The 57,671-nt window shown below is 70.3% G+C and carries 48 protein-coding genes, 3 tRNA genes and 1 pseudogene (1 of these 52 running past the window's edge); 31 read left to right on the forward strand and 21 right to left on the reverse strand.

The genetic code is table 11. From position 1 onward, the window contains the following. The first annotated feature begins 234 nt into the window (after window positions 1-234). The 8 genes and pseudogenes from recF to QFW96_RS28740 all read left to right on the forward strand — a co-directional run bounded on the left by recF (window position 235) and on the right by QFW96_RS28740 (window position 8,480). Entirely contained in the window at window positions 235-1,422 is a 1,188-nt protein-coding gene (gene recF / locus QFW96_RS28705) for a DNA replication/repair protein RecF (RefSeq protein WP_281458880.1), read from the forward strand. Between the two features lie 133 nt (window positions 1,423-1,555). Next, entirely contained in the window at window positions 1,556-2,104 is a 549-nt protein-coding gene (locus QFW96_RS28710) for a DciA family protein (protein ID WP_281458921.1), read from the forward strand. A 390-nt stretch (window positions 2,105-2,494) separates the two neighbouring features. Beyond that, window positions 2,495-4,465, forward strand: a complete 1,971-nt coding sequence (gyrB, locus tag QFW96_RS28715) for a DNA topoisomerase (ATP-hydrolyzing) subunit B (RefSeq protein ID WP_281458881.1) — start codon at window positions 2,495-2,497, stop codon at window positions 4,463-4,465. Between the two features lie 49 nt (window positions 4,466-4,514). Then, window positions 4,515-7,010, forward strand: a complete 2,496-nt coding sequence (gene gyrA / locus QFW96_RS28720) for a DNA gyrase subunit A (RefSeq protein WP_281458882.1) — start codon at window positions 4,515-4,517, stop codon at window positions 7,008-7,010. A gap of 85 nt (window positions 7,011-7,095) precedes the next feature. Further along, window positions 7,096-7,983, forward strand: coding sequence for a DUF3566 domain-containing protein (locus QFW96_RS28725; RefSeq protein WP_281458883.1), 888 nt, complete (start codon window positions 7,096-7,098; stop codon window positions 7,981-7,983). A 127-nt stretch (window positions 7,984-8,110) separates the two neighbouring features. Continuing rightward, window positions 8,111-8,184 (forward strand) — tRNA-Ile (locus QFW96_RS28730). A gap of 70 nt (window positions 8,185-8,254) precedes the next feature. Continuing rightward, window positions 8,255-8,362 (forward strand): annotated as a pseudogene (locus tag QFW96_RS28735) (DLW-39 family protein); the annotation flags it as partial. A 45-nt stretch (window positions 8,363-8,407) separates the two neighbouring features. Beyond that, a tRNA-Ala gene (locus QFW96_RS28740) sits at window positions 8,408-8,480 on the forward strand. Window positions 8,481-8,695: 215 nt separating this feature from the next. On the opposite strand, the gene QFW96_RS28745 is transcribed toward QFW96_RS28740, so the two are convergent. Further along, on the reverse strand, window positions 8,696-9,253 hold the full coding sequence (locus tag QFW96_RS28745) for a hypothetical protein (protein ID WP_281458884.1): 558 nt from the start codon (window positions 9,251-9,253) through the stop codon (window positions 8,696-8,698). Window positions 9,254-9,424: 171 nt separating this feature from the next. On the opposite strand from QFW96_RS28745, the gene QFW96_RS28750 reads away from it, so the two are divergent. Together QFW96_RS28750 and QFW96_RS28755 are read left to right on the forward strand one after the other, a co-directional pair. Next, entirely contained in the window at window positions 9,425-9,973 is a 549-nt protein-coding gene (locus QFW96_RS28750; protein WP_175548155.1) for a peptidylprolyl isomerase, read from the forward strand. Window positions 9,974-10,000: 27 nt separating this feature from the next. Continuing rightward, window positions 10,001-10,918, forward strand: coding sequence for a rhomboid family intramembrane serine protease (locus tag QFW96_RS28755; protein ID WP_281458885.1), 918 nt, complete (start codon window positions 10,001-10,003; stop codon window positions 10,916-10,918). A 34-nt stretch (window positions 10,919-10,952) separates the two neighbouring features. Here the strand turns inward: QFW96_RS28755 and QFW96_RS28760 are convergent, their stop codons facing one another. Further along, window positions 10,953-11,351, reverse strand: coding sequence for a PH domain-containing protein (locus QFW96_RS28760; protein ID WP_281458886.1), 399 nt, complete (start codon window positions 11,349-11,351; stop codon window positions 10,953-10,955). 253 nt (window positions 11,352-11,604) lie between these two features. After that, a complete protein-coding gene (crgA, locus tag QFW96_RS28765) occupies window positions 11,605-11,871 on the reverse strand; it encodes a cell division protein CrgA (protein ID WP_093419552.1) in 267 nt (88 codons plus the stop codon). Window positions 11,872-12,021: 150 nt separating this feature from the next. Here crgA and QFW96_RS28770 point away from each other — a divergent pair, with 150 nt between their 5' ends. The 3 genes from QFW96_RS28770 to QFW96_RS28780 are packed head-to-tail and all read left to right on the forward strand — an operon-like array spanning window position 12,022 to window position 13,688. Then, complete coding sequence (locus QFW96_RS28770) at window positions 12,022-12,855, forward strand: class E sortase (RefSeq protein WP_281458887.1); 834 nt, start codon at window positions 12,022-12,024, stop codon at window positions 12,853-12,855. Continuing rightward, the gene (locus tag QFW96_RS28775) at window positions 12,855-13,010 is read left to right on the forward strand and encodes a hypothetical protein (protein ID WP_281458888.1); all 156 of its coding nucleotides are present in this window, start codon (window positions 12,855-12,857) and stop codon (window positions 13,008-13,010) included. The genes QFW96_RS28770 and QFW96_RS28775 overlap by 1 nt, the downstream gene beginning before the upstream one ends. A gap of 39 nt (window positions 13,011-13,049) precedes the next feature. Further along, a complete protein-coding gene (locus tag QFW96_RS28780) occupies window positions 13,050-13,688 on the forward strand; it encodes an aminodeoxychorismate/anthranilate synthase component II (RefSeq protein WP_281458889.1) in 639 nt (212 codons plus the stop codon). 64 nt (window positions 13,689-13,752) lie between these two features. Here the strand turns inward: QFW96_RS28780 and pknB are convergent, their stop codons facing one another. From pknB to QFW96_RS28815, 7 genes are read right to left on the reverse strand one after another with little or no spacing between them, the layout of a single operon-like run. Beyond that, window positions 13,753-15,708, reverse strand: a complete 1,956-nt coding sequence (gene pknB, locus QFW96_RS28785; protein WP_281458890.1) for a Stk1 family PASTA domain-containing Ser/Thr kinase — start codon at window positions 15,706-15,708, stop codon at window positions 13,753-13,755. Beyond that, window positions 15,705-17,141 (reverse strand): serine/threonine-protein kinase, encoded by a 1,437-nt coding sequence (locus QFW96_RS28790; RefSeq protein WP_281458891.1) that lies wholly within the window; start codon window positions 17,139-17,141, stop codon window positions 15,705-15,707. The genes pknB and QFW96_RS28790 overlap by 4 nt, the downstream gene beginning before the upstream one ends. Before the next feature lie 3 nt (window positions 17,142-17,144). Then, a complete protein-coding gene (locus QFW96_RS28795; protein ID WP_281458892.1) occupies window positions 17,145-18,599 on the reverse strand; it encodes a peptidoglycan D,D-transpeptidase FtsI family protein in 1,455 nt (484 codons plus the stop codon). Further along, the gene (locus QFW96_RS28800; RefSeq protein ID WP_281458893.1) at window positions 18,596-20,020 is read right to left on the reverse strand and encodes an FtsW/RodA/SpoVE family cell cycle protein; all 1,425 of its coding nucleotides are present in this window, start codon (window positions 20,018-20,020) and stop codon (window positions 18,596-18,598) included. Before QFW96_RS28800 ends, QFW96_RS28795 begins: the two co-directional genes overlap by 4 nt. Next, complete coding sequence (locus QFW96_RS28805; RefSeq protein WP_281458894.1) at window positions 20,020-21,501, reverse strand: PP2C family serine/threonine-protein phosphatase; 1,482 nt, start codon at window positions 21,499-21,501, stop codon at window positions 20,020-20,022. Before QFW96_RS28805 ends, QFW96_RS28800 begins: the two co-directional genes overlap by 1 nt. After that, window positions 21,498-21,962 carry an FHA domain-containing protein FhaB/FipA gene (locus tag QFW96_RS28810; RefSeq protein WP_281458895.1) on the reverse strand — a complete coding sequence of 155 codons (465 nt, stop codon included), beginning with the start codon at window positions 21,960-21,962 and terminating at the stop codon, window positions 21,498-21,500. Before QFW96_RS28810 ends, QFW96_RS28805 begins: the two co-directional genes overlap by 4 nt. 45 nt (window positions 21,963-22,007) lie before the next feature. After that, the gene (locus QFW96_RS28815; protein WP_281458896.1) at window positions 22,008-23,327 is read right to left on the reverse strand and encodes an FhaA domain-containing protein; all 1,320 of its coding nucleotides are present in this window, start codon (window positions 23,325-23,327) and stop codon (window positions 22,008-22,010) included. 217 nt (window positions 23,328-23,544) lie between these two features. On the opposite strand from QFW96_RS28815, the gene QFW96_RS28820 reads away from it, so the two are divergent. The 4 genes from QFW96_RS28820 (at window position 23,545) to QFW96_RS28835 (ending at window position 26,727) form a co-directional block, all read left to right on the forward strand. Next, window positions 23,545-23,627, forward strand: a tRNA-Leu gene (locus tag QFW96_RS28820). Between the two features lie 388 nt (window positions 23,628-24,015). After that, on the forward strand, window positions 24,016-24,804 hold the full coding sequence (locus QFW96_RS28825; protein WP_281458897.1) for an IclR family transcriptional regulator: 789 nt from the start codon (window positions 24,016-24,018) through the stop codon (window positions 24,802-24,804). 358 nt (window positions 24,805-25,162) lie between these two features. After that, a complete protein-coding gene (locus tag QFW96_RS28830; protein WP_281458898.1) occupies window positions 25,163-25,804 on the forward strand; it encodes a hypothetical protein in 642 nt (213 codons plus the stop codon). Window positions 25,805-26,070: 266 nt separating this feature from the next. Then, complete coding sequence (locus QFW96_RS28835; protein WP_281458899.1) at window positions 26,071-26,727, forward strand: SDR family oxidoreductase; 657 nt, start codon at window positions 26,071-26,073, stop codon at window positions 26,725-26,727. Here QFW96_RS28835 and QFW96_RS28840 read toward each other — a convergent pair whose 3' ends face one another. After that, window positions 26,728-28,092, reverse strand: coding sequence for a D-arabinono-1,4-lactone oxidase (locus QFW96_RS28840; protein WP_281458900.1), 1,365 nt, complete (start codon window positions 28,090-28,092; stop codon window positions 26,728-26,730). Between the two features lie 106 nt (window positions 28,093-28,198). Here QFW96_RS28840 and QFW96_RS28845 point away from each other — a divergent pair, with 106 nt between their 5' ends. Further along, a complete protein-coding gene (locus tag QFW96_RS28845) occupies window positions 28,199-29,404 on the forward strand; it encodes an amino acid deaminase/aldolase (RefSeq protein ID WP_281458901.1) in 1,206 nt (401 codons plus the stop codon). Here the strand turns inward: QFW96_RS28845 and QFW96_RS28850 are convergent. Further along, window positions 29,374-29,997 carry a TetR family transcriptional regulator gene (locus QFW96_RS28850; RefSeq protein WP_281458922.1) on the reverse strand — a complete coding sequence of 208 codons (624 nt, stop codon included), beginning with the start codon at window positions 29,995-29,997 and terminating at the stop codon, window positions 29,374-29,376. The two genes, QFW96_RS28845 and QFW96_RS28850, sit on opposite strands and share 31 nt — an antisense overlap. Window positions 29,998-30,497: 500 nt before the next feature. On the opposite strand from QFW96_RS28850, the gene QFW96_RS28855 reads away from it, so the two are divergent. Continuing rightward, window positions 30,498-33,881 carry an L-tyrosine/L-tryptophan isonitrile synthase family protein gene (locus tag QFW96_RS28855; RefSeq protein WP_281458902.1) on the forward strand — a complete coding sequence of 1,128 codons (3,384 nt, stop codon included), beginning with the start codon at window positions 30,498-30,500 and terminating at the stop codon, window positions 33,879-33,881. 566 nt (window positions 33,882-34,447) lie between these two features. On the opposite strand, the gene QFW96_RS28860 is transcribed toward QFW96_RS28855, so the two are convergent. Together QFW96_RS28860 and QFW96_RS28865 are read right to left on the reverse strand one after the other, a co-directional pair. Continuing rightward, complete coding sequence (locus QFW96_RS28860) at window positions 34,448-34,786, reverse strand: hypothetical protein (RefSeq protein ID WP_281458903.1); 339 nt, start codon at window positions 34,784-34,786, stop codon at window positions 34,448-34,450. A gap of 12 nt (window positions 34,787-34,798) precedes the next feature. Then, window positions 34,799-35,050 carry a hypothetical protein gene (locus tag QFW96_RS28865; protein WP_281458904.1) on the reverse strand — a complete coding sequence of 84 codons (252 nt, stop codon included), beginning with the start codon at window positions 35,048-35,050 and terminating at the stop codon, window positions 34,799-34,801. 222 nt (window positions 35,051-35,272) lie between these two features. Between QFW96_RS28865 and QFW96_RS28870 the strand changes: the two genes are divergently transcribed. The 4 genes from QFW96_RS28870 (at window position 35,273) to QFW96_RS28885 (ending at window position 41,001) form a co-directional block, all read left to right on the forward strand. Beyond that, window positions 35,273-36,643, forward strand: a complete 1,371-nt coding sequence (locus QFW96_RS28870) for a helix-turn-helix domain-containing protein (RefSeq protein ID WP_406688329.1) — start codon at window positions 35,273-35,275, stop codon at window positions 36,641-36,643. A gap of 61 nt (window positions 36,644-36,704) precedes the next feature. Further along, window positions 36,705-37,613, forward strand: a complete 909-nt coding sequence (locus QFW96_RS28875; RefSeq protein ID WP_093419507.1) for a phosphotransferase enzyme family protein — start codon at window positions 36,705-36,707, stop codon at window positions 37,611-37,613. A gap of 455 nt (window positions 37,614-38,068) precedes the next feature. Next, window positions 38,069-38,380: a hypothetical protein gene (locus QFW96_RS28880; RefSeq protein WP_281458906.1), complete on the forward strand. Its 312-nt coding sequence runs from the start codon at window positions 38,069-38,071 to the stop codon at window positions 38,378-38,380. Window positions 38,381-38,583: 203 nt separating this feature from the next. Beyond that, window positions 38,584-41,001 (forward strand): L-tyrosine/L-tryptophan isonitrile synthase family protein, encoded by a 2,418-nt coding sequence (locus QFW96_RS28885; RefSeq protein WP_281458907.1) that lies wholly within the window; start codon window positions 38,584-38,586, stop codon window positions 40,999-41,001. A 150-nt stretch (window positions 41,002-41,151) separates the two neighbouring features. Here QFW96_RS28885 and QFW96_RS28890 read toward each other — a convergent pair whose 3' ends face one another. From QFW96_RS28890 to QFW96_RS28900, 3 genes are all read right to left on the reverse strand, one after another. Continuing rightward, complete coding sequence (locus QFW96_RS28890; protein WP_281458908.1) at window positions 41,152-41,694, reverse strand: copper resistance CopC family protein; 543 nt, start codon at window positions 41,692-41,694, stop codon at window positions 41,152-41,154. After that, the gene (locus tag QFW96_RS28895) at window positions 41,691-42,407 is read right to left on the reverse strand and encodes a YcnI family copper-binding membrane protein (RefSeq protein ID WP_281458909.1); all 717 of its coding nucleotides are present in this window, start codon (window positions 42,405-42,407) and stop codon (window positions 41,691-41,693) included. Before QFW96_RS28895 ends, QFW96_RS28890 begins: the two co-directional genes overlap by 4 nt. Window positions 42,408-42,494: 87 nt before the next feature. Further along, window positions 42,495-42,953, reverse strand: a complete 459-nt coding sequence (locus QFW96_RS28900; RefSeq protein ID WP_281458910.1) for a hypothetical protein — start codon at window positions 42,951-42,953, stop codon at window positions 42,495-42,497. A gap of 459 nt (window positions 42,954-43,412) precedes the next feature. On the opposite strand from QFW96_RS28900, the gene QFW96_RS28905 reads away from it, so the two are divergent. From QFW96_RS28905 to QFW96_RS28925, 5 genes are read left to right on the forward strand one after another with little or no spacing between them, the layout of a single operon-like run. Next, entirely contained in the window at window positions 43,413-45,017 is a 1,605-nt protein-coding gene (locus QFW96_RS28905; RefSeq protein ID WP_281458911.1) for a BCCT family transporter, read from the forward strand. 4 nt (window positions 45,018-45,021) lie between these two features. Further along, window positions 45,022-45,669, forward strand: a complete 648-nt coding sequence (locus tag QFW96_RS28910) for an ABC transporter permease (protein WP_281458912.1) — start codon at window positions 45,022-45,024, stop codon at window positions 45,667-45,669. Continuing rightward, window positions 45,662-46,864: an ABC transporter ATP-binding protein gene (locus tag QFW96_RS28915; RefSeq protein ID WP_281458913.1), complete on the forward strand. Its 1,203-nt coding sequence runs from the start codon at window positions 45,662-45,664 to the stop codon at window positions 46,862-46,864. Before QFW96_RS28910 ends, QFW96_RS28915 begins: the two co-directional genes overlap by 8 nt. Next, window positions 46,861-47,628: an ABC transporter permease gene (locus tag QFW96_RS28920; RefSeq protein ID WP_093419484.1), complete on the forward strand. Its 768-nt coding sequence runs from the start codon at window positions 46,861-46,863 to the stop codon at window positions 47,626-47,628. Before QFW96_RS28915 ends, QFW96_RS28920 begins: the two co-directional genes overlap by 4 nt. Beyond that, window positions 47,625-48,620 carry a glycine betaine ABC transporter substrate-binding protein gene (locus tag QFW96_RS28925; protein ID WP_281458914.1) on the forward strand — a complete coding sequence of 332 codons (996 nt, stop codon included), beginning with the start codon at window positions 47,625-47,627 and terminating at the stop codon, window positions 48,618-48,620. Before QFW96_RS28920 ends, QFW96_RS28925 begins: the two co-directional genes overlap by 4 nt. A gap of 107 nt (window positions 48,621-48,727) precedes the next feature. Here the strand turns inward: QFW96_RS28925 and QFW96_RS28930 are convergent, their stop codons facing one another. After that, window positions 48,728-49,426 carry a DUF6474 family protein gene (locus QFW96_RS28930; protein WP_343231413.1) on the reverse strand — a complete coding sequence of 233 codons (699 nt, stop codon included), beginning with the start codon at window positions 49,424-49,426 and terminating at the stop codon, window positions 48,728-48,730. 176 nt (window positions 49,427-49,602) lie between these two features. Here QFW96_RS28930 and QFW96_RS28935 point away from each other — a divergent pair, with 176 nt between their 5' ends. Further along, on the forward strand, window positions 49,603-51,237 hold the full coding sequence (locus tag QFW96_RS28935; RefSeq protein ID WP_281458915.1) for a TM0106 family RecB-like putative nuclease: 1,635 nt from the start codon (window positions 49,603-49,605) through the stop codon (window positions 51,235-51,237). A 202-nt stretch (window positions 51,238-51,439) separates the two neighbouring features. Here the strand turns inward: QFW96_RS28935 and QFW96_RS28940 are convergent, their stop codons facing one another. Both QFW96_RS28940 and QFW96_RS28945 read right to left on the reverse strand, forming a co-directional pair. Continuing rightward, window positions 51,440-52,198, reverse strand: coding sequence for an SDR family NAD(P)-dependent oxidoreductase (locus tag QFW96_RS28940; RefSeq protein WP_281458916.1), 759 nt, complete (start codon window positions 52,196-52,198; stop codon window positions 51,440-51,442). A gap of 62 nt (window positions 52,199-52,260) precedes the next feature. Beyond that, complete coding sequence (locus QFW96_RS28945) at window positions 52,261-53,217, reverse strand: aldo/keto reductase (RefSeq protein WP_281458917.1); 957 nt, start codon at window positions 53,215-53,217, stop codon at window positions 52,261-52,263. 160 nt (window positions 53,218-53,377) lie between these two features. Here QFW96_RS28945 and QFW96_RS28950 point away from each other — a divergent pair, with 160 nt between their 5' ends. Continuing rightward, entirely contained in the window at window positions 53,378-54,685 is a 1,308-nt protein-coding gene (locus tag QFW96_RS28950) for a UDP-glucose dehydrogenase family protein (protein ID WP_281458918.1), read from the forward strand. 283 nt (window positions 54,686-54,968) lie between these two features. After that, entirely contained in the window at window positions 54,969-56,771 is a 1,803-nt protein-coding gene (locus tag QFW96_RS28955; RefSeq protein WP_281458919.1) for a gamma-glutamyltransferase family protein, read from the forward strand. Window positions 56,772-56,824: 53 nt separating this feature from the next. Here the strand turns inward: QFW96_RS28955 and QFW96_RS28960 are convergent, their stop codons facing one another. Further along, window positions 56,825-57,671, reverse strand: partial view of a glycerate kinase family protein gene (locus QFW96_RS28960; protein WP_281458920.1) — the 3' portion only. 290 nt of this gene lie beyond the right edge of the window; 847 of the gene's 1,137 nt are visible here — the last part of the coding sequence; its start codon lies off the right edge, out of view; it ends in the stop codon at window positions 56,825-56,827.

The following is a 57,671-nucleotide window of genomic DNA, read 5'->3' on the forward strand; positions in this document are numbered from 1 at the left end:
GTTTTCATGAAAACTCCCCCACCCCACGAGGCCCAGGACCGGATCCGAGGGATTTGTCGACAAGTCGCCTCGTCCCCCGGGGGCCGCGGACGTCCGCGCTGGTCGCGGTCGCGGACCGGGTGTCCGGCCCAGGTGTCCGGTACGGCGGGACACGTCACTTCGGACGGTGCCGGACGGCGTGACCGCGCGTCCCGGCACGAACCCGCCCGGCAAGAACAACTAAGTTGGATCGCCGTGTACGTGCGCCATCTGCAGGTGAACGACTTCCGGTCGTGGCCCCTGGCCGATCTAGAGCTCGAACCCGGGGTCACCGTGCTGGTCGGCTCGAACGGTCAGGGCAAGACGAACCTGGTCGAGGCGGTCGGCTACGTCGCCACGCTCGGTTCGCACCGGGTCTCGAACGACGCGCCGCTGGTCCGCTACGGAGCGGGCCGGGCGGTGGTGCGGGCCGCGGTCGTGAACCACGGCCGGGAGCTGCTGGTCGAACTGGAGATCACCCCGGGCAAGGCCAACCGCGCCCGGATCAACCGAGGCGCCGCGGGCAAGCCGCGCGACGTGCTGGGAATCCTGCGCACCGTGCTGTTCGCGCCGGAGGACCTGGCGATCGTGCGCGGTGACCCGGGTGAGCGCCGCCGGTTCATGGACGACCTGCTGGTCGCGCGGGCGCCGCGCTACGCCGGTATCCGCTCCGACTACGAGCGGGTGCTCAAGCAGCGCAGCGCGCTGCTGAAGTCGGCGGGTGCCGCGCGCCGGGGCGGGGGCAAGGCGGATCTGAGCACCTTGGCGGTCTGGGACGGTCACCTCGCGCGCTTCGGCGCCGAGCTGCTGGCCGGCCGGTTGTCCCTGGTGTCGGCGCTGGCCCCGCACGTGACCGCGGCCTACGCCAACGTCGCCGCGACCGACGAGGCGAGCACGCCGTCCGGCCGGGTCGCCGACCTGCGGTACCGCAGCAGCCTGGGGGAGTCGCTGCCGGAGCGCTACGGGGTGCCCGGGGGACCGGAGATCCCGTGGGACGAGGCGGTGCCGGAGCTGGAGGCGGCGCTGCTCGCCGAGCTGGAGCGGGTCCGGCCGCAGGAGGTCGAGCGGGGCGTGTCGCTGGTCGGCCCGCACCGGGACGACCTGGACCTGCTGCTCGGCGAGCTGCCGGCGAAGGGCTACGCGAGCCACGGCGAATCGTGGTCGTTCGTGCTGGCGTTGCGGCTGGCTTCCTACCACCTGCTCACCGAGGATGGCGCGGAACCGGTGTTGATCCTGGACGACGTGTTCGCCGAGCTCGACCGGCGCAGGCGCTCCCGGCTCGCCGAGCTGGTCTCGGGAGCCGAGCAGGTCCTGGTGACGGCTGCGGTCGGGGAGGACGTCCCGCCGGAGCTCGCCGGTACCCGATTCGACGTCCGGGAAGGTGAGGTGCACCGTGCCGCCTGACGGAAACGGACGAAAAACTACACGCAGAGTGACGGCGACCACGGAGTCATCCGTGGAACTACCCACATCTGGGGATAACCCTGTGGATGGTGTGGATAACTCGAAGGCCGCTCGCGGCACCGACGGCGCCTCCTTGCCCGGGATCGAAACCCCAGGCCAGGGCGTTGACGGCGGCGAGCTGGCGGGCCCGGACCTGGCCCGCGCGGCGCTGCAGGCCGCGCGCGAGCAGTCCGCGGCCAAGCGCAAGTCGAGGGGCGCGGCGGGCAAACCGGGCAAGCTGCGCACCGCCCGCAGGCGTCGCGGCTGGACCGGCGCCGGGCCCGACGACCGGGACCCGCAGCCGCTGGGCAGGCTCGCCGCCCGCATCGCCAAGGACCAGGGATGGACCGAGCACCTCTCCGGGGGTCAGGTCTTCGCGCGGTGGAACTCGCTGGTCGGCGAGGAGATCGCCGAGCACACCAAGCCGGTGCAGCTCAAGGAGGGCGAGCTGACCGTGCAGGCGCAGTCCACGGCTTGGGCCACCCAGCTGCGGCTGCTGCAGCGGCAGATCCTCAAGCGCATCAGCGACGGGGTCGGGCGCGACGTGGTCAAGCGGATCAAGGTGCAGGGACCGGCGGCGCCGAGCTGGCGACACGGCCCGCGACACGTCTCCGGACGAGGCCCGAGGGACACCTACGGCTAGTAATCTCCGCGCTGCGCGACGTCGAGGGGCCGAACCGGGGGCCTCGGAGCGCAGGTGGGAGTCGTCGGGCGGCCGATCGGCGCGGAGAATTCCGAGCGGGTCTCCACGGCTCTCCGATGGTGGATAGATCCGAGTTCTCGACTCTGTGAGCAAGCTAGGGGCGTCCTTGCCCCACTTCTGCGGCGGGGGACCAGTAGAATCACAGTGGGTGTGACCCGACGCGCTCCCCGGTCGTGAGAGGCGAGGGGTCCGGACCGGGCCGCGCCGGGGTGCGGCGCCGGCAGCCGAGTCGCCCCGAAGTGGTCGCAGAGGTGCGCCGGAGCCGGTAACCGGGCCGGCATCGACCGATCACCGTGACAGCACAGTCGGCTTGAGGAGAAATCGAGGCCCGTGGCACCGAAGAAGAGCGAATACAACGCTTCATCCATCACCGTTCTTGAGGGCCTGGAGGCCGTCCGCAAGCGACCCGGCATGTACATCGGTTCCACCGGTGAGCGGGGTCTGCACCACCTGGTGTGGGAGGTCGTGGACAACTCGGTCGACGAGGCAATGGCCGGGTACGCGAGCAAGGTCGAGGTCACCCTGCTCGCCGACGGCGGCGTCCGGGTCACCGACGACGGCCGAGGCATCCCCGTCGACATCCACCCGGTGGAGAAGAAGCCGACCCTCGAGGTCGTGCTGACCGTGCTGCACGCGGGCGGCAAGTTCGGCGGCGACTCCTACGCCGTCTCCGGTGGTCTGCACGGCGTCGGCGTGTCGGTGGTCAACGCGCTGTCGACCGTCCTCGAAGCCGAGATCCACCGCGACGGTCACGTGTGGCGCCAGCGGTACGAGGACTCCAAGCCCGTCGCCGACGTGGAGAAGGGCGAGAAGACCTCCCGGACCGGCACCAGCATCACCTTCTGGGCCGACCCGACGATCTTCGAGACCACCACCTACAACGCCGAGACGGTCTCCCGGCGGCTGCAGGAGATGGCGTTCCTGAACAAGGGCCTGACCATCTCGCTGCGCGACGAGCGGGTGGAGGAGTCCGCGGAGGGCGAGGACGCCGAGGGCGCCCAGGCCAGGGTCAAGGAGCGGACCTTCCACTACCCGGGCGGCCTGGAGGACTTCGTCAAGCACATCAACGCGACGAAGGAGCCGATCCACAAGAAGGTCGTCGCCTTCAACGCCTCCGGCAAGGGGCACGAGCTCGAGGTCGCGCTGCAGTGGAACTCCGGCTTCAACCAGTCGGTGTACACCTTCGCGAACACGATCAACACGCACGAGGGCGGTACCCACGAGGAGGGCTTCCGGTCCGCGCTGACCCGCGTGGTCAACGCGTACGCCAAGGACAAGAAGCTGCTCAAGGAGAAGGACGGCAGCCTCACCGGTGACGACGTCCGCGAGGGTCTCGCCGCGATCGTGTCGGTGAAGGTCTCCGAGCCGCAGTTCGAGGGCCAGACCAAGACCAAGCTGGGCAACACCGAGGTCAAGTCGTTCGTGCAGACCACGGCGTTCGAGTGGCTGACCGACTGGTTCGAGCGCAACCCGGCCGACGCGAAGACGATCGTGAACAAGGCGGTGTCCTCGGCGCAGGCCCGCGTCGCGGCGCGCAAGGCCAAGGAGCTGGTCCGGCGCAAGAGCGCGATGGACATCGGCGGCCTGCCCGGCAAGCTCAAGGACTGCCAGTCCAACCAGCCCGACGAGTGCGAGCTCTACATCGTCGAGGGCGACTCCGCGGGCGGCTCGGCGAAGGAGGGCCGCGAGTCGCGCTTCCAGGCGATCCTGCCGCTCCGAGGCAAGATCATCAACGTCGAGAAGTCGCGGATCGACAAGGTCCTCAAGAACAACGAGGTCCAGGCGATCATCACCGCGCTGGGGACCGGCATCCACGACGAGTTCGACCTGTCCAAGCTGCGGTACCACAAGATCGTGCTGATGGCCGACGCCGACGTCGACGGCCAGCACATCCGGACCCTGCTGCTGACCCTGCTGTTCCGCTTCATGCGCCCGCTGATCGAGAACGGTCACGTGTTCCTCGCGCAGCCGCCGCTGTACAAGATCAAGTGGCCGCGCTCCGAGCCCGAGTACGCCTACAGCGACAAGGAGCGCGACGCGCTGCTCGCCCAGGGCGCGGCCGAGGGCCGGAAGCTGCCCAAGGACGACGGCATCCAGCGCTACAAGGGTCTCGGCGAGATGAACGCCGACGAGCTCTGGGAAACCACGATGAACCCCGAGTCCCGGCTGCTGCTGCAGGTGTCGCTGGACGACGCGGCCACCGCGGACGAGCTGTTCAGCGTGCTGATGGGCGAGGACGTCGAGGCCCGGCGCTCGTTCATCACCCGCAACGCCAAGGACGCCGGCTTCCTGGACGTGTGAGCCGCGCGCAGGTCACCCACCGAACTCTCCGAACTAGCAAGGGAAGAGCATGACGGACATCCTGCCGCCGGAGCATGGCCGGGTCGAGCCGGTCGAACTCCAGCAGGAGATGCAGAACTCCTACATCAACTACGCGATGAGCGTCATCGTCGCCCGCGCCCTGCCGGACGTGCGCGACGGTCTCAAGCCGGTGCACCGGCGCGTGCTCTACGCGATGTACGACTCGGGCTTCCGCCCGGACCGCGGGTACGTGAAGTGCTCCCGCGTCGTCGGCGACGTGATGGGCAACTACCACCCGCACGGTGACTCGGCGATCTACGACACCCTGGTCCGCCTGGCCCAGCCCTGGTCGATGCGCCACCCGCTCATCGACGGCCAGGGCAACTTCGGCTCGCCGGGCAACGACCCGGCCGCCGCCATGCGGTACACCGAGTCGCGGCTGGCCCCGTTGGCGATGCACATGCTCGCCGACATCGAAGAGGACACCGTCGACTTCTCCGACAACTACGACGGGCGCACCCAGGAACCCGACGTGCTGCCGTCGCGGTTCCCGAACCTGCTGGTCAACGGTGGTGGCGGCATCGCCGTGGGCATGGCGACCAACATCCCGCCGCACAACCTGCGCGAGGTCGCCGACGGCGTCGTCTGGGCTCTGGAGAACCCCGACGCCGACGACGAGCAGCTGCTCGAAGCGATGATGGAGCGGATCAAGGGACCGGACTTCCCGACCCGAGGTCTGGTGCTGGGCACCAACGCGATCGCCGACGCCTACCGGACCGGTCGCGGCTCCATCAAGATGCGGGCCGTCGTCGCCGTCGAGGAGGACAGCAAGGGGCGCACCACGCTGGTCGTCACCGAGCTGCCGTACCAGGTCAACCCGGACAACCTCATCGAGAACATCGCGGGGATGCACCGGGAAGGCAAGATCACCGGCATCTCCGACATCGCCGACGAGTCCAACAGCCGGCGCGGCATGCGGATCGTGATCACCCTCAAGCGGGACGCGATCCCGAAGGTGGTCCTCAACAACCTCTACAAGCACACCCAGCTGCAGACGACCTTCGGCGTCAACATGCTGGCGCTGGTCGACGGCGTGCCGCGCACGCTGCGCCTCGACCAGGTGATCCGGTACTACGTCAAGCACCAGATCGAGGTCATCGTCCGCCGGACCCGGTTCCGGCTGCGCAAGGCCGAGGAGCGGGCCCACATCCTGCGCGGTCTGGTCAAGGCGCTGGACATGCTCGACGAGGTCATCGCGCTGATCCGCCGCTCGCCGACGGTGGACGACGCGCGGACCGGCCTGATCGAGCTGCTCGACGTCGACGAGATCCAGGCCAACGCGATCCTGGAGATGCAGCTGCGCCGCCTGGCCGCCCTGGAGCGCCAGAAGATCATCGACCAGCTGGCCGAGATCGAGCGGGAGATCGAGGACCTCAAGGACATCCTCGACAAGCCCGAGCGGCAGCGGCAGATCATCCGCGACGAGCTGATGGAGATCGTCGACAAGTACGGCGACGACCGCCGCACGAAGATCGTCCCGTTCGAGGGCGAGGTCTCGATGGAGGACCTCATCGCCGACGAGGACGTGGTCGTCACGATCACCCGCACCGGCTACGCCAAGCGGACCCGCACCGACCTGTACCGGGCGCAGAAGCGCGGCGGCAAGGGCGTGCAGGGCGCGGCGCTGAAGCAGGACGACATCGTGTCGCACTTCTTCGTCTGCTCCACGCACGACTGGATCCTGTTCTTCACCAACAAGGGCCGGGTCTACCGCGCGAAGGCGTACGAGCTGCCGGAGGCCAACCGGACCGCGCGCGGTCAGCACGTGGCCAACCTGCTGGCGTTCCAGCCGGACGAGCAGATCGCCCAGGTCATGCAGATCAAGGACTACACCGCGGCGCCGTACCTGGTGCTGGCGACCAAGAACGGTCTGGTCAAGAAGTCCCGTTTGACGGACTTCGATTCCAACCGATCGGGTGGTCTTATCGGCGTGAACCTGAAGGACGAGGACGAACTCGTCGGCGCCGTGCTGTGCTCGGCCGACGACGACCTGCTGCTGGTGTCGGCGGAAGGCCAGTCGATCCGGTTCCACGCCTCCGACGAGGCGCTCCGGCCGATGGGCCGGGCGACCTCGGGCGTGCTGGGCATGCGGTTCAACTCCGGCGACGAGCTGCTCGCGATGGGCGTGTGCCGCGATGACCGGTACGTCCTGGTCGCCACCGCGGGCGGTTACGCGAAGCGGACGCCCATCGAGGACTACCCGGTCCAGGGGCGTGGCGGAAAGGGCGTGCTGACTCTCCAGTACGACCGCAAACGTGGCAGGCTTGTGGGGGCGCAGATCGTCGAGCTGGAGGACGAGCTCTACGCCATCACCTCGTCCGGCGGGGTCATCCGCACCACCGCCAAGGAGGTGCGCAAGGCCGGTCGCCAGACCAAGGGCGTCCGCCTGATGAACCTCGACGAGGGGACGACGCTGCTGGCGGTGGCGCGCAACGCCGACGAGGCAGCGGATCCGGACGCCGCGCCGGAGCCCAAGCAGGCGTGAGCCCGCGCGGGTCGCGCTGAAGAACTGAACATGCCGTGGTATCCCACGGGGCACATCGACGCCGACGATCACCGAAGGATCGCTCGTGACTAGTTCCGAGAAGCCGGAGTCCTCGGACCCGCAGCAGGATGCGGGCCGGACTTCGGTCAGCACCCAGACAGTCGACGACAAGGTCTCCACGACCGGTTCTGAGGCTGCTGCCTCTGCGGACGGGACCGAGGAGTCCGGCTCGACCGCCGAGCCCACGACCGCCGACAGCGGTGCGGGCGGGCGTGCCGACGAGCTCGACGGCACCGACTCGCCGCCGCCGTGGCAGCGCGGCACCGCGACCGCCGCGGACGACTCCGACGGCGGTGCGGAGTCGAGCAGCCTCTCGGGTTCGCTGGCGGCGGGTGCCCTCGGCGGCACCGCCGGTGCGGCCGCGTCGTCGAACAGCGGCGTGGAGGACACGCAGACGATCCCGAAGGCGGTCACCGATCAGGAGACGGTCCGCACGCAGGTCCCGCAGTCCTCGCGCACCCAGGTGTCCTACACCGGTGCCGGGGCCGGTGCGGGAGCGGGGACGCAGCAGCGCAGCACTCCCGGTACCTCCGCGCGTCGCCCCAGCCGGGGCCCGCGGCGGGCGAGCCTCCAGGTCAAGCGGCTCGACCCGTGGTCGGTGCTGAAGCTGGCCCTGGTGCTCAGCGTCGCGCTGTTCTTCGTGTGGATGATCGCCGTCGCGGTGCTCTACGGCGTGCTCGACGGCATGGGCGTCTGGGACCAGCTCAACGGCACCTTCACCGAGCTCACCCAGCCCGACGACGCGGTCAACGAGCCGCTGATCAGCGCGGGCAGGGTCTTCGGCGTCGCCTCGATCATCGGTGCGATCAACATCGTCCTGATCACCGCGCTGGCGACGGTGGCCGCGTTCATCTACAACGTGGCGGCCGACTTCGCCGGCGGCATCGAGATCACGCTGTCCGAGCGCGAGTGACTCGCTGACCGTGCCGTGGCGGCGTTTTCCGAGGTCGGAGAGCGCCGCTGCGGCACCGGCGGGACGAGGTGACCCCCCGTGACGCGGGCCGGGGAACGTCCTGTAATGTTTGCAGCACAACGAACGAGGGCCTATAGCTCAGGCGGTTAGAGCGCTTCGCTGATAACGAAGAGGTCGAAGGTTCAAGTCCTTCTAGGCCCACTCGGGAAGTTTTCCCTTCTCCACAGACTCGAACATCACTGGCATGGATGCCACGTAGGAGGCGACCGGAATGAAGAAGCTGCTCGCACTCGCCGCAGTTGCCGGAGTCGTGCTGTTCGTCGTCCGTCGCAACAAGGCCGCCAAGGCCGAGGCCGACCTCTGGCGCGAGGCCACCGCCGAGGCCTGATCCTCAGGCCGGGGGCCCTGACCTCCGCCGCCATTGGGGGACGTAGCTCAATTGGCAGAGCACCGCCTTTGCAAGGCGGGGGTTAGGGGTTCGATTCCCCTCGTCTCCACGCAGCGATTCCAACGCCCTGCTCAACGCAGGGCGTTTTCGCTTTTGACCGCTCCGTCATCATCCGGGGCCGTCAGTTCTCCGGGTCTGGTCATCGACCGGCGGTTTCGTGCTCTCGTGATGCCACTGACTTGGCACTAGTCGGTGGATGCACTCACTATTAATGCTGAGCGTGGAAAAGCCGGGCCGTCGGGCCCGGCTTCGCGGTGGTTCTGGTCAGTGGGTTGGTGGCGTTGACCTGCGGGTTTCCACCTTCTCCTGGTGGCCGTCCGTCTCCGCGGGGGCTCGGTGGCGGGGTTGCGGGGCGCCCGGGGTGTGGGCGTCCCAGGGCTCGTCCTCCGCCGTCGCCAGCGGGAGCTCCTCCGGGCGGCGGGTCAGGGCGATCGCCGCGGCGGCCGCGCCCAGGAGCATCAGCACCAGCAGCGCCCACGGCCAGCGGCGGTGCTTCTTGGCCGGGGTCGGGTCGATCCGGGCCGCCAGCTTCTTGCGGGATTCCTTCGTGCGCTTCTCCCACGCCTTGCGGGCCTGCTTGGCCTGCTTGGCGAGCTCCTTGCGGGACTTGCCGGTGGCGCGCTGGGCGATGAGCTCCTGCAGCTCCTCGGTCGAGTAGCCGCGCTGGGCGAGCTCCTGCTCAGCTCGCGCCGCCGCCTGCTTGGACAGCACCGCACCGGTCTCGCCCGCGCGCTTCGCGCCGTGGCGGGCCTGCTTGATGCCGGTGCCGACCGCCTTGCCCACGGTCTCGCCGGCCCTGGCCATCGCCTTCACTTCATCCATCGCCTGTTGACCTCCTCGGCCTGGCTGCTTCCACCAGTCGGATTTCCCGGGATGAGCTCACGCCAATCGCCCGCCCGGCTCCGAAGCGTGGGAGAGCCGGGTAAAGGGCGCGGACCCGCCCATACTGCACCCAGACACCGCAATCGGCCCGCTCGATGGCAGGATGGTCGGGTGGCTGAAGACAACGGATCGCTCGTTGGGACGAAGTTGACCGCGACCCTGCACACCTCGCAGGGCGACATCCGGATCAACCTGTTCCCCGACCAGGCGCCCAAGACCGTGAAGAACTTCGTGGGCCTCGCCGAGGGGACCCAGGAATACACGGAGCCGAACGCCAAGGGCGAACGCTCCGGGCCGTTCTACGACGGCGTGATCTTCCACCGGGTCATCGAAGGTTTCATGATCCAGACCGGTGACCCGACGGGCACCGGCCGGGGTGGCCCCGGATACCAGTTCGCGGACGAGTTCCACCCCGAGCTGCAGTTCACCAAGCCCTACCTGCTCGCGATGGCCAACGCGGGGCCGAACACCAACGGCTCGCAGTTCTTCGTGACCGTGGCGGCGACGTCGTGGCTGAACTACAAGCACACCATCTTCGGCGAGGTCGCGGACCAGGCGTCGCGCGAGGTCGTCGACACGATCGCCGGCACGGCGACCGGTCGCAACGACCGCCCGGTCAACGACATCGTCATCGAGAAGGTTTCGATCGAGCGCGGCTGACAGCGCCCGGGAAAGCAGGTCTCACCCGTGACTGTGCCACCCGGAACGACGCCCGGACCGGACGGGGCGCCGCCGCAGTTGCCGACGTGCGTGCGGCACCCCGACCGGCCGACCGGCCTGCGTTGCACCCGGTGCGAACGCCCGGCCTGCCCGGAGTGCCTGCGCGACGCCTCCGTCGGGCAGCAGTGCGTCGACTGCGTCCGCGAGGCGGGCGCGTCGGTGCGGCGGCCGGTGACGGTCGCCGGAGCGCGGCTGCGCGACAAGCCGATCCTGGTGCCGCTGCTGATCGCGGCGAACGTCGTCGCCTACGTGGCCACCGCCGTCCAGGCGGGCAACTTCGGCGCGAACTACCACTCGAACCTGTTCATCGACTACGCCCTGGTGCCGATCACGGTGGCGGGCGGTCAGTGGTGGCGGCTGGTCACCTCGGGCTTCCTGCACATCGGCGTGGTGCACCTGGTGATGAACATGCTCGCGCTGTGGGTGATCGGGCGGGACCTGGAGCTGCTGCTCGGTCGCGCGCGGTTCGCCGCGGTCTACGGGTTGTCGCTGCTCGGCGGCAGCGCCGCGGTGTTCCTGCTGGGAGCGGGCGACAGCCCGGTGGCCGGTGCGTCGGGTGCGGTCTACGGCCTGATGGGCGGTATCGCGGTCGCCGCGCTGCGGCTCAAGGTGAGCCTGCGGCCGGTGGTCACCGTGATCGCGCTGAACATCGTGGCCAGCGTGCTCATCCCCGGCATCTCGCTGCTCGGGCACATCGGCGGGCTGATCCTCGGCGCCGCGTCGACGGCCGCCCTGGTCTACGCGCCGCGCGAGCGCCGCAACCTCGTCCAGGCCGGTGCGCTGATCGGGTTGCTGGTGGTGCTGCTGGTCGTGCTGTTCGTCCGCGACACCGGCTACGGCGACCTGTCCTGCGTCGGCTCCGGCTACGAGGTCGCCTGCGGCTGACGGATCGCCTGCGCCCGAATCACCGGCGCAGGGTTCACCGGCGCAGGGCGTGCAGGGCGTCGGCCGCGGTGTAGGGGTCCTCGCCCAGGTCGAGGCGGGTGAGGACCGTGAGGTCCGGGTCCGCGTCGAGCTCCAGGCTGGCGCTGGTCAGGCCCAGCCTGCGGGTCTCCCGGACGCGGATGGTGACCTGGTCCCACGCGAAGTGCCTGCGGCCTGTCAGCGTGCGCACCGTGATGCCGGTGGCGTCGGCCTGCAGCCGGGGCCGGCAGACCGTGCCGAACAGCGACGCGGCCAGCAGCGCCAGCGCGAGCACTCCCGCGAAGAGCCGGTCGGGCGGGCTGTCGGCGAGGATCGCCCAGGTCAGCGCACCCGCGGCGAGCACCCAACCGCAGCCGACCAGGGCCGCCGGCGGTCCCCAGCGCTTCGCGTCCATCGTTGTCCACCCGCTATCGACGAGTTATCCACAGGACTTATCCCCACTGGGGACTAGTTACACACGTGTGTTTCGCTGACCGTCTGTCAAGACGGCGATGGGATGAGTGAGCTCCGAAGGGGTTCACCCCTTCGGAGCTCGTGCACGAAGCGTCGTGGTGCCCCGCGCGTCCTCGGCGCTCGAATTGCGCGTCCGGTCGACCGGCCTTACGACGCGGTCGAGGCCGGTGGAGACCGCAGGTCAGCGGGTCGGGTCAGCGCCACCGCATGGTCATCAGCAGGCCGACGATCATGAACGCGAAGCCCACGGCGAAATTCCACCCGCCCAGGTCGCTCATGAATCCGATCTTGTCGCCCGCGATGTAGTTGACGACCAGCCAGAGCAACCCGATGATCATCAGGCCGAGCATGACGGCGACGTAGATCGGGTGCGACGGGCCGACGGCCTTCGCCTTCACCGGCGTGCGGCGATCGACAGCCGGGTTGGAGTCGTCCTTCTTGCGGACCTTGGACTTCGGCATAGGTGTCCTCGCCAGGTGATGCGGCACCGCCGTCCCGCGACATCACCCGATCCAGGGGCGGCGGAACGGCTCCTCTTCCACCTACCACGTTAACGTAATCACAGCGCTGATCGAGCACCCCTCGCAAAGCCGTGACCGGAGAGGAACGTCGTGGTTTCGTCCGTGCAGAGCCCGCCCCAGTCGCCGCCGCCGGAGCGGAGCCGGGTGCACGCCGTGATCCGCGTCGTCGGCGAGCTGATGATCACCGTCGGACTGGTGCTGCTGCTGTTCGTCTTCTACGTCGTCTACGTGACCGACCTGTTCACGGCGCGGGACCAGGCCAGCGCGACGGGCCGGATGCACGACCGGTGGCAGGCCCGGCAGCTGCACCCGATCGCCGAGCCACCACCGCCCGCGCACGGCGCCGGGTTCGCCCAGCTCTACCTGCCGACGTTCGGGCCGGACTTCGACTTCACCGTCCTGGAGGGCACCGACCTCAAGACGCTCGCCCGCGGTCCCGGGCACTACGCAGGCACGGCCTGGCCTGGGGAGCAGGGCAACTTCTCGGTCGCCGGGCACCGGATCGGGCGCGGCGCGCCGTTCAACGAACTGGACGAGCTGCCCTCGTGCGCGCCGATCGTCGTGGAGACCGCGACCCACTGGTACGTCTACCGGGTGCTGCCGATGGGCGACGAGGTCGCGAGCTGGAACGGGCGCGGCGGCGACCCCCGCTGCCAGGGCGTCGCGCCGATCCCCGCGCCCTACGACCACGTCGTCGGCAGGCACGTCGTCCGGCCCGCGCAGGGCGAGGTGATCTTCCCCGTGCCCGGGGTCGACCCGGCGGCGGTCCCGCGCGAGCAGCAGACCCGGCTGATCACTCTGACCACCTGCAACCCGGAGTTCTCCGCGCGGGAGCGGCTGATCGTCCACGGCGTGCTCACCAAGCAGTACCCCAAGGTCGCAGAGCGACCCGACCTGCGACCCCCGGAACTGGAGGAGCGCTGATGTACGCGTGGATCTGGCGGCACCTGCCCGGCCCGTTCCCGGCCAAGGCGCTGATCGCGCTGGTGCTCATCGCCGCGGTCGTGGCGCTGCTGCTGTTCGTGGTGTTCCCCTGGGCCGAGCCGATCCTGCCGTTCAACGACGTCACCACCGGCTGACCGGGTAAATCCCTTGTCGGGACCGCGTACCCTGACGGGGTGCGTGTTCTGGTGGTCGACAACTACGACAGCTTCGTCTACAACCTCGTGCAGTACCTCGCGCAGCTCGGCGCCGAGTGCGTGGTGCGCCGCAACGACGCCGTCACCGACGACGACGTGGCCGCGGCCGACGGGGTGCTGCTGAGCCCCGGTCCGGGCACTCCGGACCGCGCGGGCCGGACGATGGAGCTCATCCAGCGCTGCGCCGCCGAGCGCAAGCCCGCCTTCGGCGTGTGCCTCGGGCACCAGGCGATCGGCGCTGTCTGGGGCGGCACGGTCGAGCGCGCGCCCGAGCTGCTGCACGGCAAGACCAGCGAGATCGAGCACTCGGGGGCCGGCGTGTTCGCCGGGCTGCCGCAGCCGTTCATCGCGACCCGCTACCACTCGCTGATCGTCCGCGCCGACACGATCCCGGACGACTTCGAGGTCACCGCGCGCACCGAGTCGGGCATCGTGATGGGCATGCGCCACCGCGAGCTGCCGATCGAGGGCGTGCAGTTCCACCCCGAGTCGGTGCTCACCGACGGCGGCCACCGGATGCTCGCCAACTGGATGGCCGCCGCCGGCCACCCGGTCCCGGATCACCTCGTCGACCAGCTCGAAGCCGACATGCGCAAGGTCGCGGCAGCCGCTCGCTGACCCTCCTGAACGCGGAACGGGGCGGTGGCCGCGATGGCCACCGCCCCGTTCCGCTTCGTCAGGATCAGGGGAACGGGAAGAACCCGCCCCCGTTGCCCGGCGGGTTGCTCGTGGACGAGCTGTCGTACTTGCCGACGTAGATCGTGATCGACTGGTTCTTGCTGATCTTCTGGCCGGCCTGCGGCGAGCTGCCCACGACCTTGTCGTCCTTCGAGGAGTCGCCGGTCGGCTGCTCGGACTCGCTGAGCGAACCGCTCCAGCCCGCCGCCTTCAGCGCGGCCTCGGCCTCGTCCTTCGACATGCCCTCCAGGTTCGGCATGCTGATCTGGTTGCCCTTGGAGACCACCAGCGTCACCGTCGAACCGGTCCGGGCCTTGGTGCCGCCGGAGGGGGACTGGTCGATGACCGTGTTGGCCGGCTGGTCGGAGTCGCGCTGGTCGACCTTGACCTGGAACCCGGCGCCGACGAGGAACGCCCTTGCCGTCTCCAGCTGCTGGCCGCGCAGGTCCTGGACCTCCGTCTGCGGGATCGCCTTGCCGACGACCACGTTGATCGTGGTGCCCTTGGCGACCTCCGTGCCCTTGCTGTCCCAGTCCATGATCTTGTCGACCATCGAGGAGTCGGAGGTCTCCTTCGTGTCCGGGGTCAACCCGATCTTGAGACCGACCTTCTCCAACTCCTGCTGGGCCTGGGTCATGGTCATCCCGGACAGGTCCGGGACCGGCGTCGACTCCGGACCGGTGCCCGAGCACAGCTCGATCTTGGTGCTCTCCTTGACGCCGAGCGCACCGGGCCGGGGGTTCTGCTCGACGATCGAGCCGACCTTGTCCTCGGGCGACGGGCACGAGCGCGGCAGCACCATCCAGCCCTCGGACTTGGCCTTCTCGTTCGCCGCCTGGGCGGTCATGCCCATCAGGTTCGGCACGGCCACCCGGTCCGGTTCCCCGGCACCGACCAGCATCGTCACCAGCCACGCGGCCAGCGCGAACACCGCCACGCAGGCCAGGGTGACCAGGGCGACCACGGCGTTCTTGCTGCGCCGCCGCTCCGGCGGGCCCGCCGGGTAGTCCTCGACGTCCTCCGAGCGGTGCCTGCCGGAACCGATCATCTCGGTGGCGCCGCCCTGGCCGAGCATCGCGGTGTGCTCTTCCTCCGACATGATCATCGGAGCCTTCGGGCGCTGACCGGACAGCACCCGCACCAGGTCGGCGCGCATCTCCGCCGCCGACTGGTAGCGGTTGGCCGGGTTCTTGCTCAGCGCCTTGAGCACCACCGCGTCCAGCGACGCCGGGGTCGCCGGGACGACGTCGGAGGGCTTGCGCGGCTCCTCCCGGACGTGCTGGTAGGCGACCGCGACCGGCGAGTCACCGGTGAACGGCGGCTCCCCGGTGAGCAGCTCGAAGAGCACGCAACCCGAGGCGTAGACGTCGCTCCGCGCGTCCACCGCCTCGCCGCGCGCCTGCTCCGGCGAGAGGTACTGGGCGGTGCCGATGACCGCCGCGGTCTGGGTGACCGCCGCCTGGCCGTCGTGCAGCGCACGCGCGATGCCGAAGTCCATCACCTTCACCGCGCCGGAGCGGGTGATCATGATGTTGGCCGGCTTCACGTCGCGGTGCACGATCCCGTGCCGGTGGCTGAAGTCCAACGCCGCCGAGGCGTCCGCCATGACCTCCATCGCCCGCCGGGGCGACAGCGGCCCCTCGGTCTTGACGATGTCGCGCAGCGTCCGGCCGTCGACGTACTCCATCACGATGTAGGGGAGCGGCCCGTTCTCGGAGTCCGTCTCGCCGGTGTCGTAGACCGCGACGATGGCCGGGTGGTTCAGCGCGGCCGCGTTCTGCGCCTCGCGGCGGAAGCGCAGCTGGAAGGTGGGGTCCCGGGCGAGGTCGGCACGAAGGATCTTGACCGCGACGTCTCGGCTCAGACGGGTGTCGCGGCCCTTGTGCACCTCCGACATACCGCCGTAACCGAGAGTCTCGCCGAGCTCGTAGCGGTCGGAGAGAAGTCGAGGTGAACTCATCGAATCGTCGTTCCGATCCTTGTCAACGATCGTCCCATCTCACCCGCGGGAGGCATTCCGATCATGGGTTCCTGCCGATGCGAAGTCTGTCCCAAACCGTTCGTGGAATCCAGGCTCGGGGTGGCCACCGGACCGCGTCCGGCCATGCCCAGGTCGAAGCGGGGTACCGCCCAGTAGGTGAGCAGACCGATGGCGACCAGCAACACTACCGCCAGGAGCGCGATCAGAATCCACGCGACGACCCTGGTGTTGGCGTTCGTCCGGTGAGCATTGCCACCCATCGCCCCGGCCGCGCCCGCGGTGGGCATCGGCATCGGGGCCTGCTGTTGCGCGACCTGCTGTTGTGAGACCTGGTGTTGCTGAACCGCCTGCTGCGCCGGTTGCTGCTGTGCCGGCTGTTGTTGGGCCGGCTGTTGTTGGGGCGCCTGCTGCTGCGCCGCCGGCTGCTGGGGTGGGATCACCCCGGGCGGGTAGGTGTTGCCCATCGGCGGCGAGCCCGGCGGAACCGGGTGCACCCCGGTCCCCGGCCCGGGCGCGCTCGCCGGTCGTTGCTGCTGTTGCTGCTGCGCGACCAGCGCGGACGGGGTCGGCAGCGGCCGACCCGCGCGCACCGCGGCGACCGCCGAGGCGAACTCCCCGCCGTCGGCGTAGCGCCGCCACGGGTCCTTCACCAGGGTCGCCTCGACCAGCGCCCGCACCGCCGGGGGCACGTCCGGCGGCAGCGGCGGCGCGATCTCGCGGATGTGCATCATGGCGACCGTCACCGCGTTCTCGGAGAGGAACGGCCGGTGCCCCATCAGGCACTCGTAGCCGACCACCGCCAGCGAGTACACGTCGCTGGCCGGCGTGGCGTCGCTGCCGAGCGCCTGCTCCGGCGCGATGTAGTGCGCCGTTCCCATCACCATCCCGTTGCGGGTGACCGGTGCCGCGTCGGCCGCCTTGGCGATGCCGAAGTCGGTCAGCTTCACCTTGCCCTCGGGGGTGATCAGGATGTTGCCGGGCTTGACGTCCCGGTGCACCAGGCCGCGCTCGTGCGCGGCCTGCAGCGCCTGACCCGCCTGCTCCAGCATGTCCATCACGTGATCGGTGTTGATCCGTCGTTCCCGAGCCAGGATCGCCGCGAGCGGCTCCCCCTCGACCAGCTCCATCACCAGGTAGGCGGTGTCCTCCGGACCGTCCGGGACGGCGGCGGTCTCACCGTAGTCGTGGACCGCCGCGATGCCCGGGTGGTTCAGCGACGCGGTCGTGCGGGCCTCGGTCCGGAAGCGGTGCAGGAACTCGGCGTCCCCGCACAGCTCGGCCTTGAGGACCTTGACCGCGACGGTCCGGTCCAGCCGGACGTCCACCGCCTCCCACACCTCGCCCATGCCGCCGACCGCGATGCGGCGGCCGAGGCGGTAGCGCTCGGCGAGTAACTGGCCGGTGGTCAGCACGGATCAGCCACCCCCTCGCAGACCGGCCCGGATGACCTCCCGGCCGATCGGGGCGGCCAGCGAACCGCCGGTGGCCTCGGCGCCCTCGTCACCGCCGTTCTCCACGATCACCGCGACGGCGATCGTGGGGTTCTCGGCCGGTGCGAACGCGACGTACCAGCCGTGCGGCTTGTCACCCGGGTCGCCGTGCTGCGCGGTCCCGGTCTTGGAGGCGATGTCGATACCGGTGATCTTGCCGGAGCCCTTGGTGTTCTTCTCCGACTGCAGCATCATGTCGCGGATCTTGCTCGCGATGTCGGGCGAGACGGCCTGGCTGAGCTCCTCCGGGCGGAAGGAGTCCAGCTCCTCCATGTCCGGGGCGCGGGTGGTCTTCACCAGCTGCGGCTTCATCACCTTGCCGCCGTTGGCGATCGCGGCGGCCATCATCGCGTTCTGCATCGGCGTGACGCGGACGTCGCGCTGGCCGATGCCGCTCTGGTACAGCGACGCGCCGTCGGCCATCGGACCCATGTCCGACTTGGCCACGCTCATCGGGATCTGCAGGTCCTGGCCGAAGCCGAAGGACGCCGCGGTCTCCCGCAGCTTGTCCGCGCCGACCTTGCCCGCGATCTCGGCGAACGCGGTGTTGCACGAGTGCGCCAGCGCCTGCGTCAGCGTGTCGCCCGCGCACTGCTTGCCGCCGTAGTTGGGCAGCGGCGTCGAGGACTGCGGCAGCGTGATCGAGGCGGCGTCCTGCACCTTGCTGTCCGGGTTGTACCCGTTCTCCAGCGCGGCCGCCGTGGTGATCAGCTTGAACGTCGAGCCGGGCGGGTAGATCTCGGACACCGCCCGGTTGGCCATCGGGTTGCCCTCGGCCTTCTCCAGCTCGGCCCACTGGTTGGCGACCTCGTCGTTGTCCGTGCCCGCGAGCCGGTTCGGGTCGTACGACGGGGCGTTGGCCATCGCCAGGATCTCGCCCGTCGACGGGTTCAGCGCCACGACCGAGCCCTGGTAGCCCTTGCTGGTCAGCTGGTCGTAGGCGACCTGCTGCATCTCCGGGTTGATGGTCAGCTCGACGCTGCCGCCCCGCGGGGCGTTGCCGGTGATCATGTCCGAGAACCGGCCGAACGCCATGCTGTCGTCGGTGCCGTTGAGGATCTTGTCGTCGGCCCGCTCGATGCCGTTCGACCCGTAGAAGAACGAGTAGAACCCGGTGACCGGCGCGTACAGCGGACCGTTCGGGTAGTTCCGCTGGTACTTGTAGCGGTCGTTGTCGATGGGCTTGGACGTCGCCAGCGACTGACCGGCCGCGATGATCTGCCCGCGCTCCCGGGAGAACTCCTCCAGCTGGGTGCGCGTGTTGCGGGCGTCGTCGCGGTACTCGTCGGCCTTGATGACCTGGACGTAGGTCATGTTGCCCATGAGCAGCAGGACCATCGCCATCATGGCCAGCGCCACGCGGCGCAGCGGCTTGTTCATCGAGGACGCTCCACCAGTTCCGTGTGTGCTTCGGCGATCGGCGCCTGCTTGGGCTTCGGCTTCGCCGGGGCCTGCGGGCGGCGGGCCGCGTCGGAGATCCGCAGCAGCAGAGCGATCAGCACGTAGTTGGCGAGCATCGACGAACCACCGGCCGCCAGGAACGGGGCCGTCAGACCGGTCATCGGGATCAGGCCCGTCGAACCGCCCGCCACGACGAACAGCTGCAGCGCGATGGTGAACGACAGACCGCCGGCGAACAGCTTGCCGAAGGAGTCGCGCACCGCCAGCGCGGTGCGCAGGCCGCGCATCATCAGCAGCACGTAGACCAGCAGCACGGCCATCATCCCGATCAGGCCGAGCTCCTCGCCCAGCGCCGGGATGATGAAGTCGCTGAACGACAGCGGCGTGATGTTCGGCATCCCGTTGCCCAGACCCGAACCCGGGATGCCGCCGTGCGCCATCCCGAACAGGCCGGTCCGCAGCTGGTAACCGGGGTCGGAGTCACCGTCCGGCACCCGCATCATCGGGTCCAGCCAGGTGTTGACCCGGACCTGGACGTGCGAGAACAGGTTGAAGGCGAGCACCGCGCCCGCCGCGAACAGCGACAGGCCCAGACCGACCCACACCGCGCGCTCGGTGGCGATGTAGATCATCACCAGCACGATGCCGAAGAACAGCAGCGAGGTGCCCAGGTCCTTCTCCAGCACCACGATGCCGATCGACAGCAGCCAGGCCACGAGCACCGGGCCCAGGTCGCGCGGCCGCGGCCAGTCCACGCCGAGGAACCGCTTGCCCGCCGTGGTGAACAGCTCGCGCTTGCCCACCAGGAACGACGCGAAGAAGATCAGCAGCAGGATCTTGGCGAACTCGCTCGGCTGGATCGAGATGAAGCCCAGGTTGACCCACAGCTTGGCGCCGTTGGCCTCCGAGATGCTCGACGGCAGCACACCGGGCAGCGCCAGCAGCGCCAGCCCGACGAAACCGCACGTGTAGCCGTACTGCGCGAGCGTCCGGTGATCCTTCACCAGCCACAGCACGGCGATGAACAGCGCCACGCCGGCCGTGGTGAACAGGATCTGCTTCGGCGTGTACGGCGCCCCGGGCACCGGGGCCAGGTCCAGCCGGTGCAGCATCACCAGGCCCACCCCGTTGATCAACGCCACCAGGGGCAGGATCAGCGGGTCGGCGTAGGGCGCGAAGTAGCGCACGCCGAAGTGCGCGGCACCGTAGAGCACCAGGAACGCGACACCGTAGAACAGCAGCTCGCGGGTGAGGGTCTGCTCCTGGGCGAGCTCCACCACGACCAGCGCCGCGGTGACGATGATCGCGGACAAAACGAGCATGAACAGTTCGGTGCCCCGCCGAGTGTTCACTCGGGGGGCCCCGTTGACTGCTCCGGACGTAGCGGCCGGTTCGGACATCAACTCACCGTCCGGCAGTTCACGCCCGGCTTCGGCTCCTCCGGTTGCAGCGGCGTGGCGTCCGCCGCGGACGGGTCCTGCGGCAGGGCCTGACCAGGCACCGGCGCACCCGGGGTGGGCGGCACCGACGGCTGACCCGGAGGAGGTGGTGTCGGCGCACCGGTGGTCGGCGCACCCGGCGTCGGGGAGCCCGGAACGGGCTGGCCCGGCACGGACGGGGGCACGGTCGGCACCGACGGCTCGGGGGTGGCGCACTCCGGCAGCAGCGCGGTCATCCGCAGCCGCCGCATCGCCTCCCGGGCCTCCGTGAGGCCGTTGACCTCGGTGATCCCGTTGCGCACGTCCGGACGCTGGGCTTCCTGGAGGTCGTCCAGCTTGATCGGCTGGCAGTCCTTGGCGGAGTCCGGCGGGCACGAGGTCTCGACCTGCCAGTTCAGCGCCACGCCCAGCGTGGAGCCCTGAACGCCCTGGTAGATCACGACCTCATCGGCGCTGTTCGCGCCGATGTAGTACTGGTTGAGCACCCACCAACGCCCAACCAGCGCGACAGCCGCCAACACGATGAGCACGCCGCAGGTCACCAGCAGCGACGTCAGCCAGCGCCGTTTGCGCGGCTGCTCCGCCGGAGGTGAGGTGGGCTCGAAACGCTTCGGCTGCGGCCGCGGCATGGTCACCGCGGACGCGCGCGCCGCCGACGAATCGGGTTGCGGATGCTCATCGCCATTTCCCGCCGCACCCCCCACTATGGGGGCGTCGTCGCCGAACTCGACGTCGACGACGTCGGCGATGATCACGGTCACGTTGTCCGGACCGCCACCTTTGAGCGCCAGCTCGATCATCCGGTCCGCGCACTGCTGCGGGTCCGGGATGCGCAGGGCCTCCGCCATCGTCTCGGTGCTCACCGGGCCGGTCAGGCCGTCCGAGCAGAGCAGGTAGCGGTCGCCCGCGCGCGCCTCGCGGATCGCCAGGCTCGGTTCCACCTCGTGGCCGGTCAACGCGTGCAGCAGCAGCGAGCGCTGCGGGTGGTTGGCGGCCTCCTCCTCGGTGATCCGGCCTTCGTCGATCAGCGACTGGACGAAGGTGTCGTCGTGGGTTATCTGGGTCAGCTCGCCGTCGCGGACCAGGTAGGCGCGGGAATCGCCGACGTGCACCAGACCCAGCTTGCTGCCTGCGAACAGCACAGCGGTGAGGGTGGTGCCCATCCCGTCCAGCTCCGGGTCGTTGGCCACCAGCTCGGCGATCGCGCTGTTGCCGTCCAGCACCGCGCCGCGGAGCTGTCCGAGCAGGTCGTCACCCGGTTCGTCGTCGTCCAACGGCGCCAACGCCGCGATGACGACCTTGCTGGCGACCTCACCGGCGGCATGTCCACCCATGCCGTCCGCGAGGGCGAGTAGTCGTGGGCCGGCATAGACCGAGTCCTGGTTGTTGGAGCGCACCAGGCCGCGGTCGCTGCGGGCTGCGTAGTGAAGGACGAGGGTCATGAGCGCAGCTCGATCACCGTCTTGCCGATTCTGATCGGAACGCCGAGCGGGACCTTGGTCGGCCCCGTGACCTTCGCCCGATCGAGGTATGTGCCGTTAGTGGAGCCTAGATCCTCCACGTACCAATCGGAGCCGCGAAGCGACAACCGAGCGTGCCGGGTCGACGCGTAGTCGTCGTCGAGCACCAACGTGGAGTCATCGGCTCGGCCGATCAGGATCGGCCGGCCGTCCAGGGAAATGCGCGTGCCGGCGAGAGCGCCGTGCGTCACCACCATCTGGCGGGGCGCCTTGCTCTTGCCCCGGGGCTGTTTGCCCGGGGCCCGACTCGCACCTGGCATCGGGACGCGCATCCCCGACGCGGAGTAGAGATCTGAACGAACCACGCGAAGCGCAGCCAGCACGAACAACCAGAGCAGGGCGAGGAACCCTGCTCTGGTCAGCTGAATCATCAGCTCCGGCACTTGTTGTGAACGCTCCTACTCGTAACGGGGATCGGCGATCCGCGCTCAGCCCTGCTGGGCGCGGAAGACCAGGGACGAATGCCCGACCCTGATCACGTCACCATCTGCCAACTGCCAAGTCTGCACCGGAGTGCCGTTCACCGTGGTGCCGTTTGTCGAACCGAGATCAGCCAGCATCGCGCTCTGACCATCCCAGGTGATCTCGATGTGCTTGCGCGAGACCCCCGTGTCGGGCAGCCGGAACTGGCCTTCCTGTCCGCGGCCGATGATGTTCGAGCCGTGCTGCAGCGTGTACGAGCGGTTCGAACCGTCGTCCAGGTGCAGCGTGGCGGTCATCTGACCACGCGGGCCGCCGGCCGGGTAGCCGCCGGGGGCGCTCTGCGGGTAACCGCCGCCGGGCTGGCCGTAGCCGCCCTGGTCCGGGAAACCGCCCGGGGCGCTCTGCGGGTAGGCACCGCCCGGCTGGCCGTAACCCTGGTCGAAACCGGGCTGCTGCGGGTAGCCCTGGTCGAAGCCCTGCTGCGGCTGGCCGTAGCCCTGGTCGAACCCGGGCTGTGCGTAGCCCTGGTCATAACCCTGCTGCGGCTGCCCGTAGCCCTGGTCGTAGCCGGGCTGCGGGGGCTGCCCGTAGCCCTGGTCGAAACCGGGCTGCGGGGGCTGCCCGTAACCCTGGTCGAAACCCGGCTGCTGCGGCGGCTGGCCGTATCCCTGGTCGAAACCGGGCTGCTGACCGTAACCCTGGTCGTAGCCGGGCTGCTGCGGCTGGCCGTAGCCACCCTGCTGGTCGTAGCCGGGCTGCGGGGGCTGGCCGTATCCCTGGTCGTAGCCGGGCTGCTGGCCGTAGCCGTAGTTGGGGTCCTGGCCTTGGCCGTAACCCTGGTCGTAGCCGTACTGCCCCTGCTGGTTGTACGGATCTCCCTGGGGGTAGTGGCCTGGTGGCTGGCTCATGGGTCGGTCTCCTGCGGTACGCGGTTGTGTCGGCCGTCGTGTTACGTCGGGGTCGACGGTCGAACTGATTCGAAACTGTCCCGTGTGCAGCGTCTCAGAGCGCTCCAGGGAGACTACGACGTCACCATATGTGTCCCACCCCTGCTCGGTGAGATGCTCCTGAACGCAGTCGGCGAGGAGGTCCGTCACCCGGGCCTCATCGCCGGTGAGCCGATCATGGTCCGACGGGCTCAGTTGCACAACGTAGTGGTTACAAGCGAGCAACCGTCCACCGGCAAGCTCCCTGACCTTCAGCTCGGCATCGCGCTGCAAGGCCTGGGCGACTTCCTGCGGGACTACGTTCCCGCCGAACACGCGCGCAAAGCCGTTGCCGACGATGCCTTCGATCCGGCGCTCAAAGCGCTGCACGAGGCCCACGGCAACATCCCTCCACGCGTACGACTCCTGCTGACCATCGTATCTGGGCCAACGGCCCGAGACACCGCCCAGTTCCCAACTTCCTGACCCCCCTGCGCAGACCCCTCTCAGGGCCGTGCTAATGTTCTTCTTGCCAACAGGGCAGCGGGGAAAAGCGAAAGCAGACCCCCGGTGCCCACCGGTGAAAAGCGGCAAGCTAAGCTTCTCATCGTGCCACGGGCGAGTGGCGGAATGGCAGACGCGCACGGTTCAGGTCCGTGTGTCCGAAAGGACGTGAGGGTTCAACTCCCTCCTCGCCCACTTCGAAGGCCCTCCCGGCTCATGCTTCGCCGGGAGGGCCTTCTTCGTGTTGTGTTGGGGGGTCGAACCCCCCATGCCCCCCACGGTGCGGCTGGGCTCGTTTTTCCTGGTTGTTGCGTTGGTTTCGTGCTCGGCCTGCTCACGTGATGCCCCTTCTGCTCGGCTTCGCCGTCGCCGTGTGCCGGGTTCCTCCTCCTGCTCCTTCTGCCTCTCCTCCCGGCTTCTTTCGTCTGTTGCTTGTGCTTTTCGGGTGTGCGGTTTGTCATGGGTGGGGTTCAGCGTTGAGCGAAATCTTTTCGTGACCTTTCTTGGTGTTCTGTTTGTCTTGTGCTGGGGTGGGGGTGTTCGGGCTGGGGGTGGCTGTGGCTCGGTGGCTCGGAGGTGCCTCGTGGCGGGAAACAGTCGGGATCCTGGGCGGTCGGTGACCGCTCGGGCCTTGAGCGTGCTGACCGCGTTCGACGCCGAGCACGCTCGGCTCACGCTGACCGCCATCGCGCAGCGGGCCGACATCCCGTTGGCGACCGCGCACCGGTTGGTGCGGGAGCTGGAGCTGTGGGGTGCCCTGCAGCGCGACTCCGACGGGCGGTACGTCATCGGTCTGCGGCTGTGGGAGATCGGGCTGCTGGCCCCGGTGAACGGGCGGCTGCGCGAAGCGGCGCTGCCCTACATGCAGGAGCTGTGCGAGACCACGCACGACAACGTGCACCTGGCCGTGCGGGACGGGCTCGACGCCGTGTACGTGGAGAAGCTCACGACGCCCCGGGCCGTGCCGATCATCTCCCGGACCGGCGGGCGGCTGCCGATGCACGCGACCGGGGTCGGCAAGGTGCTGCTCGCGCACGCGCCCGCGACGGTCGTGCACTCCTGCTGCGAGCACGGGCTGACCCGGCACACCGCCTACACCATCACCGAGCCCGGCCGGCTCGGCCGCGAGCTCCAAGGGGTCCGCTCGCGCGGCTACGCCTCCGCCAACGAGGAGATGACCCTCGGGAACTGCTCGGTCGCCGTGCCCGTCCAGGACGCCTCCGGAACGGTCGTCGCGGCGCTCGGCGTCGTCGCCCACAGCGTCCGCGCGGACGTCACCCGGCTCGTCCGCTCACTGCTCCCCGCGGCCGACGGCATCCGGCAGCGGCTGGCTGACGGCGAACGGGTCAACCTCGACGCCCTTCATCGGTGAATAATCTTCCGCTTACCGGTCGAATAATCCGTCAACTGTACATTTGTGCAGGTCGTATGACCGGCGCCGATATCATGCGGCGATTTTCCAGGCCACGAATGATGGGCGGGAGGCGTTGTCGTGCGGGTGTCGGGTAGCGATCACCCGTCTGGCCGCATCGCTGGGCTGAAGCCCCCATGTCATTCGTCGACCGGTCACCGACAGCTGCCCGCCGCCGATCGCAGCGACCCCCGATGAGCAGCGCAGAACCGCCTCGGAGCTGTTTTAGTCAACGTGGCCCCCGCACCGGTGACTGCCCCGCACCGGCGCCGGGGGAGACGAAGACGCGGAGTGCACGAGCCGAGGGAGGCGGAACGCTGTGACCGGAATTCCCGGACAAGCCTGGTCCGAAGACGAGCTCCGAGCCTGCTCGACCACGCAGGTCCGGTCGCCGCTGGGGCTGGCCGCCTCCGTGGGGGCGCTCGCCCAGCGGTCGGTCGACGCGCTGGGGTGGACCGGCAGCACGCTGCCGCCGGTCAAGCTGCTCGGGCGTCAGATCATCGCCACCGCGGAGCTGGTGCCCGACGCCCACGCCGAACGCCTCGTCTTCGGCAGCGGGCCCGTCCTCGACCGCGCGGAGATCGCCACCTGGGTCTGGCCCGAGATGGACGGCCGGGTGCCCCCGCCCGCCGCCCGGATCACCGGGTTCCTCGCGCCGGCCCGGCACTGGCGCACGGCGCTCACCGCCGCGGTGCCCTTCGCGCGGTTCGCCAACGCGGCGATCGTGGTGCCGCGCTCGGTGGCGGTCGCCCCCGACTTCACCGCGACCTGCCTGATCCGCGCCCGCCAGTTCGGCATCGCCGTGCTCAGCTCCGACGGTGACGACGTGCGGGAAGAGCTCCCGGGGCGCAGCTTCGACGACGCGCCGCCCGTGGAGCACACCGCTGTCTCGCGGTGGGTGAACGAGGTCGTCTACCAGCAGCTGCTGTCGGCCGAAGCACCGGCGCCGTCGCGCAGCTGACAGGCCCCTGGGGGCCGCAGTTCCAGTTGGACCGGGGGGCTTCAACTGGAACTGCACCTACCAACCGGCGGGCGGGGGGCCAAGCCTGCTGGAGGGGGAGAGAAGCGGACGGAGACCCGCCGCGCGCACCGCGCAGCGTGGGGTGGGACTCCGTCCGCTGAGTTGTCCACAGGTCTGTCCACAGGTGGGTTATCCCCAGGAACGGGGAGTTGTCCACAGGCCGTGCTTGAACGGTTGAGGAGCGTCATCGGACCTACCGTGGAGGCATGCGCATCGTCATCGCCGGAGCCCACGGGAAGATCGCTCGGCCGCTCGGTCGGCTGCTGTCCCAGCGGGGCGACCAGGTCCTCGGAATCATCCGCAACCCCGACCACGCGGCCGACCTCGAAACCGACGGGGTCGAGCCGCTGGTGCTCGACATGGAGAACCTCTCGGCGGCCGATCTGGCGGGCCGTCTGTCCGGAGTGGACGCCGCCGTGTTCCTCGCCGGAGCGGGCCCGGGCAGCGGTGCCCCGCGCAAGGACACAGTGGACCGCGGGGCGTCCGTGCTGCTCGCGGATTCCTGCCAGCGGGCGGGGATTCGGCGTTTCGTGCAGGTGAGCTCGATGGGCACCCGCACCCCCAACCCGCCCGACGTGGACCCGGTGTTCGGGGCCTATTTGGACGCCAAGCGCGCCGCCGAGGAGGACCTGCGCGGGCGCGATCTGGACTGGACGATCCTGCGCCCCGGACGGCTCACCGACGACGAGCCGACCGGCCGGGTGACGCTGGCTCCGGAGGTCGGCCGGGACGCGGTCACCCGCCGCGACGTGGCCGCCGTGCTGGCGGCTCTGCTGCCCGAAACGGGGACCGTCGGACGGGCCCTGGAACTCGTCAACGGTGACGTTGCGATCACCGAAGCGGTACGGGCCGCGGCGGCGTAATCAGTTCGGGTTATCCACAGGGCCGAGGACGCGCTCCAGGTACGCGTTGTGGAAGATCCCGCCGGGGTCGACCGAGTCGCGGACCTGCCGAAACTCGGTGAACCGGGGGTAAAGGCCGGACAACGCCGTCGCGTCCAGGCGGTGCATCTTCCCCCAGTGCGGTCGCCCGCCCGCGTCCCGGGCGATCGACTCGAACGCGTCGAAGTAGGACCGGTACGGCATGCCCAGGTACTGGTGCACCGCGACGTAGCCGGTGTCCCGGCCGTGCGCCGTCGACAACCACACGTCGTCGGCGCGGGCGACCCGCACCTCCACCGGGAACATCACCGGATCGGCCAGCCGCTCGGTCGCCGCCCGCAGCTCGCGCAGCACCTCCGGGACGACTTCGCGGGGGAAGGCGTACTCGGACTCGACGAAGCGGATCCGCCGAGGCGTGGTGAACACCCGGTACGAGCGGTCCCGGTAGGAGCGGGCCGACCAGGTCGACGCGCAGAGCCGGCTCAGCGGCCGGACCAGGGCCGGCACCGCGCGCCCGACCCCGCAGACCGCGCCGAACAGGCGGTTCTCCATCACCTCGTACTCCAGGAAGTGCCGCGCCGGGCTCAGCGGGCGCGGCGGTCCCGGGTGCCGGTTGTTCCGCTTGACCATCGCGTGGTGGCTGTGCGGGAACCAGTGGAACTCGAAGTGGTCGTTGGCCTCGGCCAGCCCGTGGAAGTCGCCGAGCACCTCCTCCAGCGGCGCCGGGCCCTCCTCGGCCGACAGCGTGAAGGACGGGACGCAGCGCAGGGTCACGGTGGTGATCACGCCGAGCGCGCCGAGACCGAGCCGTGCCGCGGCGAACAGCTCGGGGTTCTCCGCCGCCGAGCAGCTCACCTCGGAACCGTCGGCGAGCAGCAGGTCGAGCGCCTCCACCTGGGTCGACAGCCCGCCGAGACCCGCTCCGGTGCCGTGGGTCCCGGTGGAGATCGCCCCGGCGAGCGTCTGCTGGTCGATGTCGCCGAGGTTGGCCATCGCCAGCCCGAGCCCGTCGAGCTCGGCGTTGAGCACGTGCAGCGGTGTGCCGCCGTGCGCGGTGACCAGCCCGGTCGCCGGGTCGGCGTGGACGATCCCGGTGAAGTGCCGCAGGTCCAGCGCCACACCGGATTCCGGTGAGGCGACCGCCGAGAACGAGTGCCCGGAACCGATCGGGCGCACGCGCAGGCCGTCCCGGGTCGCGGCGGCGATCACCTCGGCGGCCTCGCTGGTGTCGCGCGGGGTCGCGGTCCGCGCGGGGCGCGCGGTGGCCGTGCGGCCCCAGTTGGTCCACGGCCGTGCGGTGTTCGGATCGCGGGGGGTCGGACTGCCGGGGGCCAGATCACGCTGCATGCCGGGCCTCCAAGAGGGTGGCGCGCTCCAACGGGTGAGGTGCTCGGCGCGATGGGCTGAAGTTATGTGAAACCAATTCACATAACAAGCCCTGCGGCCTACGGTTGTGGGCGTGCGCCGGATCGAGGAGATCACCCGCGAAATCGAGCCACCGTTCGCCGCGGTGGACTTGGCAGCCTTCGACGAGAACGCCCATGACATGGTGCGCCGCGCGGCCGGTGTGCCGATCCGGATCGCCACCAAGTCCGTCCGGTGCCGGGAGCTGATCGCCCGCGCGCTGCGGACGGACGGCTACTCGGGCCTGATGTGCTACTCCCTCGCCGAAGCCCTGTGGCTGCACGGCGAAGGGCTCAGCGACGACCTGCTCGTCGCCTACCCGACCGCCGACCGCGCCGCGCTGCGCGAACTCGCCGCGAACCCGGCCGCCGCCGCGGCGATCAGCGTCATGGTCGACTCCACCGACCACCTCGACTTCATCGACGCCGCTACCGGTCCCGACCGGCCCGACATCCGGCTCTGCGCCGAGGTCGACGCGTCCTGGAAACCCCTGCCCGGCGTGCACATCGGCACCCGCCGATCACCCCTGCACAGCCCCGCGCAGGTCCGGCGCTTCGCCGAGACCGCGCAGCGCCGCAGGGGATTCCGGCTGGTCGGGCTGATGGCCTACGAGGGGCAGATCGCCGGGCTCGGCGACGCGCCGCCCGGCAGGCCGCTGCGCGGGGCGCTGCTGCGCGCGATCCAGCGACGGTCCGCCGCCGAGCTCGCGCAGCGGCGCGCGGCGGTGGTGCGGGCGGTGCGCGAGGTCGCGGACCTGGAGTTCGTCAACGGCGGCGGCACCGGAAGCTTGGAGCGGACCGCGGTGGAAGAAGGGGTCATCACCGAGGTCGCGGCGGGGTCGGGGCTGATCGGCCCGACGCTGTTCGACGGGTATCGCGGCTTCCAGCCGCGTCCGGCGGTGCTCTACGCGCTGCCGGTGGTGCACCGGCCGGCGCGTCGCATCGCGACGCTGTTCGGCGGCGGCTACATCGCGTCGGGTCCGCCCGGGGCGGATCGGGTTCCGGCGCCGCACTGGCCGAAGGGGCTGGGGCTGCTGGGAACCGAGGGCGCGGGTGAGGTGCAGACGCCGGTGTCCGGCGCATCGGCACGTGACCTGCGGATCGGTGATCGGGTCTGGTTCCGGCACGCCAAGGCGGGCGAGCTCGCGGAGCGGTTCAACCGGTACCACCTGATCGACGGCCGCCTGGTGAGCGTGGGGCGCTCGGCCGTCGAGGAGGTGCCGACCTACCGGGGGGAAGGCAGGTCGTTCGGGTAGTTCGACACGATCGTCGGCCCGATCGGAGTCGAGGTCACCCGGTGTTCTTCGGTGATCCGGTTGGACAGGTACCCGCGGACCAGATCCTTGGCCTCGGCCAGGATCGCCTGATCACCCTGCGGATCGCGGCGGAACGCCAGGTGCAGCACGGCGTCCGCGGCCTCCACCGCGATGGTCAGCGGGAGAGCGAGATCGGCCGGGTCGAGCTGGAACTCCTCGGCGATCAGGCCGGTCAGCTTCTCCGCGATGACCGCGTTGTTGTCCTTGCCCGGGTCGAGCAGGCGCAGGTCGACCACGTCCCCGAAGTGCAGTCGGCTGAACGCCGGGACCTCGCGGTGCATGGTCAGGTAGGTGTCGAAGACCGCGTCCACGGCATCCCACCAGTGCGCCAGCTCGAGCTGCTCGAAGCGGCTGGACACGGTCCGCACGAACCGGTCCAGGTTGCGCAGCGTCAGCTCTTGCACGACTGCGCGCTTGTCCGGGAAGAACTGGTAGAGCGATCCGACTGCGACACCCGCGCGTTCCGCGATCAGGGTGGTCGTTAATCCGTCGTATCCCACCTCGTCGATCAAGCCGGCGGTCGCGGCCAGCATCTTCTCCACTCGCTGGGCACTCCGCTGCTGCACGGGCTTGCGCCGCAGCGGGGCTATTTCTGCAGGCAATGCGCCTCCCTGGTTGGAGTTGTGCCGACCAGTCTGCTGCTGAGCCGACATCCGTGCGTTCCGGACATGCCGCGACACCGTCAGGCGAAGGGGTGAATTCGGCAAGCGTTGCTTGATTTTCGCCCAGTGTTACATCCCGTGCGGGTGAAAACGCTGATCGGCCTGGTGATCCGCCAGCGTTACAGGAAATCGGTATGCATTGAGTCATGTTGTCAACGCGGAGGGTCGCTATCTAGTGTGACGAGGGTCGTCATTCTCCGTGACAGAAGGGTCATTGTGGGTTACTGCACGGCTGCCCCCCGTCTGCTCGCCGTACTCGGGTTCGCCCGCCGGTGTGCCGAGATCACCCGCTCGGCCCCGGGGCCGAGCGGTGCCCCGGGTCCGCTCGGTGTACGGCGTCCGCTCGGTACGCCGTGACGGCTCGGGATGGCGTGACGACTCGACAGGTGGAGGCGGAACTGCCGCTGCTGGAGGACGACTGGACGGTGGCCGAGATCCCGGCCCCCGGACCCTGGCGCGCGCTCACCGTCGCCGAGGCCAACGACCTGCTCACCGCGGGCGGCTACGGCCTCTGGGTCGAGCAGGACCCCGGCGGGGCGCTGCTGCTCGCCGGCGTCGGCACCGGGATACCGCTCGGCGAGGCCGCCACCTGGGCCGACCTGTACCGCGCGCTGGTCCGGCTCCGCCGCACCCGGCGGGTCTTCGACGCGGCGTGGCTGAACCGCCTCACCGGCGCCCTCGACCCGGAACCCGCCCGATCGCCGCAGATCACCGAGGTCCCGGCGGACCGGGTCGACCTCCTCGCCGGAACCGATCGCGAACTCGCGCACCGGGTGCTGGCCTCGCTGCGCGGCCCCGCCACCGGCCCCACCGTCCCGTTCCCCGAAGCCCGGGTGACCGTCGGCCGACGGGAACGCGCCGTGCGCGTGCAGGCCGTCGACTCCCGCGATCGCGCGCTGCGCGAGCTGCGCGGCTGGGAGCGGCTCGCCGCCGTCGTCAACGACGACCCCGAGCTGCGGATGCACTGCGCGACCCAGCCCGTGCCGGGCGCCGTCGTCGACACCGGCACCGGCAGCACCGCGCTGCTGCGCGTCGTCGACCCCGCGCCCGCGCACCCCCGGCACCCCGGCGGCACCATCGCCGCCGACCTCGACGCGCTGCTGCACCCCGGCTCCGACGGGACGCCGAAGCTGCTGCGCGTCGTGCTCGACAACCGGTTCGCGCGCCGCGAGGACGAGCTCGACCACTTCCTGGAGCACCTCGTCCGCCCGCTGCTGCGGGTGTTCCGGCGCGCTCTCGACACCCACGGGCTCGGGATGTTCGCGCTGGACGAGACCGGGTTCGCCGTCGAGCTCTCACCCGAGCTGCAGGCCACCGGCCGGATCGTGGTCACCGACCACGAGCGGATCACCGCCGAACCCACCCGCGCCGAGGTCACCACCGGAGTCCGGGCGCTGGTCAGCACCCTGGAACGGCTCGGCGAGGGCTTCGCCGCGCTCGGCGGCGCCGACCGGGCCTGCGAGGTGCGCGACGCGGTCCGCCGGATCACCGGCGAGGAGCTGCGCTACCTCGCCCCGCACACCGCCGAGCTGCTCTCCGGCGAGCAGCCGCTGCAGAGCTACGCGCACACCGTCCCGGAGAGCCAGGACGCCGTGCTCAAGTCGGTCCTCGACCGCGTCCAGCAGGGCACCCGCCGACGGCGGTGGGACCCCGACGCGCCCCGACCCGCCGTGGTCGTCGACGTCGACCTGTGCGGGCTGATCCCGCTGCAGCGCATCGCCGACGCCACCCGCGCCATCTCCGGACCCCGCCCCGGCGCGCCGGGCGGCATCCTCGAACTCGCCGGCCCCGCCACGCTCCCGGTGCTGCCCACGCACGTGCCCGGCAGCTGGGAGAACTTCGTGCGGGCCAGCGGGCTCGGCGAGCGCTACCCGGGCGTGGACTGGGAAGCGCTGCGCGGCGACTTCCTGCGCGCCTTCCAGTCCCGGCCGCGCGAACGGCTCGGCACCGACCGCGTCAACGCCGGGCTCGCCCGCTTCGTCTGGGACGTGCACGATGCCGGGGGGCAGGTCGTGTTCTGCACGGCCCGCAAGGAGCGGTTCCGCGAGGTCACCGCCGAGGTGCTGGCCGAGGCCGGTGTCCCCGACGCGGTGCTGCTGGTCGTGCGCGACGAGGCGATCCGGCCGATCGCCGAGGTCAAGGCCGAGCGCATCCGCGCGCTCGGCGGGCTCGACGTCGTCGCCGTCTTCGACGACGAACCGGACAACCGGGTCGCGGTGCGCGACGAATTCCGCGACGCGCTGCCGGTCGCCGTCGAGATCCCCGGGCTCGCTCCGCAACGACGCCCCGACGACCCGGTCGCCGACGGCGCCGCCGTGATCGCCACCTTCGAGACCCGGCCCAGCGCGCCCGGCGGTCCGAAGCTGTCCAACACCCACTCGCTGGAAGAGCTGCAGATCGGCGCGCTGCGCCGGAACCGGATCTCCCGGCGCTGGGCCGTGCACCTCACCGAAGCCGAGACGCGGTCGATCGTGGACTCGATCCTCGCCGACACCGACCGGGCAGCGCTGCGCACCGGCCGCAGCGCCGCCGCCAAGTTCGGGGTCGACCGGCACTCGGACGGACTCGACCGGCCCGCCGACGTCGACCGCGTCCTGGCCGCGCTGCACCACGTGCTGACCCGAAAGCAGTTCATCAAGGGTTCCCGCGCGAACTACCGGCTCGCCGACCTCCTCCGCGACGCCGAGGCACCGGTGCGGGCGGGCGAACCCATCGACGTGGTGCTGCTGGGATTCCCGGTCAAGCAGTGCCTCAACCGGCTCAAGGCCACCGGCCCGCTGCCCGACCTCGCCGAACTCGGCGCGATGGCCCGGCTCCGCGAGATGCAGCGCGCCGTCGCGACCGTCTACCCGCCGGGGCTGCACTTCAACATCCTCACCGACGGCAGGCACTTCCGGAGCCGGCCCGCCGCGATCGCCGACGCCTACCAGCGCAAGCTGCGCGAGTACGTCGACCTCGTCGGCATCGGCGACCGCACCACCGTCGCCGACATCGACGAGGTCGCCGAGCAGCGGCTCGGACCCGGCTTGCCCGCCGAACGCGCCCGGCGCATCGCCAACTACCGCAAGCTGCTCAGCGACCGGCTCCGCGAGTTCGACATCACCGACAACCCGCTGCGCACCCTCGAAGCCGTGCACGACTGGTCGAGGTCGGAGACCGACTTCGCGCCGCACGTCATCGGGCTGTTCCGGGAGATCCTGATGTCGCTGGTCTACTCGGTCCCGGTGACGGTTCCCGCGGGCACCGACCGGATGGAGTGGTCGGCGGCGCTCTACACCGACGTCTACAACGTCACCGACCCCAGCACCTCCGCCGAGGTCCGGCAGGGGCGCCGGGCGGTGCTGCGCCGAGCCTGGCACACGGTCATCCGCTACATGGCGACCATGCAGGTCGACGAGGAGTTCGGCTACGAGCGGATGTTCCCGCACCGGGTCCGGTTGACGTTGAGCGCCGTTCGGCAGGGCTGCCTCGGGTTCACCTACCTCGGCGGTTCCGGCCTGCTGCCCTGGCAGGGGACCGGGGTCCTCGACCCGCGCGGGCACGTCGCGATCGACTTCGCGATCTCCTTGCAGGACCAGGGATTCGTGCCGGTGTACTCGCCGCTGCTGGGACCACGTCAACCCTGGGCGATGGTTCCCGCCGATCGAACCGAGCTGATCGAATCCAATGTTCCTGCTCCTCGGGGGGTTTCGCCTCGTTCTGGGCTGCGGTTGGACGAGGAGTTCGTGAGGAAGGCTCGTCTGCGGCGAAAGTAGGTCGTGGAAAGCTGATGGTGATCAGTGGTTTCGTCTACTGACACCACTCCGTGGTCCATGTGCTTGGCGGTGCCGGAAGCGGAACCTCAGACGCCTTCTGGCTCCGGGATCCGAGGCTTATGTATGCCAATACACGACACGTCGGCTGTCCTCCCCAGAAGACGTCTGAGAACCCGCGGCGGTGCGGGTTGCGAGGGTGGGGTACTGCGAAAGCGCCTGCGGCGCTTGCCTGACGTGCTCGGGTCGGCTTCCTTCTTCTCCACATGGAAAGGCCCTGGGCGCGAGTCGGGGATTTCGCGTCCAGGGCCTTTTCCTGCTCCGGGCCGTCCGGGGAAACGGTGATCCGGAGTGGTTGGAGTCCGCGGACCGGCACCGGTCGGGGGGAGGGGAGTGCGTCAGCACCGGCCCGCGGAAGTCTGTTGAGTTGGTGGAGCTTGGTGGCGGCCGACTCGCGTTGGCCGGGGTCGGGGATTCGCGACTAAGCGCTCATCGGCCGCCACCCTGGCGGTTGCTCGGCTTCCCGGGTCGGGGAGGAGGTGCTGCTGTCCGGGGCCGAGTCCGCCGGCTTACGGCACCGGCGTGGCCGGCTGCAAAGCGTGCGCCGGTCGCAGGTGCCGTGCGGGACGGGGTGCGAGGGCGCCCGCCACCAGGTGCTCGTAGGCCGACTCCCACACCGTGCACGGTGCTTTCGTGGGACGTCGTCGTCCTGAGCACTCCGGGCAGTTGCCCTTCTCGTCGGCTTCGTGAGCGGTGAGCAGCGCCCGCCACCCCGCGGTCAGCCGCGGGAGTTCGTTGCGCGCCACGGACAGCAGGGAAGAGGCGTCCGCGCGGTCGGCGAGCTCGGAAAGCACATCGAGCCGCTCACGCACCGCGCTGCGCAACACCTGCCCCAGGACCTCGTCCATGAGACTCCACCGTCACTTTCTCGCCTGCGCTGCGGCATCCCGCAACGCCATCGACAACTGACCGGCACCGCGGCTTTCGAGCTCCGCGGCGTGGCCGGGCGGTCCGACGAGCACCACCTTGTCCCGATTGACGAGCACGGCCAGGCTCCGATGCGCGTTGGCGACATCGCGGCAGTCGACGTGCCACCAGCGACGGCGGTCGGCAGGCGCCGGAACGTGCGGGGTTCCGTCACCCTCCTGCCGGTTCGTCGCTCGGATGTCCATCGTCCGCCCCAGATCCCGTCTGTGCTCGCTGCTTGCTGATGACTACATTGGTGCCTGGAGGTCGCTGCGCCTAGAGGACGGGCGACGACCGGACCGAAGACCGCGACGAGCGGTAAGCGGACTTCACCGCAACCGATCACCTCTACCGATACGGGCTTCACCGACTTGCCGCAGTGCGCTTACTCTGCGACCAACGCCCGTTCTAGAGCGTCAGGGGGTCAAATGAACATCATCGGATCTGGCGGCTCGCCCGTTACTCCCGACGTCTGGAACGAGCGGGACATGCGGGATGCGCTGGCCCGGAGAGACGTCAGCGAGGTCTACCGCCAACTGCGCAGGCACGGCGTCTCGCAGCGGCAGATCGCCGCCTCGACGGGGCAGTCCCAGTCCGAGGTGTCCGAGATCCTCAAGGGCCGGCAGGTCATGGCGTACGACGTGTTGGCCCGAATAGCCGACGGGCTCGGCATCCCGCGGGGCTACATGGGCCTCGCCTACGACGGGGCGACCGCCATGCGGGTCGCGAAAGCGACGAACGCCCTGGAAGCTGAGGAGGACGAATCGGTGAAGCGTCGGAAGTTCCTGTCCCACGCTGCCGCGGTGACCATGGGCGCCTCGGTGTTCGGCACCGAGGACAGCGCCTGGTCACCCGCCAGCGCCTCGACTCCGGCTCCGGCGCGCATCGGCATGACCGATGTGCAGCAGATCCAGGCCGCCACCAAGGCCCTGCGCGACCTGGACTACCGATACGGCGGCGGCACCTGCCGCGACGCCGTGGTCGCTCAGCTCTCCTGGGCCCAGCAGCTGCTGGACTCGACGTCCAGCGACCCCGTGCGCAAGCAGCTGTTCGTGGCCCTGGCCGACATGCACAGCCTGGCCGGCTGGACCTCGTTCGACGTCGGTCTGCTGGACCCGGCGCGCAGCCACTTCGGTCGCGCCCTGGAGTTCGCCAAGCGCGCTGACGACGACAGCCTCGTGGCCAGCGTGCTGTACCGGATGGGCCGGGTCTACCTGCACTACCAGGAGCCCAACGAGGCGCTGAAGCTGTTCCAGCTCGGTCAGATCGCCGCGCAGGAATCGGGTTCGTCGCTGACCGTCGCGGTGCTGTGCGCGAACGAGGCGTGGGCCTACGGGATGCTCAACAAGCCCGACCAGGTGCAGAAGATGGTGGGCCGCACCAAGGACGAGTTCGCCCGCGCCAACGTGGACGACGCCCCGGACTGGGTCCGCTTCTTCACCGAGAACGACCTGCACGGCATGATCGGCTCCGCGCACGACGCGCTGGCGGTGTTCGATCCCAAGAAGCACGCCTCGATCGCGGTGGCCGAGACCATCAAGTGCAACGAGGCCTACGGCGCGGACATGCAGCGCACCCACGTTTTCGGGCTGAGTCTGCAGGCAACCAACCACTTCCGGGCCGGCGACGTTCAGGAGGGCCTGAAGGTCGGACGTCGCGCGCTGCAGTTCGGTGAGCGCGTGAAATCCGCCCGTGTCGCCGACCGGCTCAAACCACTGGAGCTGGAAGCGGGCAAGCACCGGGCCAACTCGGATTCCCGCGACCTCTTCGAGGAAGTCCGGCGGTTCCGCCAGACCTGAGGTCCCCCTGACCTGGGGAGACCCACTGGCTCGTCGCCGGTGTGAGAGCACACACATGCGTATGAAGACATATCAGGTTCACCAGCACCAGTCCGTCCCGCCGGAGCTGGAGCTGGCGCTCACCGAGATCTGCGAGACCGTCGGCCTGAACCCGCGCGGTGCTCGCCTGCTCCGGTTCATCAACAACGGCGTCTTCCTGCTGCGGGACGAGCCGGTCATCGTCCGGCTGGTGCTGTCCCCGTCGTTCGCCCACCGGGCCCGCACCGCGGTCGAGGCCGCGCACTGGCTGGCGATGCACGGGGTTCCCGCGGTGCGGCTGCTGCCGGGCGTGGAGCAACCGGTCAGCTCCGGCGCGCACTGCGCGACGCTGTGGCAGTACGTGCCCGAGGAGGGCCGGGTCCCCGGCAGCGCCGACCTGGGAAATCTGCTGCGGCAGATGCACTCCCAGCCGTTGGCCGAGGAGACGTTCAAGCCCTGGAAGCCGATGGCCGACATCCGGCGCCGGTTGGGCGACGCCGTGGACATCGACCCGGAGGACCACCGGTTCCTCCAGCAGCGGTGCGACTACCTGGAGGAACAGCTCGAACAGCTGGACTTCCCGCTGCCGCGCGCGGTCATCCACGCCGACGCCCACCTGGGCAACGTGATCGGCGGCCCGGACGGTCCGCTGCTGTGCGACCTGGACTCGCTGTGCATCGGCCAGCCGGAGTGGGACCTGACGCCGATCGCGGTGGGCAGCCTGCGGATGGGCTATCCGGCCGAGTGGCACCGCGAGCTGGCCGACGCCTACGGCTTCGACATCACCTCGTGGGAGGGCTTCCCGGTGCTCCGCGAGCTGCGCGAACTCAAGATCACGACCGGTGTGCTGCCGATCCTGCGGACCAACCCGAGCGTCCGCGAGCAGGTCTCCTGGCGGTTGCGCACCATCCGCGAAGGCGACCTCGACACCCAGTGGGCCCCCTACAGCTGACCGCGAAGTTTTCATGAAAACTTCCCCACCCCCACCACCCCCGACCAGAACTCCGGTCCGTCGAGGAGGAGGGAAGTTTTCATGAAAACTTCCCCACCACATGACCACCCAAACCGAGGGTTTCGGTCCCCTCGAAGATCTCTGACTTGGGAGTTCCGTTCCTGGGGGGAGCGAGGTTTTCATGAAAACCTCGCTCGCGCAGGGACCCTCGGACCCGGGGGTTCGGTTCTTGGAGAAGGGAAGTTTTCATGAAAACTTCCCTCCCCCACGACCTTGGGAGTCGGGGGTCTTGGTTCCGATGGGGCGTCCGGTTGAAGCCGGTGCGGCCGTTCGGGGGATCTTGGTCGGTTCGCGGCGTCTTTCCGGTCGGTTGTGGTCACCGGATTCGACCTGAAGGGGTAGACCATACGAGCGAACTGGTGCATCGAGTCGGTGCTATAGCGGATGGGCTGTCGATGAGGATCGCTGAGTTCCCGCCGGGCGAGCGCGCCCCGCGCTCCCGCCGTGCCCGCGCTCTCGCCAGCGCGCGAGTGCTGGACGAGGTCGTGGACGACCACCTCCGGTCGCTGCGGCAACTGCCCCCGGATTTCCGCGAGCCCTACGCCGATCACCTCGCCGAGCTGGTGCTGGTGGCCCAGGCGTACCGGCACTACGCGGCGGGCTGGATCTCGCGCCGGGAACTCCACCGACGCGCCCGCGCGGCGCTGCGTCGGATGGACGCCGGGTCGGACGGTCGAGCCGTCCCCCGTGCAACTCGTCGACGGTGAATGACCGCTCGCAGACTGTCGCGCAGTCGCCCTCCGAAACGCCTGCCGGACCGTTCCCGGCCTGAGATTTCCCGCGTCCACCTGCGGGTTTCGCCGATCGGTTCCGGTCGGCTTCGGTCGAGCCGAACTTCGCGTCCCCTCGCGCAGCCGCCATCCGCTCACGTGGAAGGCCTGATGAGCGCTGCAATCGAAAAGGAGACGCGGTGTACGCAACCGGCACGCTGCCGGAACGCGCGCGGGAAGCACTCGCGCGCGACTCCCTCCTCGCGAAGTACTGCCTGGTCGGAACCGCTCCCCAGGACGCGGTCGGACTGGCGGACCTGCCTGAGCTCGCCGAACGAGATCGGGTCGAGCTCGTCGTGCGCCCGGTGGTCATCACGGTCCGGAGCCTGCTGGCGGTGGGCGCCGTCCCGGTCGGCGAACCGCGCGTCGACCTGGTCACCGGCCGGGTCGTGGTGCCCGACCTGGCCGCGGCCGAGCCCGCTCGCACGGCCGAGGCGATCAACCGGCTGCACCGGGCGCTGACCGCGATCAGCCCGGATACCGAGCACGTCGTGGCCGAGGAGCTGCGGTTCTGCTCGGCGGGCCTGCTGTCGGTGCTGGCCGGCGATCACGCGTGGCGCCGCTTCGCCCACCACGTGCCGAGCGCGCAGGACGAGGTGCTGCAGCGGGTGCTCCGGCTGGTCAAGGAGCGGGCGAGCGCGCATCGCCGGAACCCGGACGTCCCGCGCCCGCTGGTGGCGCTGGACCTGGACTTCTGCGCCTTCCACCCCCGCACCCGCGTGCGCGAGGCCCTCGCGGCGCTCGGCGTGACCGAACCGCTGCCGGTGCTGCCCGGGCTGTACGAGCCGGGGTGGCGGCCGTTCCGCGAGCTCGCCTGCCTGCCGGAGGCCCTGGCGCACGCGGACTTCCGGCGGGCGATCTCCTGGGACGACGAGGCGCTGCTGACCGACGAGCTCGCGCCCGGCGTGCGGCGGTTCACCGGCGACGTCGCGCAGGCCGGTGGCCGGGTGGTGCTGCTCACCGGCCGCCGCCACCGGATGCGCGCCGCCACCGAACGCGCCCTGGCCCGCCACGACCTCGGTCACCTGGAGCTGCGCACCACCGACGAGGGCGCGGACGTCGGGCGGCAGAAGGTCGCCGCGCTGCGCGGCATGACCGGCTGGGAACCGGTGGCCGCCTTCGACGACAAGGAGGCCAACCGCGTCGCGCTGCAGGAGGAGTTCCCGCAGGCCGTGGTGGTCCCGGTCGCCGCTCCCGGGTTCACCGGCGTGGACGAGCCGGACGCCATCGCCACCTTCGAGACCGTGCCGCAGCCGGTACCGCTGGGCCGCGGCCACGCGTCCGGGCCTGGTCTGTCGCACGCGACGTCGATCGCGCAGCTGCGGCTCGACGCGATGCGCACCCGCCCGACGCTGTGGTGGCGCGGCGTGCGCCTGACCGAGGACGAGCAGGTGGGGATCGTGACCGCGCTGTGCCGCGGCGCCGAGGAGACCGGCGCCCGGCTCGGCGATCGGGTGGCGGCCATCGAGTCGGGCAGCGTCCGGGCGATCTGGCAGATCATGCAGGCGAAGCTGTTCGGCGCCTCCCGCTCGGCCTACCCGGTCCAGCAGGCCGAGGAGGACCTGTCCCGCGCGGTGGCGGCGGGGGAACCCGCCGAGCTCGTGCTCCTGGGGCCGCCGACGAAGCAGGACGGGTCCCGGCTCAAGGCGCTCGGCGGCCTGCCGGACCTGGCCGAGGTCGCGATGCTGGCGAGACTGCTGCAGCTGGACACCGCGGTCAGACGGGTGCACCCGCCGGGGATCAGGGTGACCGCGCTGGCCGACCCGAGCCACTTCCGGGCCCGCGAGGAGCGCCGGTACGGCGGCTACCAGCGGGAGTTCCGGCGGATGCTGGAGCTCACCGGTGCCGGCCGGATCGTGGAGGTGCGCAACGTCGACGAGGTCGCCGCCGAGTTCGGCTGCGGCGACGCGGGCGAGCGCGCCGAGCTGCTGGAGCAGCACCGAGAGCGCTACCGCTCGGCGCTGGCCGGGCTGGACGTGCGCACCGACCCGCGCGGTGCGCTGGCCGAGGCCGACGAGCGCGACCCGGGATGCCCGGGCCAGCCGCGGTTCGCGGAGATGTTCCGGTCGATCGTGCACGCGGTCGACGTCCCGCGCGCGGGCGGCGATCCGGTGGAGTTCGCCCGCCGGGTCTACGCCGAGCCGTTCGACCTGACCGACCCGGACCTGGCGGGCACCCGCCGCGAGCTGCTGGCGCTGGCCTGGGACGAGACGATCACCTACCTGTCCAACAAGCACGTCGACGTCGACCTGGACTACGCGGCCCTGTGGCGCCGCGACCGGGTCCGGATGAGCTTGTCGCTGCGCCCGGAGCAGGGGCGGTTCCGGTTCGTCCCGCTGGGCGGTTCGGCGGTGATGCCGTGGCAGGGGACGGCGGCGCTGGGCAGGGGAAACGAGGTGTCGACGGACTTCGCGATCTCGCTGATCGATCAGTGCTACCTGCCGGTGTGGGCGCCCGAGGGGCACGCGCAGCCGTGGTTCATGGTGCCGCCGGATCTGGTGCGCGGCGGGGTTCTGCTCCCCGAGGTGCGCGACGGGATCCAGCTCCGTTCTAAATGATCATTCACGATCACCATTCACACCGGGGAAAGCGGAACGGGGAATTCCACAAGAACGCGTCGGAATTCCGGTGAAGACGAGTGCGATTCCCGTTCTGCGAACACGACGGGAGGGTGCCCGGGGAATCGGACACCCTCCCGGTTCTCGCGATCAGTCCTTCGGTTTGCCGAGGCGCAGGGCCAGCACCAGACCGAGGATCACGATCAGGACCGCACCGGCGATCCACGGCCAGATCGGCATCCCGCCGGAAGCGGGTTCTGCCTGGTCGGACGGCTGTCCGGAGTCCTGGCCGCCCTGCGGGGCCGGAGCGGGCGTGCCCTTGCCGGGGGCGGTCAGCGTGAAGCTGACCTTGCCCGGCACCGGGTGCCCGTCGCTGGACAGGATCCGGTAACCCACGGTGTAGGTCCCGGCCGGTCCGAGCTCGCGGACCGGGGCGATGACCGAGTTGCCCTCGACCCGCGCCGGGCCGTCCGCCCAGAACGTGCCGTCCGGCCCCACCACGTTGACCGTGTTGTAGGACTCACCCGCGCGGACCGGCTGGTCGAAGGTCAGCTTGACCTCGCGCGGACCGGTGGACAGCTGCGCGCCCTCGGCCGGATCGCTGCCGACCAGCACGTTGTGCGCGAGCGCCGGGGCCGCGCCGCCGAGCAGGGCGGCCAGGGCGAGAGCGCCGACGGTCAGCAACCGCCTCATGACTTCTCACCGCCGGAACGCCGTCCGCGGACCAGCGCACCCGCGCCGACGCCCACTCCCAGCGCGCCGACCAGCAGGCCGGCACCGCCGAGGTAGCGGGCCGTTTCGTCGGACGATCCGTGCTGGTCAGCGGCTTCCTCCGGCGCACCGGCCGGCGTTCCGCCGTGGCTGTGGCCCCCGCCCTCGGCGGCGATCAGCTTGACCGTCGGGGCCGGGTGCTCCGGCTCCTCGCCGCCGGGCGGCGTGGGCTGGTTCCACTCCACGACCTTGCCGTTGTCGTAGGTCTGGGTGGTGGGCAGCAGCAGCTCGTCGGCGTTCTCCGGCATGGCGCCGAGGGTGGCCTCGAACTCGTTGAACTGGTCCGGGCCGATCCGGGTGCCCGGCTCCGCGGTCCAGGTGATGCTGCGGACCGCCTCGGTGACCTGGGCGCCGTCCACCTCGACCGGTGCGATCTGCGCCTTCTCGACCTGCGCGGTCCAGCCGGGGACCGGCTTGGTGCGCACCGAGCTCAGCGGGTACTGCTCCGGCAGCGTCACCTTGACCTGGACGGTCCCGGCCACCGGGTCCTCGTTGGGAACGCGGAAAGCGATCTTGGCGTAGCCGCCCTTCTCGGCCTCCTCGGGCTGAGCGCTCACGTGCGCGTAGGCGGGCGCGGAACCCAGTGCGAGCGCGATTCCGCTGATCGCGAGGACGTTCGCGGATCGCGTGATCAATCGATTTGTCGACATGTTCTCTTGAGATCTCCAGGTTCGAGTTGTTAATCGCGCGCGTATAGGCGCGATTCATCGGAATGGCAATGATCAGATGCCGATATACATCGGATCGTTGCTTTCGAACGGAGATTTCGGAGGCCCGCGACGACCATGAATCCGCTGGTAGATCAGTTGTGCCAGGGTCCGGGGAACGGGTGCGGGGACGCACACGGCCGGTGGCGGAGTTACAACCGGTAACGGAGTCGTCTTCCGGGGGAAGATCGCCTGCAACAACCGGGTGACTACGAACAGTACGCGTTCCGCATGCGCCATGACCAGCGCCGTCAGCATGGTGACGATCACGTGGCCCAAGGTCATCAGGGCCGGTGACAGCGGGATCGGCGGCGGCCCGTGGAGGTGCCCGGAACCGTGCGCGCTGACCGCGGTGAGCTCGAGAAAGAAGTGAAGTGCCAGCTGGCTGACCGACAGTGCCCCTAGAATGCCCCACGACCCGCGCTTGCGATCAGCTAGCGCCACGCCGGCACCGGTCAGCAGAACGGTGATCACGACGGTGGGCCCCAGACCCGGGGTCGAGCCTCCCGCAGCAGTGTGGGCGGCTACCGACAGTGATGCCGCTGTGCAGGCCAAACCGGCACCGCGCAGGACGCGCAGAGCGCCCTGCGTCGGTGTCAGACCTGCCTTCACGGTGAGTCAGTCTAGGTGTCGGTTCGGCCACGCTGACCGCAGGTGAGCTTGCCTTGTTAACCCGTTTGGGTCACGGTTTACAGGTTGACGACGATTTGGAGCCACGAACTGAGCGAATTGGCGGTTCGATTGGTTCCGGAAACGTCGTAACCGACGACGGAGAGGAGGGGGCGTCGCCGAAAGTCGGCGCCGAAACCTGTGTCGACCGAAACTGAACAAAGCGGTGGGGCCGCCGGCGGCGGCCAATCCACCGGAGCAGATGCCGAGTTCCTCGGCAAACCAAGAACCGATTGGGTCGTTTTCGGCGTCACAGCGATCATCATGTTCTTGGTGGTCGCCTGGGGCGCGTTGGCAACCGACTCGTTGAGCAACGCCTCGTCGGCCGCGCTGACCTGGTTGATCAAGAACACCGGCTGGGGCTTCGTGCTCGCCGCCACCGGGTTCGTCGTGTTCGCCCTGTTCCTGGCCTTCAGCAAGTACGGCCGGATCCCGCTGGGCGGGGACGGTGAGGGACCTGAGTTCCGCACGGTGTCCTGGATCGCCATGATGTTCAGCGCCGGTATGGGCATCGGCCTGATGTTCTACGGCGTGAGCGAGCCGCTGAGCCACTTCGTCTCCCCGCCGCCGGGCACCGTCCCGGGCGAGAGCGAAGAAGCGATCAAGACGGCCATGTCGACCTCGCTGTTCCACTGGACCCTGCACCCGTGGGCGATCTACGCGGTGGCGGGTCTGGCGATCGCCTACAGCAGCTTCCGCCGGGGTCGCAAGCAGACCATCTCCGGTGTCTTCACGCCGCTGATCGGCAAGAAGGCCGCCGAGGGTCCGCTGGGCAAGGTCATCGACATCCTGGCGCTGTTCGCGACGCTGTTCGGCTCCGCGGCCTCGCTGGGTCTCGGTGCGCTGCAGATCAAGTCCGGTATGCAGGCCGCCAACTGGCCGATGGGCGACGCCGGCACGAACGTGCTGGTCGGCATCATCGCCGTGCTGACGCTCTGCTTCATCCTCTCCGCGGTCTCGGGCGTGGAGAAGGGCATCCAGTGGCTGTCCAACATCAACATGGTGCTGGCGGCCATCCTGGCGATCTTCGTGTTCGTCCTCGGACCGACGGTGTTCATCCTGGACCTGCTGCCCACGGCGGTCGGCTCCTACATGAGCGAGTTCGGCGAGATGGCGTCGCGCGCCGGTGCCACCGGCGGTGCCGAGATGCAGGACTGGCTCGGCAGCTGGACCGTCTTCTACTGGGCCTGGTGGATCTCCTGGACGCCCTTCGTGGGCATGTTCATCGCCCGGATCAGCCGGGGCCGCACGATCCGCCAGTTCATCGGCGGCGTGCTGCTGGTGCCCAGCGTCGTGAGCCTCATCTGGTTCGCGATCTTCGGCGGTGCCGCGATCAACACCCAGAAGACCGGTGCGAACGTCTACGGCGACGGCAGCGCGGAGGCGCAGACCTTCTCGCTGCTCGACCACCTGCCGCTGGCGCTGGTCACCGCCGTGCTGGTGATGATCCTGGTCGCGATCTTCTTCGTCTCCGGTGCCGACGCCGCGTCCATCGTCATGGGCACGCTGTCGCAGCGGGGCGCGATCGAGCCCAGCAAGTGGGTCGTCATCTTCTGGGGTGCGGCCACCGGTGCCGTCGCCGCGGTGATGCTGGTGATCGGCCAGGACAAAGCCCTGGAAGGCATCCAGAACCTCACGTTCATCGGTGCCCTGCCGTTCGCGATCGTGATGATCTTCATGTGCATCGCCATGGTCAAGGACTTGCGGTCGGACGACATCACGGTTCGCGACCAGAAGGGCGCGGAGGTGCTCGAGCAGGCCGTCATCGCCGGTACTGAGGAGCACGACGGCGAGTTCCAGCTGGTCACGACTCCCGCCGAGAACCTCGACGAGGAGTCCGAATCGGCGGAAGCCGGTAAGAAAGAGTAAATAAGTGAATCTCCTGGATTTCATCGCATCCAGGTGGCAATCGTTGCTGGTCAACGCATACCAGCACGTCAGCATGGTGGTGCAGTGCATCCTGCTGGCAACGATCGTCGGCGTCCTGGTCGGGGTTGCGGTCTACCGCAGCCCCGCCGGGGCGGCGATCGCCACCGCTCTCTCCAGCGCGATCCTGACCATCCCGTCCTTCGCGCTGTTCGGCCTGCTGATCCCCGTTCTGGGCCTGGGCGTGGCCCCCTCGGTGGTGACTCTGGTCCTCTACGCACTGCTGCCGATCGTCCGCAACACGATCGTCGGCCTGTCGAACGTCGACCAGCCGATTCTGGACGCGGCGCGCGGGATCGGCATGAACCGCTTCAGCGTGCTCACGCGCGTCGAACTCCGCCTCGCCTGGCCGGCGATCCTCGCCGGCATGCGGGTGAGCGCCCAGATGCTGATGGGCATCGCGGCCATCGCCGCGTACGCCAAGGGCCCGGGTCTCGGGAACCTGCTGTTCCAGGGCCTCGGCCAGCTGGGCGGCGCGAACGCTCTGAACATGGCCATCTCCGGCACCGTCGGCGTGGTCATCCTGGCACTCGTGCTCGACGCCTTGTTCGTGCTGTTCGGGCGGTTGACGACTTCGAGAGGTATCCGTGGCTGACGACGAGAAGAAGACCGCCGGGCACGGCGTGGAGATCAAGCTGGAAGAGGTCTCCAAGCGCTACCCGGGGCAGAAGCAGGCCGCCGTCGAATCGGTGACCATGACCATCCCCGCCGGGGAGACGGTCGTGCTGGTGGGGCCGTCGGGCTCCGGCAAGACGACCACCATGCGGATGATCAACCGCCTGATCGAACCGACCTCCGGCAAGATCACCATCGGTGGTCAGGACGTGCTCAGCCTGGACGCGGACAAGCTGCGCCGCGAGATCGGCTACTCGATCCAGCAGGCGGGCCTGTTCCCGCACATGACCGTCGGTGACAACGTCGGCATGGTCCCCGGCCTGGTCGGCTGGGACAAGAAGCGCATCGCCGAGCGCGTGGACGAGATGCTCGACCTGGTCAACCTCGACCCGGCCGAGTACCGGGGCCGCTACCCGCGGCAGCTCTCCGGTGGTCAGCAGCAGCGCGTCGGCGTCGCCCGCGCGCTCGCGGCCAACCCGCCGGTGCTGCTGATGGACGAGCCGTTCGGCGCGGTGGACCCGATCACCCGCGGTGTGCTGCAGGACGAGCTGATGCGCCTGCAGGCAGACCTGGGCAAAACGATCGTGTTCGTCACGCACGACTTCGACGAGGCGGTCAAGCTCGGCGACCGGATCGCGGTGCTGGGCGAGCGCTCGAAGATCCTGCAGTACGACACCCCGGAAGCGATCCTGACCAACCCGGCCGACGACACCGTCGCCGGATTCGTCGGAGCGGGCGCGGCCCTCAAGCAGCTCACGCTGCGCCGCGTGCGCGAGATCGAGGTCGGCGAAGTGCCGACCGCGACGGTCGACGAGGCACCGTCGGTGCTGCGCGAACGCCTGGGCACCCGCCGCGGCGCGATCGGCCTGGTGCTCGACAAGCGCAACCGCCCGGTTCGCTGGGCGACCGCTCGCGAGGCCGGCTCGGTGTCGGACCTCGCGCGCGCCGGTCGTCCGGTGGAGGACTCGGTGTCGCGGGCCTCGACGCTGCAGGACGCCCTCGAAGCGATCCTGACCGACGACGACGGCGTGGCCGTGGTCGTGGGCTCGCGCGGTGAGTACGTCGGCGTCGTCGACATCGACACCGTGATGAACACGATCAAGGCCCTGCGCGAGGAGAACGCCGCCGACGAGTCCGAGGCGCCGGCTGCCGGTTCGGGGGCTGACGCCTCATGAGCAGCACGTTCGCTTCCGACTCCGGGTCCGGGCGCGCCGAGCGGCTGCGGCTGCTGGCGCAGCCGGTGACCGTGGTGGTGCTGGTCGCGGCGGTGCTCGGCTGGGCGTTCACCCGGGACAACGACGAGGTGACGCTGCGCAGCCTCAACTCGACGACGATCCTGAGCCTGACCTGGACGCACTTCCTGATCAGCCTCGCCGTGGCGCTGATCGTGGTGCTGGTCGCGGTGCCGCTGGGCGTGCTGCTCAGCCGGTCCTGGGCGCGCCGCATCGCTCCCGTGGTGATCGGCATCGCCAACGTCGGCCAGGCCGCGCCATCGATGGGTCTGCTGGTGCTGTTCTTCCTGTTCACCGGTGGTTCCACCGGGTTCTGGATCGCGGTCCTGCCGATCGCCTTCTACGCGCTGCTGCCGGTCCTGCGCAACACCATCGTGGGGTTGCAGTCGGTGGACGCGTCGCTGGTCGACGCGGGGCGCGGCATCGGCATGTCCGGTTCGGCCGTGCTGCTGCGCATCGAGATGCCGCTGGCGGTGCCGTTCATCCTCGCCGGTCTGCGGACCGCGCTGGTGCTGGCGGTGGGAACCGCGACGCTGGCGCTGTTCGTCGGCGCGGGCGGCCTCGGCGAGCTGATCGACACCGGGTACAAGCTCAACGACTACACCGTCATGATCGTCGGTTCGGTGCTGGCGATGGCGCTGGCGCTGCTGGTCGACTGGCTCGGCGCGCTGGCCGAGACCTACCTGTCGCCGAGGGGGTTGCGATGAAGCTCCGCACGCGCAGTGCGCTCAAGGCGGCCTCGCTGGCGGCGGCCGGGCTGTTGCTCGCCGGATGCGGTCTCAGCTCCGGTTCGTCGGTTCCGCTGGCGGTGGAACCGGGCATCATCCAGCCCGTCCCGGAGCTGGAGGGCCAGACGATCACGGTGGGCTCGAAGAACTTCACCGAGCAGCTCATCCTGGGCTACCTCGGCGAGTTCGCGCTGTCCGCGGCCGGTGCCGACGTGCGGGACCTGAGCTCCATCCAGGGCTCGTCGACCGCGCGCAAGGCGCTGACCAGCGACCAGATCGACGTGCTCTTCGACTACACCGGCACGTCCTGGATCAGCTACAACGGCAACAACGATCCGATCCCGGACGCCCGCGCCCAGTTCGAGGCCGTGCGCGAGCAGGACCTCGAGCGCAACGGCGTGGCCTGGACCGCGGTGAACTACCAGGTGGACAACACCTACGCGTTCGCCGTCAACCAGGACGCCGCCCAGCGCCTGGGCGTCCAGAACCTCTCCGACATCCAGCAGGTCGTGGCCGAGCACCCGGAGGACGCCACGTTCTGCGTGGACACCGAGTTCGCCAGCCGCAACGACGGCCTGCCGGGCGTGGAGGAGACCTACGGGTTCAAGACGAACCCCGGCAACGTCAAGGTGCTCACCGAGGGTGCGATCTACCAGGCCACGGCCGACGGGACCTGCACCTTCGGCGAGGTGTTCACCACCGACGGCCGGATCCCGGCGCTGAACCTGAAGGTGCTGGCCGACGACAAGCAGTTCTTCCCGCGGTACAACGTCGGAGTCACGCTCCGGGACGAGATGCTCAAGCGCTACCCGCAGCTGACGCAGGTGTTCCAGCCGATCTCCGAGAAGTTGACCAACGAGGAGCTGATGAACCTCAACGCGCAGGTCGACGTCGACGGGCGGGACCCGGCCGACGTGGCGCGGGACTGGATGGCCGAGAAGGGCCTGATCAAGATCCCCGGCCAGGGCTGATCCCCGGCCAGGGCTGATCCCCGGCCAGGGCTGATCCCCGGCCAGGGATGATCCCAGCAGTGCCGACGAGGGGCACCTCCCGCGCGGGAGGTGCCCCTCGTCGGCTTTCAGCCCGTCGGGACGCCGAAGCGGGTGAGCAGCTCGTTCTCGATGCGGGTGAGCTCCTGGTTCACCGCGCGGTGCGCGGACTTGCGGCGCGGCGCCGGCATCCGCTCGGCGGCGCGGACCGCGCTGGTCAGCTGGGCCAGGCGCGCGTCGGCCTGCGCCGCGTAGGTCTCGGCGGCGCCGCGCTCCTCGCCGGTGGACTGCTCCCGCAGGTCGCGCAGTGCGTGGGCGTCACCGGCGATGCGGGCGTGCAGCGCGGCCCCGCGCCCGGTGAACCGGCCCAGCTCGTCGACGCCGACGCCGAGCCTGCGGGCCCGGGACCGGTCGTAGCTCGCGCGGGCCGAGCTCGCTGCGCGCAGCGCGAACGGCGCGAGCACCGGGACGACGATCTTGCCGATCTTGATGATCTTCTTGGCGTTGCCCGGGGTGACCGCCCCGTACTCGCCCTTCTTGATCGCCTTCGCCGTCTGCTTGTCCGCCTTGCGCAGCGCCTTCGCCGCCTTCTTGCCCACCGGCGTCGGCGTCACCACCTGATTGGCGGCCTCGATCTGCTGCGCTTCGGCCCGCTGAGCTCTCTCGGCCTTGCGGGCCGCCTTGTCGACTTGGCGACGTATCCGCTTCTCGGCCCTGGCCTTACCGGCGGCGCACCTCCGGCACCCCCGGTGCATGACCGTCCCGCGTCGCCTGGCGAGTCTCCTCACCGCGCACACCTCCCCGGATCCGCGTTCTCCCAGCTCCCGCGATCACCATAAGTCCGGATGGAGCAGCGCACGAAAGCACGACGCGATCGGGTGCGCACTCGGCGTGGTCATCGCCGCCGCGCGATGTCACCGGGGTGATGGGCGCGGCTGTCGGAGCCACCGCATACCCTTTACGCGTGAAGGAGACGGTGCTGCTCGACGCGGGCGTGGTGACGCGGTGCCGTCGACGCGTGCACTTGGAGAACGACCCGGCGATGCGCGAGGTCGACACCGCGCCGCTGGACCTGGGCGTCGAGCAGCGCATCGCCGACGCCGCCGAGCACCGCCGCTCCGTCGCCGCCCAGCTCGGCGAGCTCCTCGGTGAGTCCTGGACCGAGATCCCGCGCGGCATCCCCTACGCCGACCGCGCCCGGCTCACGCTCGACGCGATGGGCGAGGGCGTCGGGCACATCTCCGGCGCGCAGCTGCCCGACGACGTCGACGGCGGCAGGCGCGGGGCCATCGACCTGCTGGTGCGCAGCGAGAACGGCTACGTGCCGGTGCTGGTGGTGCGGCACAAGGTCACCGACCCGGGCAGCGGCGCGAAGGTCTCGCCGATCGGCGAGCCGGTTCCCGAGGCCGCCGCGGTCGACCCGACCCGCAAGGTCCGCCCGCAGCCCCGCGACCAGCTCCGGCTGGTGCACGCGGTGCGGCTGCTGCAGGCGTGCGGGTTCGGTGCGAGCGACCGGACGGCGGGCGTGATCGGCGTGGACGCCGACGTCGTCGTCTGGCACGACCTGCGCAGCCCCAACTGGCCCGGCGGGCGCACCGCGCTGGCCGAGTACGACGCGCGCTTCGGCGACCGGCTCGACGTCGCCCGCGCCGCCGCGAACGGCGACGAGCCGCTGGCCCAGCCGTCCCGGATCACCGAGTGCCGCGGCTGCCCCTGGTGGCCGACCTGCGAGGCCCAGCTGCGCGAGCGCCGCGACGTGAGCCTGGTGGTGCGCGGCGAGGACGCGACCGCGCTGCGCGACCAGGGCATCACCACCATCGACGAGCTGGCCGCCACGCCGCTGGCCGACGCCGAGCAGCTGCAGCTCACCGGCGTGCGCGACGCCGACGCGATCCTGCTGGCCAAGGCGTGGCTGCGGCAGATGCCGCTGGTGCGGCGGGTCCGCGACCTCGACGTGCCGCGCGGCGACGTCGAGGTCGACGTGGACATGGAGAGCTACGCCGACGCCGGCGCCTACATGTGGGGCTGCTGGTTGTCGGGCACCGACATCGGCGAGGAGCAGGGCTACCGGGCGTTCGTGACCTGGGAGCCGCTGCCGACCGACGACGAGGCGCGGTCGTTCGCCGAGTTCTGGAGCTGGTTCACCGGCGTCCGCCGCCAGGCGTTCGAGCGGGGCTTGAGCTTCCGCGCCTACTGCTACAACGAGCTGGCGGAGAACCGCTGGATGCTGGCCTCCGCCGAGCGCTTCGCCGGCAAGCCCGGGGTGCCGCCGGTGTCGGAGGTCAAGGAGTTCATCGCCTCCGCCGAGTGGGTCGACCTGTTCGCGGTGGTCCGCGACCAGTTCCTGTGCCCGAACGGCAAGGGGCTCAAGGTGATCGCCCCCAGCGCGGGTTTCGGCTGGCGCGACCCGGAGGCCGGCGGCGAGAACTCGATGCGCTGGTACCGCGACGCGGTCGCCCTCGACGGCGGCGAGCGCGACCTCACCCAGCGCGAACGCCTCCTCACCTACAACGAGGACGACGTCCGGGCCACCTACACCATCCGCACCTGGATGACCTCCGAAGCAGCCCACGACATCCCCTACGCCGAAGACCTCTGACCCCGAACTCCGGGGCCGCGGAGGTGGTCCGGTCGGGTGCGTTCGTCACCAGTGGACAGTTTTAGCCATAATTGCCCCGACATTTCGGACATTGATCATGGGTGATTATGGCTAAAACTGTCCACTGCCCAGGATTCGGCGCCCGGCGCCCGGCGCGGCCCCACCTCGGGTGATCAGCCCGCCGAGGTGGGGCCGAGCGGGGTCAGCGCGGGGCCATGCGGAGGGCGCCGTCCATGCGGATGACCTCGCCGTTGAGGTAGTCGTGCTCGACGATGTCGAGGGCGAGCTGGGCGTAGTCCTCCGGGGTGCCGAGGCGCTTCGGGAACGGCACGCCGTCGGCGAGGCCCTGGCGGAACTCCTCGCTCACCGTCGCGAGCATCGGCGTGTCCACGATGCCCGGGGCGATGGTCATCACCCGGATCCCGGAGGACGAGAGGTCGCGGGCCGCGGGCAGGGTCAGGCTCGCGACACCGCCCTTGGAGGCGGCGTAGGCGGCCTGCCCGATCTGCCCGTCGTAGGCCGCGACCGACGCCGTGTTGACCACGACGCCGCGCTGCCCGTGCTGGTCGGCCTCGGTCTCGCCGATCGCGGACGCGGCCAGCCGCATCACGTTGAAGGTGCCCAGCAGGTTGATCTCCAGGACCTTGCGGAACAGGTCGAGGTCGTGGACGCCCTTGCGGCCCGCGATGCGGGCGGACGGGCCGATGCCCGCGCAGTTCACCACGATCCGCAGCGGGTTCCCGGAACCGGCGGCCTGCTCGACGGCGGTCTGCACCTGGTCGGCGTCGGTGACGTCGGCCGCGGTGTAGGTGATGCCGTCGACGATCGGGGCCTTCTCGATCGCCCCCGGCAGGTCGACCGCGAACACCTTCGCGCCCCGCCCGGCCAGCGCCCGCGCCGTGGCCGCTCCGAGCCCGGAAGCCCCACCGGTGACGATCGCGGCGGTGTCGGTGATCTGCATTCTGCTTCTTCCTCCACTGGAGAGTTGTGGTCATCTTGCTCGGCGGTGGTGTTGCCGGAAGGTCATGCCGCTGGGCAGATGCTGTCCAGCGCCGCGAGGTCGTCGGGGCCGGGGACCCAGTTGGCCGCTTGCGCGTTGGCCCGGACCTGATCCGGGGTGGTGGCCCCGGCGATGACCGAGCCGACGGTGTCCTGCGCGGCGAGCCAGCCGAGCGCCACGGTGCTCATCGGGACGCCGCGCTGCTCGGCGAACACCCGCAGCTTCTCGATCCGGTCCCACGGCGCCTCGGCGAGCAGCTGCACCTGCCCGGCCAGCCTGCCGTCGGACGGCGGGACCTGGTCGCGCCGGTACTTGCCGGTCAGCAGCCCGTTGGCGAGCGGGAAGTACGGCAGCAGACCGATCCCGAAGCGCCGCGCGGCGGGCACCACCTCGCGCTCCACCTCGCGGGACAGCAGCGAGTAGTGGTGCTGGCCGGACACCGGCGCGGTCAGGCCCGCCGAGTTCGCCGTCCAGGACGCGTCGGCGACCTGCCAGCCCGGGAGGTTGCAGTGCCCGACGTAGCGGATCTTGCCCTCGCGGACCAGGTCGTCGAGCACCGAGAGGGTTTCCTCCAGCGGTGTCAGCGGATCCGGCCGGTGCAGCTGGTACAGGTCGATCCAGTCGGTGGCCAGTCGCCGCAGCGAGGACTCCACGGCGCGGCGCACGTAGCGGCGGGAACCGCGTGCCCCGAAGTCGGGGCCGTTGGTGCCCTGCATGTCCACGCCGAACTTGGTGGCGATGACGGCCAGGTCGCGCCGCCCGGACAGCGACTGCCCGAGCAGTTCCTCGCTGCGCCCGCGCGGCGAGCCGTAGGCGTCGGCCACGTCGAAGAAGGTGATGCCGTTCTCCAGCGCTGCGTCCACGACGGCGCGCGCTCCGGCCAGGGTTTCGGTGGCGGTACCGGGCCTTCCGAGGTTGTTGCAGCCGAGACCGACCGCGCTCACCGCGAGACCCGATTCCCCCAGACGTCGCTGATCCACGCGCGCAGCCTAAACGGCAGGTTCCCATCTCGTCACCTGCGACGTCGGGAGCGTGAACTCTGGGCGAAGCGGGTTTTCCCAGCTCGAAGATGTGCCACGATCACTTTCGAGGGGGCTGGAGGCGACCGCCCGGTCGTTCAACGTGAAGGGGTTGGGGCCTGTGTTCGCCCGTCGAATCGTCGTTGTCGGCACCGGCTACGTCGGACTGACCACCGGTGCGTGCCTGGCGTCGCTCGGCCACCGCGTGGTGTGCAGCGACGTCAACGAGCAGAAGGTCGCCGAGCTCTCCCGAGGCGAGGTCCGGATCCATGAGCCCGGCCTGGCCGAGCTGGTGCAGGAGGGCATCGCCGCAGGTCGGCTGGAGTTCGTGGTGGGTTCCGCGGGCGCCGTTGCCGAGGCCGAGGTGGTGTTCCTGTGCGTGCCGACCCCGATGGGTTCCGGCGGCGCAGCGGACCTGGCCGTGGTGGAGGCCGTCGCGCAGGAGGTGCGCGAGGTGCTGCCCACCGGCTGCGTGATGGTCACCAAGTCGACCGTCCCGGTCGGGACGTCGAAGCGGCTCGCCGAGCACCTGGACCGCGCGGACGTCGCGGTGGTGAGCAACCCCGAGTTCCTGCGCGAGGGCTCGGCGGTGCACGACTTCCTCAACCCGGACCGCATCGTCGTCGGCTCCGACACCCAGGACGCCGCCGAGCGGGTCGCCGCGCTGTACTCCCGGCTGGGTGCGCCGACGGTGCTCACCGACGCGGCGAGCGCGGAGATGGTGAAGTACGCGGCGAACTGCTTCCTGGCCACGAAGCTGTCCTACGTCAACGCGATCGCGGAGCTGTGCGAGCAGCTGGGCGCCGACATCACCGACGTCACCGAGGGCATGGGCTACGACCGGCGGATCGGGCAGTCGTTCCTGCAGCCCGGACCGGGCTGGGGCGGGTCCTGCCTGCCGAAGGACACGGCCGCGCTGCTGCAGGTCGCCGAGGCCGTCGAGTTCGACTTCCCGCTGCTGCGGGCCACGATCTCGTCGAACTCGCACCAGCGGCAGCGGATGGTCGCCAAGGTCCGCGAGGCGTGCGGCGGCGTGCTGGCCGGCGAGCGGATCGGCCTGTTGGGGCTGACGTTCAAGGCGGGCACCGACGACCTGCGGGACTCGCCGGCCCTGGAGGTCGCGCAACTGCTCGCCGCCGAGGGCGCCGAGCTCGTCGCCTACGACCCGGGCCTGCGCGGCGACGAACCGGAACTGCCCACCGGTCTCACCCTGGTCGACGACCCGTACCAGGCGGCCAAGGAGGCCTCGGCCCTGGTCCTGCTCACGGAGTGGCAGGAGTTCCGCTCCCTCGACTGGAACCGCATCGCCGACGCCCTGGCCGGTCTCGTCGTCGTCGACACCCGCAACCACCTCGACCCCGACGTCCTCCGCCGCGCCAACCTCTCCTGGCGAGGAGTCGGCCGCACCCCCGTCACCGCCCTCAGCTGACCCGGTCACCGCGTTCGGTCGACTCGGTCACCGCCCTCGGCACCCCGGTCACCGCCCTCGGCCGACCCCCGTTCTCGACGTGGGTGACCTGATTACGGCGGTAATCCGCACACGGAATACCGCCGTAGTCCGTCCACGGAATACCGCCGTAATCGGGGACCGGATTACGGCGGTAATCGGGGACCCGAATACCGGCGTAATCCGGTCGACCGTGTCGAGAACCGGTGGGGACGTGGGGAATCGGACACTCGTCAGGGGATTTTCGGGGTCCTAGGGTGGGCGCGTGTTCACGACTCGGCCGGAGCTCGCCGGTACTCATGGGATGGTCGCGTCCACGCATTGGCTGGCCTCGGCGGTGGGGATGGCCGTGCTGGAGGACGACGGGAACGCGTTCGACGCCGCGGTGGCCGCCGGTTTCGTGCTGCAGGTGGTGGAACCGCACCTGAACGGGCCGGGTGGCGAGGTTCCCGCGCTGTTCGCCACGGCGACCGATCCTCGCCCGAGGGCGTTGTGCGGGCAGGGGCCCGCGCCCGCCGGGGCGACCATCGGGTACTACCGCGACGAGCTCGGGCTCGACCTGATCCCCGGGACCGGGCTGCTCGCCACGACCGTGCCGGGGGCGTGGGACGGCTGGCTGACGCTGCTGCGCGACCACGGGACGAAGACGTTGCGCGAGGTTCTCGGCCACGCGATCGGCTACGCGCGCGGCGGCTACCCGATCGTGCCCCGGATCAGCGAGACGATCGGCATGGTCGCCGGCATGTTCCGGGAGCACTGGCCGACTTCCGCGCGGTGGTGGCTGACCTCCGGCGGGTCGGTGCCGGAACCGGGTTCGGTGCTGCGCAACCCGGTCCTGGCCGACACCTGGGAGCGCCTGCTGGCGGAGGCCGAGTCGGTCACCGGCCGGGAGGCGCAGATCGACGCCGCCCGCAGGGCCTGGTCGCAGGGCTTCGTGGCCGAGGCCGTGGAGCGGTTCGCGCGGATCCCGCACCGCGACAACTCCGGCCGCGACCACGCGGGCGTGCTCACCGCGCAGGACATGGCCGAGTTCGAGACCACCTACGAGGACCCGCTGACGGTGGACCTGCCCGGCGGCTGGACGTTGGCGAAGTTCGGCATCTGGTCGCAGGGCCCGGCGCTGGCCCAGCAGCTCCAGCTCGTCGAGGACCTCCCGGTGTCCTACGTGGACGGTGTCGCCTCGGCCGACACGGTCCACGCGGCGGTGGAGGCCGCCAAGCTCGCGTTCGCCGACCGCGAGGCCTGGTACGGCGATTCCGCCGACCCGGGTGTGCTGAGCGACCTGGTCTCCGGCGAGTACGCGGCGCAGCGCCGCGCCCTCATCGGCGAGACCGCCTCGCTCGACCTGCGGCCCGGCTCGCCCGGCGGGCGCACGCCCGTCCTACCGGCGTTCGTCGCCGAGGGCCGGGGCGTGGGCGGCGCGTTCGACCCGAGCGGGGTCGGCATCGGCGAGCCGACCGTGCTGGCCAACGGTGAGAGCCGCGGCGACACCGTGCACGTCGACGTCGTCGACCGCTGGGGCAACATGCTCTCCGCGACCCCGTCCGGCGGGTGGTTGCAGTCCTCGCCGACGATCCCGGAGCTCGGGTTCTGCCTGGGCAGCCGCGCCCAGATGTTCTGGCTGGAGGAAGGGCTGCCCAACTCCCTGGCACCGGGCAAGCGCCCGCGGATCACGCTGAGCCCGTCGCTGGCGCTGCGCGGCGGCGACCCGGCGCTGGCGTTCGGCACGCCCGGCGGGGATCAGCAGGACCAGTGGCAGCTGTGCTTCTGGCTGGCGCACGTGCGCGGCGGGCTCGACCTGCAGGCCGCGATCGACGCCCCGGCCTGGCACAGCACCGCGTTCCCGCGCTCGTTCTACCCGCGCGAGTGGGAACCCGGTGGTGTGGCGGTGGAATCGCGCCTGGGGGCCGACGCGATCGCGGCCCTGGAAGCGCGCGGCCACCACGTCACCGACAACGGCCCCTGGTCGCTGGGCCGCCTCTCGGCGGTCTCCCGCGACCCGGATTCCGGCCTGCTCAAGGCCGCCGCGAACCCCAGGGGAGCCCAGGGCTACGCGGCGGGCCGCTGAGAGCTCTTTCGCGGTTCCGCTCCCCGCACCGACGAGCAGGGCGACCACTTCGGTCACGCGGCCGGGAGGGTTGTTCCCAGCAGCAGCATTCGCAGGGTGCGGGCGGTGGCGTCGGTGATCAGGCGGGGCGCCTTGGTGATCGCGTCGGGGAGCGCGACCGGGCCGGTGAGGATGCCGGTGATCGCGTCGATGCCGTGCTCGTAGCTGGTGTCGGCGCCCGGGCCGATGGTGCCGCACAGCGCGATCACCGGTTTGCCGTGCCGCTTGGCCCGCCGCGCCACCTCGGTCGGGATCTTGCCGAGCGCGGTGGAGGCGTCGATGGCGCCCTCGGCGGTGATCACCAGGTCGGCGGTGCGCAGCCGCTGCTCCAGATCGGTGCTGGTGAGGAACACGTCGAAGCGGGATTCCAGTCGTGCGCCGAGGATTCCGGCGAGCCCGGCCGCCAGACCGCCGGAGGCCCCGGCGCCCGGTAACTCGCTCAGGTCCGGGTCGAGCAGCCGGGCCCAGTTGTCCATCGCCGCGGACAGCAGCTCCACGTCGTCGGCCGAGGCGCCCTTCTGCGGGCCGTAGCGGCGGGCAACGCCGTCCGGGCCGCAGAGCACGTTGCGCGGGTTCACCGCCACCGTCATGTCCACTTCGGACAACCGGCGGTCGAGCCCGGAGACGTCGATGCGGTTCGCCCGCAGCAGTTCCGCGCCGCCCGGGCCGACCTCGCGGCCCTCGTCGTCGCAGATCCGCGCGCCCAGCGCCTGCAGCGCTCCCGCCCCGCCGTCGCAGATGCCCGAGTCGCCGCAGCCGACGACGATTCTCCGCGCGCCCGCGTCCAGCGCCGCGCGGATCAGCTCGCCGACGCCCCGGCTGGTGGTGCGGCCGGGATCGCGGGCACCGGGCGGGACCAGC

This window comes from Saccharopolyspora ipomoeae, from assembly GCF_029952525.1.
Taxonomy (GTDB): Bacteria; Actinomycetota; Actinomycetes; order Mycobacteriales; family Pseudonocardiaceae; genus Saccharopolyspora; species Saccharopolyspora ipomoeae.

Bases quoted from the DNA above. Each gene is read 5' to 3' on its own strand.
- gyrA (WP_281458882.1), top strand. From the start codon at position 4,515: ATGACGGACATCCTGCCGCCGGAGCATGGCCGGGTCGAGCCGGTCGAA.
- QFW96_RS28875 (WP_093419507.1), top strand. From the start codon at position 36,705: ATGAAGACATATCAGGTTCACCAGCACCAGTCCGTCCCGCCGGAGCTG.
- QFW96_RS28805 (WP_281458894.1), bottom strand. From the start codon at position 21,501: ATGACCCTCGTCCTTCACTACGCAGCCCGCAGCGACCGCGGCCTGGTG.
- QFW96_RS28795 (WP_281458892.1), bottom strand. From the start codon at position 18,599: ATGAACAAGCCGCTGCGCCGCGTGGCGCTGGCCATGATGGCGATGGTC.
- QFW96_RS28890 (WP_281458908.1), bottom strand. From the start codon at position 41,694: ATGAGGCGGTTGCTGACCGTCGGCGCTCTCGCCCTGGCCGCCCTGCTC.
- pknB (WP_281458890.1), bottom strand. From the start codon at position 15,708: ATGAGTTCACCTCGACTTCTCTCCGACCGCTACGAGCTCGGCGAGACT.
- QFW96_RS28880 (WP_281458906.1), top strand. From the start codon at position 38,069: ATGAGGATCGCTGAGTTCCCGCCGGGCGAGCGCGCCCCGCGCTCCCGC.
- QFW96_RS28870 (WP_406688329.1), top strand. From the start codon at position 35,273: ATGAACATCATCGGATCTGGCGGCTCGCCCGTTACTCCCGACGTCTGG.
- QFW96_RS28860 (WP_281458903.1), bottom strand. From the start codon at position 34,786: ATGGACGAGGTCCTGGGGCAGGTGTTGCGCAGCGCGGTGCGTGAGCGG.
- QFW96_RS28835 (WP_281458899.1), top strand. From the start codon at position 26,071: ATGCGCATCGTCATCGCCGGAGCCCACGGGAAGATCGCTCGGCCGCTC.
- QFW96_RS28920 (WP_093419484.1), top strand. From the start codon at position 46,861: ATGAGCAGCACGTTCGCTTCCGACTCCGGGTCCGGGCGCGCCGAGCGG.
- QFW96_RS28840 (WP_281458900.1), bottom strand. From the start codon at position 28,092: ATGCAGCGTGATCTGGCCCCCGGCAGTCCGACCCCCCGCGATCCGAAC.
- QFW96_RS28905 (WP_281458911.1), top strand. From the start codon at position 43,413: ATGTTCTTGGTGGTCGCCTGGGGCGCGTTGGCAACCGACTCGTTGAGC.
- QFW96_RS28925 (WP_281458914.1), top strand. From the start codon at position 47,625: ATGAAGCTCCGCACGCGCAGTGCGCTCAAGGCGGCCTCGCTGGCGGCG.
- QFW96_RS28760 (WP_281458886.1), bottom strand. From the start codon at position 11,351: ATGGACGCGAAGCGCTGGGGACCGCCGGCGGCCCTGGTCGGCTGCGGT.
- QFW96_RS28850 (WP_281458922.1), bottom strand. From the start codon at position 29,997: ATGCTGGCCGCGACCGCCGGCTTGATCGACGAGGTGGGATACGACGGA.
- QFW96_RS28775 (WP_281458888.1), top strand. From the start codon at position 12,855: ATGTACGCGTGGATCTGGCGGCACCTGCCCGGCCCGTTCCCGGCCAAG.
- QFW96_RS28745 (WP_281458884.1), bottom strand. From the start codon at position 9,253: ATGGATGAAGTGAAGGCGATGGCCAGGGCCGGCGAGACCGTGGGCAAG.
- crgA (WP_093419552.1), bottom strand. From the start codon at position 11,871: ATGCCGAAGTCCAAGGTCCGCAAGAAGGACGACTCCAACCCGGCTGTC.
- QFW96_RS28865 (WP_281458904.1), bottom strand. From the start codon at position 35,050: ATGGACATCCGAGCGACGAACCGGCAGGAGGGTGACGGAACCCCGCAC.
- QFW96_RS28940 (WP_281458916.1), bottom strand. From the start codon at position 52,198: ATGCAGATCACCGACACCGCCGCGATCGTCACCGGTGGGGCTTCCGGG.
- QFW96_RS28800 (WP_281458893.1), bottom strand. From the start codon at position 20,020: ATGTCCGAACCGGCCGCTACGTCCGGAGCAGTCAACGGGGCCCCCCGA.